The sequence below is a fragment of the Vibrio sinus genome (assembly GCF_023634645.1).
GTDB lineage: Bacteria > Pseudomonadota > Gammaproteobacteria > Enterobacterales > Vibrionaceae > Vibrio > Vibrio sinus.
The window spans coordinates 1-57,671 of sequence record NZ_JAMKMR010000012.1; the positions used below are offsets into that span (position 1 = coordinate 1).

General features: G+C 43.3%; 42 protein-coding genes (1 of these 42 running past the window's edge). 18 read left to right on the forward strand and 24 right to left on the reverse strand.

The window, feature by feature from the left end:
* Positions 1-408 precede the first annotated feature (408 nt).
* Both M9194_RS13275 and M9194_RS13280 read left to right on the forward strand, forming a co-directional pair.
* Complete coding sequence (locus M9194_RS13275) at positions 409-5,559, forward strand: non-ribosomal peptide synthetase (protein WP_250613158.1); 5,151 nt, start codon at positions 409-411, stop codon at positions 5,557-5,559.
* Between the two features lie 29 nt (positions 5,560-5,588).
* Positions 5,589-12,704, forward strand: a complete 7,116-nt coding sequence (locus tag M9194_RS13280; protein ID WP_250613159.1) for a non-ribosomal peptide synthetase — start codon at positions 5,589-5,591, stop codon at positions 12,702-12,704.
* A 48-nt stretch (positions 12,705-12,752) separates the two neighbouring features.
* Here M9194_RS13280 and M9194_RS13285 read toward each other — a convergent pair whose 3' ends face one another.
* Complete coding sequence (locus M9194_RS13285; RefSeq protein WP_250613160.1) at positions 12,753-13,574, reverse strand: substrate-binding periplasmic protein; 822 nt, start codon at positions 13,572-13,574, stop codon at positions 12,753-12,755.
* A gap of 577 nt (positions 13,575-14,151) precedes the next feature.
* Between M9194_RS13285 and M9194_RS13290 the strand changes: the two genes are divergently transcribed.
* Positions 14,152-15,411, forward strand: coding sequence for a hypothetical protein (locus M9194_RS13290; RefSeq protein ID WP_250613161.1), 1,260 nt, complete (start codon positions 14,152-14,154; stop codon positions 15,409-15,411).
* A gap of 82 nt (positions 15,412-15,493) precedes the next feature.
* On the opposite strand, the gene M9194_RS13295 is transcribed toward M9194_RS13290, so the two are convergent.
* Positions 15,494-16,699 carry an MFS transporter gene (locus tag M9194_RS13295; protein WP_250613162.1) on the reverse strand — a complete coding sequence of 402 codons (1,206 nt, stop codon included), beginning with the start codon at positions 16,697-16,699 and terminating at the stop codon, positions 15,494-15,496.
* A gap of 126 nt (positions 16,700-16,825) precedes the next feature.
* Between M9194_RS13295 and M9194_RS13300 the strand changes: the two genes are divergently transcribed.
* Positions 16,826-17,386 (forward strand): helix-turn-helix domain-containing protein, encoded by a 561-nt coding sequence (locus M9194_RS13300; RefSeq protein ID WP_250613163.1) that lies wholly within the window; start codon positions 16,826-16,828, stop codon positions 17,384-17,386.
* 402 nt (positions 17,387-17,788) lie between these two features.
* The gene (locus M9194_RS13305) at positions 17,789-20,023 is read left to right on the forward strand and encodes a cytochrome c peroxidase (protein WP_250613164.1); all 2,235 of its coding nucleotides are present in this window, start codon (positions 17,789-17,791) and stop codon (positions 20,021-20,023) included.
* Between the two features lie 155 nt (positions 20,024-20,178).
* On the opposite strand, the gene M9194_RS13310 is transcribed toward M9194_RS13305, so the two are convergent.
* Together M9194_RS13310 and M9194_RS13315 are read right to left on the reverse strand one after the other, a co-directional pair.
* On the reverse strand, positions 20,179-21,369 hold the full coding sequence (locus M9194_RS13310) for a DEAD/DEAH box helicase (protein WP_250613165.1): 1,191 nt from the start codon (positions 21,367-21,369) through the stop codon (positions 20,179-20,181).
* A gap of 238 nt (positions 21,370-21,607) precedes the next feature.
* A complete protein-coding gene (locus M9194_RS13315) occupies positions 21,608-22,504 on the reverse strand; it encodes a LysR substrate-binding domain-containing protein (RefSeq protein ID WP_250613166.1) in 897 nt (298 codons plus the stop codon).
* Between the two features lie 131 nt (positions 22,505-22,635).
* Here M9194_RS13315 and M9194_RS13320 point away from each other — a divergent pair, with 131 nt between their 5' ends.
* Genes M9194_RS13320 through M9194_RS13330 form a run of 3 tightly spaced genes read left to right on the forward strand, consistent with a single transcriptional unit; the run spans position 22,636 to position 25,170 of the window.
* On the forward strand, positions 22,636-23,310 hold the full coding sequence (locus tag M9194_RS13320) for an isochorismatase family protein (protein ID WP_250613167.1): 675 nt from the start codon (positions 22,636-22,638) through the stop codon (positions 23,308-23,310).
* A 10-nt stretch (positions 23,311-23,320) separates the two neighbouring features.
* Positions 23,321-23,779 carry a VOC family protein gene (locus tag M9194_RS13325; protein WP_250613168.1) on the forward strand — a complete coding sequence of 153 codons (459 nt, stop codon included), beginning with the start codon at positions 23,321-23,323 and terminating at the stop codon, positions 23,777-23,779.
* 14 nt (positions 23,780-23,793) lie between these two features.
* Positions 23,794-25,170, forward strand: coding sequence for an MFS transporter (locus M9194_RS13330; RefSeq protein WP_250613169.1), 1,377 nt, complete (start codon positions 23,794-23,796; stop codon positions 25,168-25,170).
* A gap of 93 nt (positions 25,171-25,263) precedes the next feature.
* Here M9194_RS13330 and M9194_RS13335 read toward each other — a convergent pair whose 3' ends face one another.
* From M9194_RS13335 to M9194_RS13355, 5 genes are all read right to left on the reverse strand, one after another.
* Positions 25,264-25,548 carry a hypothetical protein gene (locus tag M9194_RS13335; protein ID WP_250613170.1) on the reverse strand — a complete coding sequence of 95 codons (285 nt, stop codon included), beginning with the start codon at positions 25,546-25,548 and terminating at the stop codon, positions 25,264-25,266.
* Positions 25,549-25,729: 181 nt separating this feature from the next.
* Positions 25,730-26,617, reverse strand: coding sequence for a LysR family transcriptional regulator (locus tag M9194_RS13340; protein ID WP_250613171.1), 888 nt, complete (start codon positions 26,615-26,617; stop codon positions 25,730-25,732).
* Positions 26,618-26,775: 158 nt separating this feature from the next.
* Positions 26,776-31,437: a hypothetical protein gene (locus M9194_RS13345; RefSeq protein ID WP_250613172.1), complete on the reverse strand. Its 4,662-nt coding sequence runs from the start codon at positions 31,435-31,437 to the stop codon at positions 26,776-26,778.
* A 472-nt stretch (positions 31,438-31,909) separates the two neighbouring features.
* Positions 31,910-32,179 (reverse strand): DUF1496 domain-containing protein, encoded by a 270-nt coding sequence (locus M9194_RS13350; RefSeq protein ID WP_250613173.1) that lies wholly within the window; start codon positions 32,177-32,179, stop codon positions 31,910-31,912.
* A 395-nt stretch (positions 32,180-32,574) separates the two neighbouring features.
* Positions 32,575-33,876 (reverse strand): MFS transporter, encoded by a 1,302-nt coding sequence (locus tag M9194_RS13355; protein WP_250613174.1) that lies wholly within the window; start codon positions 33,874-33,876, stop codon positions 32,575-32,577.
* Between the two features lie 572 nt (positions 33,877-34,448).
* On the opposite strand from M9194_RS13355, the gene M9194_RS13360 reads away from it, so the two are divergent.
* The 5 genes from M9194_RS13360 to M9194_RS13380 all read left to right on the forward strand — a co-directional run bounded on the left by M9194_RS13360 (position 34,449) and on the right by M9194_RS13380 (position 40,039).
* The gene (locus M9194_RS13360) at positions 34,449-36,005 is read left to right on the forward strand and encodes an alkaline phosphatase family protein (RefSeq protein WP_250613175.1); all 1,557 of its coding nucleotides are present in this window, start codon (positions 34,449-34,451) and stop codon (positions 36,003-36,005) included.
* A 96-nt stretch (positions 36,006-36,101) separates the two neighbouring features.
* Positions 36,102-37,514, forward strand: a complete 1,413-nt coding sequence (locus M9194_RS13365) for a 4Fe-4S binding protein (protein WP_250613176.1) — start codon at positions 36,102-36,104, stop codon at positions 37,512-37,514.
* A gap of 17 nt (positions 37,515-37,531) precedes the next feature.
* Complete coding sequence (locus M9194_RS13370; protein WP_250613177.1) at positions 37,532-38,077, forward strand: iron transporter; 546 nt, start codon at positions 37,532-37,534, stop codon at positions 38,075-38,077.
* The gene (locus M9194_RS13375; RefSeq protein ID WP_250613178.1) at positions 38,077-38,598 is read left to right on the forward strand and encodes an iron transporter; all 522 of its coding nucleotides are present in this window, start codon (positions 38,077-38,079) and stop codon (positions 38,596-38,598) included. Before M9194_RS13370 ends, M9194_RS13375 begins: the two co-directional genes overlap by 1 nt.
* Entirely contained in the window at positions 38,585-40,039 is a 1,455-nt protein-coding gene (locus M9194_RS13380) for an alkaline phosphatase family protein (RefSeq protein WP_250613179.1), read from the forward strand. The genes M9194_RS13375 and M9194_RS13380 overlap by 14 nt, the downstream gene beginning before the upstream one ends.
* A 69-nt stretch (positions 40,040-40,108) precedes the next feature.
* Here M9194_RS13380 and M9194_RS13385 read toward each other — a convergent pair whose 3' ends face one another.
* On the reverse strand, positions 40,109-41,194 hold the full coding sequence (locus M9194_RS13385) for an SGNH/GDSL hydrolase family protein (RefSeq protein WP_250613180.1): 1,086 nt from the start codon (positions 41,192-41,194) through the stop codon (positions 40,109-40,111).
* A 168-nt stretch (positions 41,195-41,362) separates the two neighbouring features.
* Here M9194_RS13385 and M9194_RS13390 point away from each other — a divergent pair, with 168 nt between their 5' ends.
* On the forward strand, positions 41,363-42,625 hold the full coding sequence (locus M9194_RS13390) for a hypothetical protein (protein ID WP_250613181.1): 1,263 nt from the start codon (positions 41,363-41,365) through the stop codon (positions 42,623-42,625).
* Positions 42,626-42,683: 58 nt separating this feature from the next.
* On the opposite strand, the gene M9194_RS13395 is transcribed toward M9194_RS13390, so the two are convergent.
* The gene (locus M9194_RS13395) at positions 42,684-43,283 is read right to left on the reverse strand and encodes an outer membrane protein (protein ID WP_250613182.1); all 600 of its coding nucleotides are present in this window, start codon (positions 43,281-43,283) and stop codon (positions 42,684-42,686) included.
* Between the two features lie 604 nt (positions 43,284-43,887).
* On the opposite strand from M9194_RS13395, the gene M9194_RS13400 reads away from it, so the two are divergent.
* Positions 43,888-44,790 (forward strand): LysR family transcriptional regulator, encoded by a 903-nt coding sequence (locus M9194_RS13400; protein ID WP_250613183.1) that lies wholly within the window; start codon positions 43,888-43,890, stop codon positions 44,788-44,790.
* Here the strand turns inward: M9194_RS13400 and M9194_RS13405 are convergent.
* A complete protein-coding gene (locus M9194_RS13405; RefSeq protein ID WP_250613184.1) occupies positions 44,778-45,650 on the reverse strand; it encodes an SDR family NAD(P)-dependent oxidoreductase in 873 nt (290 codons plus the stop codon). The two genes, M9194_RS13400 and M9194_RS13405, sit on opposite strands and share 13 nt — an antisense overlap.
* A 181-nt stretch (positions 45,651-45,831) precedes the next feature.
* Entirely contained in the window at positions 45,832-47,067 is a 1,236-nt protein-coding gene (locus M9194_RS13410) for an amino acid permease (RefSeq protein WP_250613185.1), read from the reverse strand.
* A gap of 404 nt (positions 47,068-47,471) precedes the next feature.
* Here M9194_RS13410 and tpx point away from each other — a divergent pair, with 404 nt between their 5' ends.
* Positions 47,472-47,978 (forward strand): thiol peroxidase, encoded by a 507-nt coding sequence (gene tpx / locus M9194_RS13415; protein WP_250613186.1) that lies wholly within the window; start codon positions 47,472-47,474, stop codon positions 47,976-47,978.
* Positions 47,979-48,079: 101 nt separating this feature from the next.
* Here tpx and M9194_RS13420 read toward each other — a convergent pair whose 3' ends face one another.
* Positions 48,080-49,084 (reverse strand): substrate-binding domain-containing protein, encoded by a 1,005-nt coding sequence (locus M9194_RS13420; RefSeq protein WP_250613187.1) that lies wholly within the window; start codon positions 49,082-49,084, stop codon positions 48,080-48,082.
* A gap of 245 nt (positions 49,085-49,329) precedes the next feature.
* Here M9194_RS13420 and M9194_RS13425 point away from each other — a divergent pair, with 245 nt between their 5' ends.
* Positions 49,330-50,133, forward strand: a complete 804-nt coding sequence (locus tag M9194_RS13425; RefSeq protein ID WP_250613188.1) for a fumarylacetoacetate hydrolase family protein — start codon at positions 49,330-49,332, stop codon at positions 50,131-50,133.
* A gap of 53 nt (positions 50,134-50,186) precedes the next feature.
* Here M9194_RS13425 and M9194_RS13430 read toward each other — a convergent pair whose 3' ends face one another.
* The 3 genes from M9194_RS13430 to M9194_RS13440 all read right to left on the reverse strand — a co-directional run bounded on the left by M9194_RS13430 (position 50,187) and on the right by M9194_RS13440 (position 53,170).
* Positions 50,187-50,522: a DOPA 4,5-dioxygenase family protein gene (locus tag M9194_RS13430; RefSeq protein ID WP_250613189.1), complete on the reverse strand. Its 336-nt coding sequence runs from the start codon at positions 50,520-50,522 to the stop codon at positions 50,187-50,189.
* A 102-nt stretch (positions 50,523-50,624) separates the two neighbouring features.
* Positions 50,625-51,896, reverse strand: coding sequence for an ammonium transporter (locus tag M9194_RS13435; protein ID WP_250613190.1), 1,272 nt, complete (start codon positions 51,894-51,896; stop codon positions 50,625-50,627).
* Between the two features lie 278 nt (positions 51,897-52,174).
* A complete protein-coding gene (locus tag M9194_RS13440; RefSeq protein ID WP_250613191.1) occupies positions 52,175-53,170 on the reverse strand; it encodes a bile acid:sodium symporter family protein in 996 nt (331 codons plus the stop codon).
* An 84-nt stretch (positions 53,171-53,254) separates the two neighbouring features.
* On the opposite strand from M9194_RS13440, the gene M9194_RS13445 reads away from it, so the two are divergent.
* Positions 53,255-54,076, forward strand: a complete 822-nt coding sequence (locus M9194_RS13445; protein WP_250613192.1) for an AraC family transcriptional regulator — start codon at positions 53,255-53,257, stop codon at positions 54,074-54,076.
* Between the two features lie 2 nt (positions 54,077-54,078).
* Here M9194_RS13445 and M9194_RS13450 read toward each other — a convergent pair whose 3' ends face one another.
* From M9194_RS13450 to cyoB, 7 genes are all read right to left on the reverse strand, one after another.
* Complete coding sequence (locus M9194_RS13450; RefSeq protein WP_250613193.1) at positions 54,079-54,591, reverse strand: MerR family transcriptional regulator; 513 nt, start codon at positions 54,589-54,591, stop codon at positions 54,079-54,081.
* A 67-nt stretch (positions 54,592-54,658) separates the two neighbouring features.
* Positions 54,659-55,045, reverse strand: coding sequence for a ribosome recycling factor family protein (locus M9194_RS13455; protein ID WP_250613194.1), 387 nt, complete (start codon positions 55,043-55,045; stop codon positions 54,659-54,661).
* 71 nt (positions 55,046-55,116) lie between these two features.
* Entirely contained in the window at positions 55,117-55,416 is a 300-nt protein-coding gene (locus M9194_RS13460; protein ID WP_250613195.1) for a hypothetical protein, read from the reverse strand.
* Between the two features lie 397 nt (positions 55,417-55,813).
* Positions 55,814-56,680 (reverse strand): heme o synthase, encoded by an 867-nt coding sequence (gene cyoE, locus M9194_RS13465; protein WP_250613196.1) that lies wholly within the window; start codon positions 56,678-56,680, stop codon positions 55,814-55,816.
* A 10-nt stretch (positions 56,681-56,690) separates the two neighbouring features.
* Complete coding sequence (cyoD, locus tag M9194_RS13470; RefSeq protein ID WP_250613197.1) at positions 56,691-57,005, reverse strand: cytochrome o ubiquinol oxidase subunit IV; 315 nt, start codon at positions 57,003-57,005, stop codon at positions 56,691-56,693.
* Positions 57,005-57,619, reverse strand: a complete 615-nt coding sequence (cyoC, locus tag M9194_RS13475) for a cytochrome o ubiquinol oxidase subunit III (protein ID WP_431769410.1) — start codon at positions 57,617-57,619, stop codon at positions 57,005-57,007. Before cyoC ends, cyoD begins: the two co-directional genes overlap by 1 nt.
* Positions 57,609-57,671, reverse strand: the 3' end of a protein-coding gene (gene cyoB, locus M9194_RS13480) for a cytochrome o ubiquinol oxidase subunit I (protein WP_250613198.1). It continues 1,965 nt past the right edge of the window; the window shows 63 of its 2,028 coding nt (coding positions 1,966-2,028); its start codon lies off the right edge, out of view; it ends in the stop codon at positions 57,609-57,611. The genes cyoC and cyoB overlap by 11 nt, the downstream gene beginning before the upstream one ends.

Below are 57,671 nucleotides of genomic sequence, written 5' to 3' on the forward strand. Positions count from 1 at the left end.
TCTGATAATATGCATTATCAGATACGCTTTCTCTTTTTTGCTTTGCCTTTTTCATTAAACGAGCGTTTAGCGCTTCGAGCTATTTTCTATTGATGTGATTTCGGTTTTGTAGTGCCTAATAAAACTGAGCCGAATTAAATAACATCTATCTTCTCATTATTACCCTACTTATCAATAACTAACGCTTATTGAAATGCCTCTTAATGAGATTGTTGCACAATACGCAATATACCTTTCCGTGACACATATTGTTAGATATTGAGAAAATGATTAATTTAGAAACATCACTACCGCGTAATAAGTTAATAAACATATCTAACCCTCATTAAAGTCTGGGATGCAAGGGGATTGGATTGGTATTTGCCGATCAGCTTGTTATGAATAAGCATTATTTGGAGTACAGTTCTAATGAAAAATAATTTTCCTATCTCAGTCTATCAATATCGATTCTTCTTAGAGTGGTTAAGAGATCCGGAAAGCACTCAATATAACTGCAGTTTTTCCTTTAAGTTTTCTGCAGACCTAAAAAAAGAGGAGTTGAAATCAGCTTGTGAGAAGCTTTTAAATAGACATGAAGAATTGCGCATTACGTTCTCAAGAGAAGATCAGGAAGCGTACTTAGGCAGCTTTAGTATTGATGATTGCTACCACGAGCTGGACTTTTATGGTGGTGATATTAACCAAGAGATATGTGCTCTGTCTGAGCGTACATTTGATTTATATGCAGAGCCACTAATTAAATTTTTCTTGATCGAAGATAAAAAAAGTAATGATTTTTACTTTTTGGTTTGTGCACATCATGCAGGATTTGATGCGGCAACAATGAAAGTGATAAAAGATGAAATATCTCTTTATTACAATGATGCATTATCCGCTTGCGTTACGGAATGTGATTTATCCCCTTACCAACAAGCCATTGAATCAGAGACAATACATATCAAAGACCTAGATAGCAACGAGTCTAGAAAGTATTGGAATGATCTGATTCAAGGGCAAACAAAATTAGATTTAAATATCCCCTTCAACAATAACGTGAAAGAAGAAATAAGAAAAAGAAACAATTTGCATTTTACGTTGACCCAAGAGCAGATAAATAATTTAAATCGTTTAAAAAAGCTAAGTAGATCAACCAATTTTATCTCTATCAGCGCCATTTTTGGCATGGTTGTTTCGCAACTTATCAATGAGGCTGATTTTGCCCTCAGCTATCCAATTAATATGCGACCAAAGGGATATAGCAACATATGCGGATGTTTTGTTAATACTTTGCCTCTGGTATACAAATTGGAATCACATGATGATTTGCAGACTTTGGCACATAAAACAAAAAATCAGATAAAAAGTAGCAAACGTCATTACCATTTTCCTTTATCCGAGATTGTCAAAGATCAAAGATTGGCTAGATCTGATTCAGGTGATAACTATTTCAATTTTGGTGTGTCTGAGTCGGACTTAAATTTAGCAAACATGAACCTTTCCGGTGTCACTTCTACGCCGATACAGCGAAATACTATGAGTTCGTACGACTTGCTATTGCGTTTTGATATCCAAAGCAATGGCAATAATGAGTTTGTATTAGAATACAATGCTCAACAGTTTGAGAAAGAACTGATTTCTTCAGTTTCAAACGCAATCTTAAACGTATTGGATGCAGAGTGCATAGAGCACGTACAACAACAAGATATTGTGTTTCTAGCACCGAATCAAATGGAGGCGGCAACGTGTCGTTACCCAATCAGCCACTTTGAAGGCGCGAAATACCAAAAGTTAGACACTATATTCGAAGCCAATGCTAAAAAGTTCAAAGATAATATCTCATTAACTTATGAAAACGCGGAAATGAGTTACGGCGAACTCAATGAAAAAGCGAATGATCTAGCACATAAAATCTCTCGTGCGTATAGCGTGAAAAGTGGTGTTGAGTTTAAGAAAAATACTCGCGTTGCGCTTTACTTTGAACGTGGCTTTGAAGCCATTATCTCTATGTTGGCCGTACTAAAGCTAGGTGGCACTTACGTACCATTATCAACTGAATACCCATCGAGTCGAATTGACTTTATTCTTGCTGACTCTCAATGTGAAGTACTCCTAAGCACAAATAATGAATTTAAACGCTTAGACAACTTATCGAGAGATATCTTGCCAGTATGTTTTGATGAAGCAGAACTCGATTTGGTAAGTGATGCACCGCCCGTTGATGGATCTAACGGTAGTGAGAGTGTGGCCTATGTTATTTATACCTCAGGCACGACAGGCAAGCCAAAGGGCGTGCCTCAGAGCCATCAAAATGTCATCAGACTCTTTAGTGCGAGCCAAGAGCATTTTCACTTTGATGAGAATGACACATGGCTGCTTTATCACAATTACATTTTCGACTTTAGTGTATGGGAAATCTGGGGAGCACTGCTTAACGGTGCGAAACTAGTTATCCCAACGAGCGAGTGTACAAAAGATCTATACCAAATTGCCAAGCTATGTCATCGCTCAGGTGTGTCGGTGTTAAATCAGACGCCAAGTGTTTTCTACGAGCTTTCCAATATCGCTTTGAGTGAGAAGATTGAGTTTGCAAATCTTAGATACGTTGTTTTTGGTGGTGACCGATTAAATTTTTCAAAACTAAGAGAGTGGTGGAATCACTATGGTGATAGCCAACCTCAGCTAGTCAACATGTATGGCATTACAGAAACAACAGTACATGTCACTTATAAAGCGCTGAGAATGACGGATGTGATCGGTGTCTCTAATATCGGTCAGCCACTGCCTGACGTGAAATGCTATGTACTGAATGAACATATGAAGCCTGTGGGCATCGGCATGGTTGGAGAGCTTTATGTTGGGGGAGCGGGATTGGCTAGCGAATATATAGGTCGTCCGGAATTAACCAAAGAGCGGTTCATTAACAATCCTTTTGCTACCGAGGCAGATGTCAACAACGGCTGCACAAGGTTATATAGATCTGGCGATGTCGTGCGCAGATTAAGCAACGGCGACATGGAATACATTGGTAGAAACGATCTCCAAGTGAAAGTTCGTGGGCATAGGATAGAGCTAGGCGAGATTGAAATGTCGATTCTAGAGCTTGGTGGAATAGACCAAGTTGCTGTAGTGCAAAGAGAAGTCAATAACAGCAAAAACCTGGTGGCCTATTTTGTGTGCAAAGGTGGTGTGTATGGTGACAGCAACGGCTTAGAAACTTTACGTAATGACTTGGAACGCGTGCTACCTGATTACATGGTGCCAACATTTTTTAAACAGATCGACGTTATGCCAAAAACGATAAACGGAAAACTCGATAAACAGCATTTACCCAACATCGTCATTGAAGCAGAAAGCGAGCATTTGGAGGCAGCAAAAACAGAGCTTGAGAAAAAACTAGTCAAAATCTGGAAAAAGGTATTGAAGATAGATTCATTAGGCGTAAACGACAATTTCTTTAGGGTAGGTGGTGACTCTATTGTAAGCATCCAATTGGTGTCAAAAATTAGAGAAGAAGGCATTGCTGTTCAAGTCAAAGATATTTTTGAAGCACCTACCATCTCTTCCCTAGCGAAAAGACTAGACAGTACAGGCGCACAAATCTTTGACATTGATGCCGAGCAGGGCGAGTTAGAGGGGGTTTTTGAATTATTGCCTGTTCAGAAATGGTTTTTTGACAAGAAATTCTGTTGCCCAAATTACTATAACCAAGTTTTTTCGATAGCGTTACCCAGTGAGTTTAGCCACTCTGTGCTTGAGGAAGCCATCAATGGACTAGCAGCTAGGCACGATAGCCTGAGATGTAAATTTATTCAGCAGGGAAACCAAGTCACTCAACGCTACGAGTCTGTAGAAGAGTTTGGCTATATTCAATTGCAACGTCTTAATGCAATCGATTGTGATGAACATGATTTGCAAGAGTTCGTAAGCACACAACAAACCAGTTTTGATATTGAAAATGGCCCGCTGTGGTCAGTGACACAATATTCAGTTAGTGATAGCAACAAGTGTCAACTTATCTTCTGCTTCCATCATTTGATTATGGACAGTGTCTCTTGGCGAATCTTATTTGATGATCTTAAGAGAGTATTGTTAGGCAAGACGTTACCCAATAAAACGACCAGCTACAGAGCCTGGGTTAATGAAGTTTACCAATATGAGGTCTCTGAACAAGAAGCGGAATTTTGGCATTCACAAACCATTGGTACCAATGGCCGCTATTCGCATACTGAATCGAAGCGGGTGGATGAGTTCGTTCTGACGGAGGAAAACACACAGAATCTTCTGCACAAATCTAACATTGCCTTTGATACAGAGATCAACGATTTGTTGCTGTCTGCGTTTGCTATGGCGATGGCAGCGACGTTTGGAACTCAATCTCATAGCATTACGCTTGAGGGACACGGTCGAGAGCCCTTCTCGAGTAAGGTTGATCTATCTAGCACAGTGGGTTGGTTTACTACTATGTACCCAGTGACTCTAGAGGCCAAACATTCTACTGCTGAAACAATAGTGCACACCAAAGAGTTATTGAGAAAGGTTCCTAATAAAGGCTTAGGCTTTGGTGTCATGAGTGCTTTAGGACAGATCGGAACAACCCTTCCACCAATCCGATTTAATTACCTAGGCACATTGGATAGCAATGATGATGATCAATGGAATTTACAAGCGTCGAAGTACCAAAATCGTTGTGAACACAATGATGAGGGTATTGAGGTTAATATTATTGCCTATACCTGCAATAAGGTTATGTATTTCAAAGTGGAATCATATTTAAGTGAGTTTTTGGCTAAAACGTTTTCTTTTTCACTTTTAAATAACGTGAATGAAGTTATATCTGTATGCTTGAAAAATAAAAAGGAAGATCATGTTAAAAATATTATTGAAGATGATTTTCAACCTTACGTGTACCTAAAAGAAAACCATAAATCTTCCCCTGTTATTTTAATGCCGATCTCTAATCAAGGTTATGAAATATACCTGAATACTTTGTTACCACACGTGCCAGAAGAATCCAACGTTATTGCATTCGATCTAAATAGGAATAGCGAATTCATGAGTTTCGAAGAGCATTCGAATTATATTGTGGATATCATCTTAAACAGCGGAATGATACGAGACAATCAGTGCTCAATACTGGGTTGGAGCTATGGTGCTATTCTATCGCATATGGTGGCGGCAAAGTTGGATAAAGCAGGCGTGAAAGTATTAAACAGCTATCTAATTGACCCGCTACTGCTTGATAGGCTTGGGGTGAAAGACTTTAGTAGTAAAAAGCAGAAAAGTTTATATAGCGGTTTGTCTGTCGGTAAAAGTCGAGTCCGTACTCATATATTCAAATGCGCTATTAGTGACCCGGAAGTCAAAGATAAATCCGTTAGATCAGCATGCGAGTTTGCAATCAACTCAAAATATTTAATGTTTGAAGACGAACTGGAGAATAAAAAGGTAATAAATATCCCATGTGCACACTATGAAGTATTTGGAAATAAACACGTCATGGAATTGATATCAGATATTGTTTGGCCAAGTGTCATGAGCAGTGGTGTTAAGAGCTCTTGCGCTGTGCTTGAAAGTATTTAATTAAATTATAACGATAGGTAATTCCCAACATGACTTTATTAAACCAAAAAACGAATGATTGTTTTCCCCTTCATACCGCGCAGGAAAACGTGTGGATCGATCAAGCGATATTTCCAACGAATCCAAAGTACAATATATGCGTATACCAAAAGCTAAGTTGTAATATTGACTATGAAAAGTTCTCTCAAGCGTGGCGCAGTTTAGTCAACCAGTATGATTCACTACGTATTGAATTGGTATTTTCTGACGATGAAATCCCGATGCAGAGAGTGTTACCTGCTGATTCGTTCGAGTCCGTTGTAGGTCGTATGGATTTCTCTCTCTCAGAGGACCCAGCCCAAATGGCGATGGATTGGATGCATGAACAGTCCAAAATGCCTATTGATGTTGCGCATGGAGACAGGTACTACATTTATATACTTCAATTGGGAAAAGAGAATAACCTTGTCTTTTCTAAGACCCACCATCTATTCAACGATGGGGTTGGAACCATTCTGATGCACGACTACTTGTTGAATAATTATAAGTTATTGGTTGATGGTGCTGAATTGGAAGGGGTGAAGTCTCCAGCCTATCAACTGGCTGCAAACAGATCGAATAACTATTTACAAACCAGTCGTTATGCTCGTGATAAAGAATATTGGACTGGTTTTGCCTCTCAGCATGAGGTAACACGATTACCGCTTGTCAACCCGAGAGCGACCGGCGGAAGCAAGCTGTCAATGTCTTTTTCGAAAGATGAGGTGTCGGCTCTACGTAAGTTTTGTGAAGAAGAAAAATTGGGTTTAATGGCGCTATTGTTAAGCGCAGTCAACTTGTATTTTTTTAAAACGCTAGGTACAAAAGATGTGGTCGTTGGTACCGCGGTACATGGCCGCCATGGTAAAGATGAGATGCAAAATCTGGGTATGCACTCCAATGCGATTTTACTATCAACAATCATGAGCAACGATCTTAGCTACCAAAATTTAATTAAGTCATCACTATCTTCGCTTAAAGCTGCGATGAAGCGTGCTCAATTTCCGAAAAGCCATCGAGCGAGACTTTCAGGCTCTGCCATGAATGCCAATGCTGATATTAACGTATTGTACGATGTGTATTCTGACTGTAACGGAGGTTTGTCTCAGGCTAGTTCGGAAGTACAATATATGCTTGGTGATGTGGGAGAAGAGCCACTTAGCTTACGCCTCATTGATTTCCAGAATTCGATGAAATTAGCGGCATCATTTCAATATGCTTATTTCTCAGAGCAAGAAATGCAGCTAATGCTAGCGCGAATTAAGCAAATACTGTTAGCCTCAGCCGCGAGTTTTAACAAGACGCTGGACACGATAGATGTATTACTCGAGAGTGAAAAAACCTTTCTACTTGATACTTGCAACAATACAGATAGCGAGTACCCCTGTGATAAAACACTACATCAGTTGTTCGAAGAGCAGGTAGAAAAAACACCGTTAAGTATAGCCCTGACCAACAGCGAGACTACGCTCACCTATAGAGAGTTAAATCAAAAGGCCAATCAACTAGCCGTCCATTTACGTCAGCGCTATCAGCAGAAGTTCGATAAACCATTTCAAGCTGGTACATACATCGCATTATATCTTGACCGTTCCATCGACATAGTGGTCAGTCAGCTGGCAGTTCTGAAAGCTGGTGGCGCGTATGTCCCTGTTTCACCACAGTATCCCAATGAAAGAATTCAGTTCATGCTTGAGGATACGGACGCTTCTCTAGTCCTCACTCAACAAGAGTATTCCTTAAACTTGGCACATTGTTTGAGTGAAAACTCTCAGCCTAGAGAACTGGTCATCGTTCGAGATGTATTAGAGAAAAACACAGGGGAACCTAACCTTGAACCTGTTAGCACATCTTCACAAGATCTTGCCTACGTCATTTATACGTCAGGAACGACGGGTAACCCCAAAGGGGTGATGATTCCACATCAAGGTGTGGTTTCGCTTGTACAGGGCAATGATTATGTAGACATTTCACCTCAAGACACCTTCTTGCAACTGTCTAATCCAAATTTTGATGCCGCAACTTTTGAAATCTGGGGAGCGTTGTTAAATGGTGCGAAACTGCATATTCCCCTCAGTGAAAACCACCTAGATTCTGGCTTTCTAAAAGAAACCATCGTTGAGAACGAAGTAACAATCCTTTGGTTAACACGAGCGTTATTTGACAGCCTTTATCTAGAAAAACCGGATATGTTTTCGTCATTACGTTATCTCCTTGTTGGAGGCGAAAAACTAACGGCACCTTTAATAAGAGAACTTGTATCGAGTGATTGGAGCCCAGAGTATGTGATAAATGGATATGGGCCTACAGAAAGCACAACATTCACTACCACGTTTCAATGTAATGGTGAGGCATGGAATGTGCCGATTGGAAAACCAATTAATACTAGAAAAGCGTACGTCCTTTCCAATGACTTGTCTTTGGCACCTATTGGCATCCCTGGTGAATTATACATTGGAGGTGCGGGGCTGGCCCATGGCTATTTGAACAATATCGAACTGACACAAGATCGCTTCATTGAGAACCCTTATGCGAGCGAGTCGGATATAAAAAATGGTTATACCCGTCTGTACAAATCTGGAGATATTGTTCGCTATTTACCCGATGGAAATTTGGAGTATTTAACCCGAAATGACGGGCAGGTGAAGATTCGAGGCTATCGTATTGAGCTGGGGGAAGTAGAGAGTGCGTTATTGCAGTTAAGTGATGTAAAAAACGTGGTGGTCATCGATCACGTAAAAGCGGGTCACAAATTTCTGGCAGCGTATATTGTTCTCACTGATGTAGGTGAAATCAACCAACATGAAGTGGCAGAGAGGTTGCGTGAGCAGCTTAGTCACAATCTACCTGATTACATGGTGCCAGCGTCTTATACTCTTCTAAATGAATTACCCCTCACTATTAATGGGAAGTTAGACCGACGAGCTTTGCCCGAACCAGAGTTCGTGACCAAAAACCGCTACGAAGCGCCTCGCAACTCGACAGAGATGGCACTGTGTCAAATTTGGCAGGACGTATTAGGCTTGGAGAAAGTTGGTATCAATGATAATTTCTTCCGCATTGGTGGAGACTCGATTTCTGCTATTCGCTTGAGTGCTCAAGTCCGTCGTCAATTGAATAAAGAAGTCACTCTCTCGGCGTTGTTTACATCCCCCACGATTGCTGGGTTAGCTTCAGAGCTGTCTGATGATCTTCATGTCATTCCAAGTTTGAAGAAAAAAAGCTACCCAGCATCCTTTGCACAAGAACGGCTGTGGTTCATTGAGAGTTTTGAGAATGGTTGTGACAGTTACCATATCCCGTATTTTGTGAAACTGCACGTCGATACAGAAGATACGCTACTATTGGAAGCCATTAATCTAATCGTTAGCCGTCATCCAATTCTGTCTAGCTGCTACCAGCAAACGATGCAGGGTGATGTATATATGGAGCATTCCATTAGCGCGTTGTCCTATCAATGTTTAACTGTCCCTGATAGACGATCTCTCGCCCAACAAGTTCAGTTAGATATGAGTAGCCAATTTGACTTAGCGACAGAGCTTCCCATGCGGTTACACCGATACGACTGCAATGGTGAACGTTATTTGCTGCTGATGTGGCACCATATCGTATTTGATGGCTGGTCCACCGACATTTTCTTATCTGAGTTAAGCGAAATTTATCGCTCGCTAACTCAAAACCAACGGCCTAATTTGCCAGACATCAATATTAATTTTGGTGACTACGCTCAATGGCAACGAGAGCACCTTAAAGGGGACACGCTAGAGGCAATGTTAGGCTACTGGAAGCAACAGCTCTCTGGCTACGAGTCACTTAACTTACTTTGTGATTACCCACGACCATCCAGTGTCGATTATCGTGGGGCAAATTTATCTTTTACTCTTGATGACTCAGTATCGGAAAATGTGCGTTGTTTTGCCAAGCAGGAAGGAGTGACAACCTATTCTGTGCTACTGAGTGGATTTTATGTCCTGTTGAGCACCTTGTCTGGCCAACAAGACATCACGATTGGTACACCTTCTGACAACAGACAGCATGCTCAGACCCAAGATTTAATTGGCTTTTTTGTCAATAGTCTAGCATTGCGCACTCATGTGACACCTAGCCAATCTTTTGCTGAGTTGGTTCGTCAAGTTCACCAGATGGTATCTGAAGCAAAAGCGCATCAAGAGCTGCCATTTGAGAAATTGGTGAGTGAGTTGGGTGTAGAAAGGGATATGTCTCGCCATCCCATCTTCCAAGTGATGTTCAGTTTGCAGCGATTTGGGCAAGAACTGCAAGGCGATGATCTTCCATTTTCATTAGACAAATTGGAAGAAGCGGAATACACCTCTGCAAAATTTGACTTGAGCTTATTCATGGATGACAGCAGCAACAATATCCAAGGAGAATGGAACTATTCGACTTGCTTGTGGAAAACGGAAACCATCCTGCGTTATAGCGCAATGTTCGAAAAACTAATGTGCACTTTGACACGTCAGCCAACACAGCATATTCACGAAATTGAAACTGTTGCAGAGGATGAACGCAATATACTTCTCAATGATTGGAGTAACACCAGAACAGAGTTGAGACAAGACAAAACAGTATGTGAGATATTTGAACAGCAAGTCAGGAAAACGCCCGATCACACAGCACTGATCTTTGCCGATAAGACGTTGACCTATAACGAGCTGAACGATAGGGTGAACCAGTTGGCACATTATATCCGTGAGCGCCACCTTCACCTGCACAATACAGAATTAAAGGCAGACACTTTCATTGCGCTATACTTTGACAGCTCTATCGAGATGGTGGTGAGCATGTTAGCGGTGTTGAAAGCGGGTGGCGCTTATGTTCCGGTTTCTCCAGATTATCCTCAAGACAGAATACACCATATGTTCAAAGACACCAGTGCCTCAATGGTGTTAACTGAAGTGCGTTTGTCTCCTAAGTTAGACGAATGCTTAGGCAAACTCTGTCAGCCTGTTGATAAAGTGGTCACAGACGGCACGCCATCGATTGGACTCCAGCGTGTAAGTAATCCTGTGCCTATGAATTGCACACAAGATCTGGCTTATGTGATTTATACCTCCGGCACAACGGGTATGCCAAAAGGGGTGATGATTCCTCATCAAGGAATCACCTCATTAATGGTAAATAATAGCTATATAGAGTTATCGCAGAAAGACGTGCTATTGCAGCTGTCTAATCCGAGCTTCGATGCGGCTACTTTTGAAATCTGGGGGGCATTACTCAACGGTGCATCGCTGTGTATTCCAGAAAATAAACAACAAGTTAGTGCAGAGTCTCTTCACGATACATTGAGTACTTACAATGTGTCTGTTCTTTGGCTAACTCGTGCTTTGTTCGATAGCTTATATGTGGAACAACCAGACCTGTTTTCTCAGCTGCACTATTTGATTGTTGGCGGAGAAAAACTGACCTCAACCTTGATGAAAGAGCTGGTCACGAGTCCGTGGAGTCCTAAGCATGTGTTGAACGGATATGGCCCAACGGAAAGTACTACGTTTACAACCACTTTTAAGTGTGATGGTCGTGACGCAGAGGTGCCGATTGGCAAACCAATTGATACTCGAACAGCGTATGTCCTGACTGACAAGTTATCGCTTGCTCCCATTGGAGTTCCAGGTGAGTTATACGTGGGCGGCTCTGGTCTCGCGCGAGGCTATCTAAATCAACCGACACTTACTCAAGAACGTTTTATCGCCAATCCTTTTGCGACGAATCAGGGAGAAATGAGTGCTCAACTCTATCGAACGGGTGATATTGTTCGCTGGTTACCTGATGGCAATTTGGAATATTTGGGGCGTAACGACATGCAGGTGAAAATTCGTGGTTATCGAATTGAACTTGGTGAAGTTGAAACGGCGTTGTTACAAAATGAACATGTAAAACAAGTTGCGGTGATTGACCTTGAACGTGAGGGGTATCGTTATTTAGCGGCATACGTGGTGCTTGAGCAAAGTGCGATGAAACATCAGACTGATCTACCAGTGGTCGATATTGAGTCGCTACGTAGCCAACTCAGTAAGACGTTGCCAGATTATATGATCCCGACCACCTTTACTCTGTTGGAAGCGTTGCCATTAACCAATAACGGCAAGCTTAATCGACGCCAGTTACCAGAACCAGAGTTTATTAGTCAGGAACGCTATGTCGCGCCAAAAACCGAGTTGGAGCAAAAAATCTGTCAGATTTGGCAGAGCACGCTTGGTATTGAGCAGGTTGGTGTCGAAGATGACTTTTTCCACATTGGAGGAAACTCTATACTAGCGATTAGGTTAGTTAAACGCATGAACAACATAGATGGGTTTAACATCGATCTGACCACGGTATTTTCATGCAAAACTATCGCGAATATTTGTTCTAGCATCAAGGATAAGAGTGAATACAAATATTTGACGCCATTGACGTTAGGCTCAAAGTCCGAGCAGACCATTTACATGATACACAGTGCGAGCTCTGACAGCGAAGTCTACCAAGGACTGTCTGAAGAATTAGGCAGTACTTTCAACTGTGTTGGCATCAACAATTACAACTTCGTTGAAGAGCAAGTATCCAGTTCTTTGGCTGAAGTTAGCCAAGCATACTTTAAGGAAATTTTACAATACCATAAACAAAATCAACCAGTTAAACTTCTTGGTTGGTCACTTGGAGGTTATATCGCTCTTAATCTGGCCTGCTTATTGGAAGAAAGAGGGTTCACTGATATTGAAGTGTATTTATTGGATACTTATATAGGAAACTGTGCTTCAGGAGTTCTATCCGATTACGATTCCTATGAAACCATCAAAAATAGATTGGTTAACAAAGGTTGTGATGCTGATTATATCGCGAAGGCGTTAGCCGCATACAGTTGTGGAAGAGAGATGACACATCAGCAATTGGTCGGTGATTTAAAGTATACCCAAATTACCTTGTTTAAGGCTGGAATGGGCTTGTCTCCAGATCACGCTATGTCGTCATTCGATCTAAATAGAACCAATGCATATATGGCTAATATTCATGATAATAATCTTTCCACTATTGTTGAGCAGGATGTCGAAGTCGTAAGGTTTGATGATATATATCACAGCAATATATTGGAACGTTCGAGTGATATCGCCCGAGTTGTGATGCATTAACTTAATCTCAGCTAAGGGCTACCCGAAGATGGATTCAATAGATAGAAATTAGCATCCCTTTTGATAGGAAGATTTTGGCAGCGTGAGTGTGAATTCGCTGCCGTTTTTGTATGAGTTTAATAGTTTCTCACCGTAGGTTTGCCTAGTAAGCGCCAATTGATGCCACACCTGCTCTGCGCAGAGTTTGCTTTTTTGAAAGAATGGCTTTGAAAAGGCCAAGTGTAGAAATTCATACATAAATGGTGTCGATAATGTCGTAACTTGCTCGTCCAAACCAAGATTTTGTACCAGTTGTTCCCCAGTTGTCTGATTAATAACATAGCCATCAAGTCGTCCAAGGGCCACCATACGCATGCCTCGCTCAAGGTTTAGGTGGTGTACGCCTTTAGGGTAGACATTCATCTCCATGAGATGCTGCCTAGCGATATAACCAAGCGGCGCACCCACTCCATACTTTACGCCATGAAATTGCTGTCCATCCCATTTAAGGTTTGATTTACGGTTGACAAAGATAGGGTAAGTGACCTTCAGTAAATATTGCTCGGCATGAGCAGAATCTGGAAAGGAGGCCCACTTTTCTCGCTCTGGAGTTCGAATAGCGGCAAAAATGGCGTCTACTTCTCCATGTTTAAGGTTGTGAATACAGCGTTTCCAAGGCTTTCGATAAAACACCGCTTTCGCGCCGGAAGCTTCGACAGCCAGCTTGACCAACTCCACAATATACCCTGGTTTAGCTGGAATGGTTTTTGTGCCCAGAATAAACGGCTTCAGCTCGACATTTTCATAGCAAACCTTGATGGGCTTTTTCTCAGCCGCCGCATAAAGGGGGATAGCGAAGGAGAGTAAAGCAATGGCGATAACGCATTTCATAGCTGTCCAACATGCTCTATGTAAAAAGGCTACTTTTAAAGTAGTCGTTGAGCCGGGCTCTTTCCAAGAAAATTTGTTAAATAGGCGTTACCGATTTTTTGACAATCAAAACGAAAGAGTTTAATTGTTTGACACTAGCATTGTGTAATAACTATTAAGTTCCATTTTCTCTACAGTCATTCCTATTTACCGTTTTGTATTCTGTTTAACGTTTGCTTTATTTTGTTTTGAACAAGATTAATACCTTAATTACCATGTCGAATAACGTACATATGAATAATTATCGCTATTGAATGAAAGAAAAGATATAAGGTTTTTATAAGGTCTATGTATGGGAATTAAATTATAATAATATTTTTGTAAATAGCGTGTTTTTCATATGACGATTTTATTAAATTATTCCTGCAAATTATTATTTTATTCCAGAGTCTACTAATAATATTCAAGTATATTTACACCCAAGTTACGGTAAATTACGCGTCGATTAAATTGCATTAATAAGCAATTGAAGAACATCAATAATTATAATTTAACATTTTGATTAATATGAATTTATTCTATTAGAGGTAAGTAGGCTATGTCAGTTTTTACTATTTTCTTTCATGGAACTGGATCCAGTTCCACCGATCTTCACAATACCGCTTCTTATTATGAAGGTGAATTGATTTCCAGACTTGCCAGTATGGCTGATGGGCGGTTGTTTTTTGACTACTTGGAAGTGGATGGCGTTGGCAGCGGCAACCAAGATGAATGGCTAAAGCCAGTCAATAACCGATATCGAAACCAAAAACTGGGTATGGCATTTGGCGCAGGTATTCAAAGCAATATGGAATACGCTAAGGGCATCTTGATTGCCGAGCAGAATTTTTCGAAATTTGGTAAAGGGCACTATGAAGTCAGAGCGAAAAAACTCCTGCATAGTACAAGTGATAAAGAGGAAATTCGGGAACTCGCCGCCGATCTCTTTCGCGCAGATAAAAGTCGTCTTGCACACTTACAAAGGTTTCGCTGGGAGAATCCAGTCACCACAGTCAATCTGATTGGTTGGAGCCGAGGTGGTGTAAGCTGTTTTGAATTTGCAAATTATCTTTTTAGTGACCCAAAAACACGAAATTTAAACGTTAACATTTTTGCATGTGATCCTGTTCCTGGAGGCACAAACCAATTTAAAAACTTCAAGAATTTGAATGCAAACGTTCGCCAAATTGTCTGTTTATTTGCGGAAAATGAACAATCAACGGGCTTTAGAGCCAGAATGCCAACATTGCATCGAGACACAAAGTCGTACGTGAGTTTTGTTCCCGGGCGTCATGCGACATTGGTTGGAAATGCCCACGCGGATGGAGGTAAGAAAGGAAGCTTAGCCGCTAAGGGGCCTTATTTACTTACGCGAGATTTTGCGCAGAAAGCATTGACGGGTTGGGGAACTCGCTTAAGAAATATTAACCCTCTCGATCAATCAGAGATGACGGTCATTTATAATACGATACTGGGCAACAAACAGGTTTACGACAAGATGGGCGCAACCAGTTATATACCAAGCTATCACTCGTTAAAAAATGCCTACTGGTCAGGGAAAAGTAGAACGAATATTACCCAGCGAGTGAAATACGACTCCAGCCGATTCAGCTCCAAAAGTTCGGGTAAGATCGATGGCCTAGATAATAGAAATGAATATAAGCCATTTATTTCTAAACACCATAGAGATACGGTGTTGGGGCAGAAATATGTATTAACGGGAAATCCGCAGTTTATTGATGTGAGCCCATTTGTAGAAGAAGAGCCAGATGGAGGCTTGCACCGCGGCAGTATTATAGAGTCTCATTTTCATGTTTGATTGAGAAACCCCATTTTTAGAGACAAGTTGTAGGAAGAGGCTATCCTCTTCCTACAAGTTCACTGTTTCAGTTGGTTGTAGTCTATTTTGCTCTCAATTTTTGCGACAAGACAATAGTCGCAGCCAGTGCTACCACCGATGTGGCTAATGCTGGAGCGGTAACCAAGTGAAATTGAGCCGCAATCCCTGAACCAAGCGAGCCAACAAAAAATAGAATGCCGCTAAAGAGTCCATTAGCGCTAGCTGACATGTTGGGAAACAACGACAGGGCAAACGCAAAATTCACCGTCGCCAGTAATCCACCCACTAAATAAATCGCAATCAGTGGAACGGCCAGCACATAGATAGAAAACGGTAACCAAATTGTGCCCAATAGCAGCGCTATACTTGCCAGCGCCAAAATAGTCACACCAATATTCATTTTACTTGATAAGCTGTGATGGATAAAAAAGCGGTTGCTTAAACTGCCTACTGACCATGCGACACCTAATGCTAACGCAAAGTACCCAAATTCGATTGGTGTGTAATGCAACTGGGTTTTGAGTAGAAATGGAGTGACTGAAGTCACGATCATCACCAGAGCATAAGTCAAGCCATTGGTTAACCCTGCGGAGATAAAATGCCGGTCCGTTAAGATGGTTCGGTATTTTCCAATGATGGCTTTTAATTTGAATTCGTTAAAATAACGAGACGTCTCAGGTACGTTGAGCAAAATAAACGCTAGCACAATAGCAGTATAAATAGCCAAGAAATAAAAGTTCGATTCCCAGCCAAAATAGTGCGTTAAATAGCCACCGAGAAATGGCGCAATAATAGGGCCAATAGTCCATACAAATGCCATATAAGTAGTGACTTTTTGAAACTCTTTTCCTTCAAATAAATCTGAGAGTACCGCTCTCATTGGTACTACCATCGCTGCGACGGCTGCTCCTTGAAGAATACGCAATCCAATCAGAATATGAATGGTAGGTGCAAGAGGAATAGCAATGGATGCCAGTAAATAAGCGATGGCTGAAACCACAAAAGGTCTCTTGCGGCCAAAACTATCAGAGATAGCACCGGCAAATAACTGCATGACGCCAGCACCTAACATATATGCGGTGATGGTGAGCTGAACCGTACCTTGATTGGTCTGAAAGAAGCTTTGAATATCTGGCATACTAGGCACAAATATATCCGTACTTAATCCAGTTAAGGGCACAATAAGTATTGCGAGGAACGCAATAAGATAACGATGACTCGCCGCAGGTGCTGATGATAGTACTTGGGCTTGAGATAGGTTCTTCATGATGATATCCTATTCAATAAATGAAACAAACGTGTCGTATATTAAACATGACATTGATATTGATCAAGCTTTTCGTTTAATATATTGAAAATTTCGTTCACAAATAGAAACGACAGGGGTCATTTAATGACAGAGGCTAACTATTTTTCTTCTCAGTTGAAGGTTCATCGAGCTCGTTTGAGTTTAAGCATGCAAGTCTTAGCTGATCTGGCTTCAATCAGTAAATCTATGGTATGCAAAATAGAGCGTGGTGAAACTCAGCCCACTATTGATGTGGCGGCGCGCATAGCTTCAGCGCTAGGTATGCCACTCACCGATCTCATTCAACCGCCAGAAAAAGCGATGGCAATAGTGATACCTAGTGAGCAGCAGCCAAAGGAAAGTCATGGCAACATAAACTGCCGTACGCTATCACCGACTAGGCACGGTCATGCGATTCGATGGAATCTCGTTACGATAGCGCCGAGCACTTCATTTCAAAATCCCCCAGATAATATCCTCAATAAAAACTATTACCTCTACTTGAGAAGTGGAGAGCTTTCGATACAAGTTGATCAAGAACGATTTGATTTAAAAGCAGAAGACAGTTTTTACTTTAGGCCAAGGACCTCTTTTCTCATCGAAAATCTAAGCCAAACTGAGCATGCCGATTATGCACTTATTCAACAGCTGGTGGATAATAGTTAGTCTATTCGATTTTGAATTCTACCTCTGAGGTTGCTTGGGTACAGAATAGCCAGCCATAGTTCTATGATTGGCTATTTTGGCTGCTCGTCAATTCCTTGGTAGTGGTAGCAAAGCCACAATACTAATCGCATCGTACCCTAGTTCAACTCAAACCTTATCCAAGATTAAATTGTTTTACTTTTCAATTTATTACCAACATTCAAGCATATAAAATATCAAATCATTCACTAAAAAAATGATATTGCTGGCAACGTATCACGCAATCAGATATTGCCTCTATTAAAACGATACCGTTTCTATAACATAAGCGCTCAATTTCATACGTGCCCAGATTTTCATGTATTAGGTAGTGACAGTTTTGTCTGGCGCAGTAATACACAGTGAAAAACGACGGGAGGCAAAATGAAGTTAATATTGAGTTTCATCATGATATCTTTGACTACAAACGCGATGGCTATTCCTATACCAGGGCCAGATAATATTGATGCCGAGCTGCGCAAGCTTATTGAGCAACATGAGTTAACTGGCAATCCTACGCAAGGATTCGACATTCCCAGTGTGGATTCAGAAGAGGTCAAGCTGGGCAAATTGCTGTTTTTTTCTAAAGCACTCAGTGGCGATAAAAGTGTTGCCTGTGCTAGCTGCCATCACCCGTATTTAGGTGGTGGAGATGGCCTTTCTTTAGCGGTTGGTACAAGAGCGGTAGATGAAGATGTACTGGGGCCTGGCCGCCGTACCTTGGATGGAAGTTTTTACATCCCTCGTAACACACCAACGGTATTTAACGCAGGCTTATATAAGCGAAGTTTGTTTCGGGATGCTCGGGTCGAGTTTGTGGACTGGTTGAACCCTAAACAGGGGATCAGTACCCCTGATGTACCTTATGGTGAGGCTGATCCTAATGCTGGAGACACGCTACTCTCCGCTCAAGCCCGTTTTCCACCAGTAGAGGAAGCGGAAATGCGCGGCTTTGACTTTATGCTTGGTGAGTCCAATGAAGCCGTGAGAGCGCACCTAGCAGCAAGAATTGGAGACTATGGCAGCGCTAGCGGAGAGCTGTTTCAAAACCAATGGTTAGAAAAGTTTGCTTCTGTCTATGGACAAGATAAAAGTCGTCGTGAACTAGTGACGTTCGACAACATCACGCGAGCGATCTCGGCCTATCAACAATCAATGAATTTTACTAATAACGTGTGGAATAAATATGTTCGAGGCGATCTGTCCGCACTGACTCAATCACAAAAACGTGGTGCATACCTGTATTTATATATGCCGCCACCTCCCTCTGATGGTGGTACTGAGCCCGATTTCTTGCCGACACAATGTATTGGTTGCCACAATACGGATACCTTTAGTCAAACAAAAGATTCAAACTATCATCGATTGGCATTTCCGCAAATTGGTCCCGGCACAGGTGAGTTGGGTGCAGAAAGCAACGATTTAGGTCGTGCCAGTCGTAATGGCAGTGAAGAGGATATTTATAGCTTTCGCTCAGGCACGTTACTTAATATCGAAGTGACTGGCCCATTTGGCCATGCGGGAAACTATGACACGTTACTCCAGGTCATTGAGCACTACGATGATTACCACAAGATATTGGATCAATATATAGACTACCAAGCGTGGTGCGAGCAACCACAGTTTCAGTCCATCGCGAATTGTCAGTCTCTTTTCCCTGATGTCAGGTATAACACAGACTTGGCTGCGCAAATCATTGATGAAGAAATTGCAGATGGCGCGCCAGTACTACAGAAACTCAATCTTTCTGAGCAGTCTAAGCTGGATTTAGTGAATTTTATGACAGCGCTGACAGATCCATGTGTGAAGGACGCTTCCTGCTTACAAGATTGGCTTCCTCAGCCAGAAGACGGAGATCCTGATAGGCTACAGCTTCATGCGATGAACTATCAGGGGGTGCCACTATACTTGCGAGCAAATTGTAGGGATAACGACGCCCTGACATCTGGGGCTAAACTCAATCCAGACCAAGGAGAGTGTATATCTGGTCAAATACAGCAATTGTATTTTGATGTCTCTGACGATAATACGACTGTCTACCTAAGTAGCCAAGGTGGAACGGGGGAACTCACACTCTATTATCACCCGACACGGTGGGCAACGAAGCAAAATGCTATCGCTCACTCAAATGGCCAAAATACAGAGCAAGTACTTAAGCTGACGTTAAATAAAGGTCGTCACTATGTTAGTGCGATTAGCCAAGCTGGCTTTCAACAGGTCTCGGTTGCTTTTAGTGAACAAAGCGCACTGAAAGAAAAAGGTGAGCGGCCAAAAGTCATCTCTGACCAGTGTGGGATTGATCCTGCTTATCACTTGATGGAGCTAACAGACATGTCGCCAATATGTATCGCTGAGGGTGATAGCTACTTTTTTACCGACGTCCATCAACCAAACACTACCCTAGATATTAGAGTTCAGCATGGTCTGGGTGACACAGACTTATATGTTAGCTCTTATTGGCCCAGCCGAACGCAATACATGTTCTCATCGAAACAAGCAGGAAATAATGAATACATAAGAATCCATGCCCCAAATCCAGGGCGGTACTTCATTCTTACCTCAGGAGATGGATTTAATCGAGGAGCGACCATACAAGTAGATATGGCTGTGTCCAAGTAATCTCTTTTAAGATGTCACTGAATTGAAATGTGGCTGCACGAGCTTAGCTGGTGCAGCCCCTTTTAATGGTTTTCTAGATACCCACTTAAGACAGTTCTGGTGTGTGTCCTTTCAACAATTCACTGGTGTGTGTCCTTTCAATGTTTCTATCAACGTTATTTCTGATTACGTTTATGCCTAGGCACGTAGTTCAAGATTGAAGTAGGCACTTCTTTTTTCGGTGCAAACCCTTCAATCTCTCTACGCTCGATTAAGTGGCCCAAGCGGCTTTCAATCATACAAAGATTTTTAAAGTTATCCTTTGATACAAAAGAGATCGCTTCCCCTTTAGCACCCGCACGGCCAGTACGACCAATGCGGTGAACATATTCATCAGCAGGGAATGGAAGATCGTAATTTAGCACTCGAGTCAGGTTTTCAATATCAATACCACGCGCTGCAACACCTGTGGCTACAAGGAATTGGATTTTGCCATCTTTAAAGTCAGTCAGAAGCTGAGCTCGAATTTCTTGGCTTCGGCCACTGTGGAAGGATTCAGCAGGAATACCTCGTTTCTCTAGTTGAGATGCGAGTTTAGCCGCCCCTTTTTTCGTTTCAATAAAGATCAGAGCTTGGTCCCAATTATTTTCTTGTATCAAGTGGCTGAGTAGGGCCGATTTCTTGTCTTTATCTACCGTGATCAGCCATTGCTCAATACTGTCTTTTGAAGCGCTGTGCTTGGCAATTGAAATCTCAGCTGGTTGGTCAATGGCCGATTTTGCCAACTCACGGACAGGGTTTGATAGTGTTGCAGAGAACAGTAGGTTTTGAATATCTTGCGGCAAGCGAGCAATGATTTTATTAATATCATTGATAAAGCCCATGTCGAGCATTCTATCCGCTTCATCAAGGACAAAGGTTTCAACTTCTTCAAAGTGAATGGCATGCTGTCCGTAAAGATCCAACAATCGACCTGGTGTTGCAACGAGAATATCAATACCATCAATAAGCCGTTGCTTCTGCGGCTTCTCACTCACACCACCATATACTGCAGCTGATGTTAAGTTAAGGTACTTACCATACTCAGTAATATTGTTATTAACTTGAATCGCCAGTTCACGAGTTGGCGTCAGGATAAGAGCACGGATGCGCTTTTTACGCTGCGTTTCGCCTTTACTGAGCATTTGTAGAATAGGTAACACAAAACTAGCAGTTTTACCTGTACCCGTTTGAGCTGCTGCAATCAGGTTTCGCCTTGACAGTACAAGCGGGATCGCCTTCTCCTGAATCTCGGTCGGCTTATCATAGCCAAGTTCATTGATGGCTTGTAGAAGGGGATCGCTTAATCCTAAATTAGAGAATGGCATCGATGGTCTCGGTAAAGGGTTAGGAGTAATACACGCTGTCGCCTTTGTTGTAGGCTATTTCGTCGCAAAGTGGCGCATTCTAACACGTACACATTGCTTGCCAAGATTGTTTTTGTTTACTTAGTAAAGCGCTAGCTGCTGTTTCCGTTGTCATAGAGAAAGTTTTCAACCACTCCTGGAACCAGTTCTGGTGTGTCCTTTTAATTCTACCTTCAACAAATCCTAAAAGCTGGTCACACTATAGTTGTTTAAGTTTCTCAGCAAAAAAATTAAGAAATGCTCTAAGCTTTAGGGTCATACTATGGTGGCTGGGATAGATTGCTTGAAAACTGTAATTTGGAGATCTCCAGTCATTGAGTATTCGACGTAATTTGCCTGAGCAAATATCATCATCAGTCAGCATATATTGCGGGATACGGGCAATGCCTCCTCCATCTATTGCCAGTTGTCGAATGGCTGTCAAGTCGTTAACTATAGCGTGCAGGTTGGTCACAACAGTTTCTTGGTTGCCATCATCGTCTAACATTTCCCAACGCTCACTGTGAATCGCATCACCCATAACTAAAAATCGGTGATTTTTCAGTTCAGAAAAGTTTTGTGGGGTACCCATTACCCGTAAGTAATCAGAGGAGGCAACAAGTACTGAATGACTTTCCCCCAGTTTCTTGCAAACTAGGGTTGAATCTTCAAGCTTGCCCAGTCGAATGGCTACATCATAACCTTCGCCAATCAAATCAACTCGTCTATTTTCGAGCTTAAGATCTAACCTGATATTGGGGTATTGGGCCATAAATTCACCCAAAAATGGTATCAATAAATTCTGTCCAATAGAGACAGACACGCTCACTTTAAGCATACCACGTGGGCTCTCCGTCATACTGGAGATAAATGCATGTGCGTTTCCAAGCTCTGCGATGACGCGCTTGCAATGCAAGAAATACATACTACCTATTTCAGTCAGGCTTATCGCTCTCGTAGTCCGTTCTATAAGTCGAACGCCTAACGACTCTTCTAGGGCCTTCATACGTCGGCTGACTCTTGATTTTGGCATATTCAGCGCCCTTGCAGCGGATGATATACCGTTTAACTCAGCGACTTTCGCAAAGATGACTATGTCATTTAAATCTTCGATCATCGTTCCTCTAATAGAACAAAGAGTTGTAATTTTGCCATGTAGTATACCTCTACTTTACAAGATAGAGTGATTTCCGTAAGTCACCTAAAGCGAAAAAGTTCGTTTTAAACAATGATTGCTAGGAACAAATTATGATTAAAACTATTAATGGCGTAGCGCAATATCCTGATAATTACCAAGGAACACCAACTAGAAATCCCAATGAGGATCCGTTTATTGCGCCTAAAAATGCGGCTTTGATACTCATTGATTATCAGCCCCATATTCTAATGGGCGTGAAAAGTATTGAACATGATGAATTGGTGAATAATACAACCGCTTTAATCAAAACAGCCGTTTACTTTGAACTGCCAATTATTTTTTCGCATGTTGGAGTTGGACTCAATGGTTCACAACCATTTATAGAAGAGCTGCGTGAGTTAGCTCCCAATGCAACAATCGTTGACAGGACAAACGTTAATGCTTGGGAAGAGCCAGAGTTTGTTGCAGCCGTTGAAGCTACCGGATGTAAGAAACTCATTATGGGTGGGTTATGGACTGATGTCTGCTTAGCATACCCAGCGATTGAAGCTGCCAATGCTGGCTACGACGTACTGGTTCCAGAAGATACGATTGGCAGTATATCTCATTTGTCCCATAGCAATGGCATGAAACGTATGGAAATCGCGGGGGTTAAGCCCATCACTTGGAATGTGGTTCTCGCCGAGCTTCAAAGAGATCATGCACGAACTGCTACCGAAAAAGGAGTGACGCGGATATTTATGGAACATCTATTCAAGATGGACCCGGATACAGAATGGAAATAGGACAATCACAATGGTTTCGATACTAAAAATTGATCATATCGGCATCCGAGTAAGAGACAAAAAACAAGCGATAGATTTCTACGAGAAGCTTGGCTTCTTATTGATTGTGGATACAGGCTTTGAACTAGGTCACCCAATAATGATGAAGCACGAATCCGGTGTTGTATTGAATTTACTTGGTCCAAGTACGGAAGCGGTTAGCAATAATATCTTGATGGATATCAAACAAAAACACTCGGGCTATACCCATATTGCGTTTAAAGTTGAGTCATTGTCAGTTCTCGAAAAATTTCTTGAACTCAATGACATCGAAATTAGCGGCCGTTTTAAATTTAAAGACATGGACTCCCTGTTTATCCGAGATCCCGACCGTAATGTGATTGAATTTGATGAGTATCCTGGAGATGACCCGGCGTCACGTTTGCTATCGGCAGGTGATGACATCTCTACCTATGGCAACCACCCGTAGCGGGAGAGCAAATCGTGAAAGTACTGATTGTTGTCTGCACCGCGCTTTTCTTTGGTGTGCTCAATTCCTCTGCGGTGGCCGTGATACTCCCTCAGATGAGTCATGCGTTTTCTGTAAATACAGGCGAGTTGAGCTGGGTGATGAGTGGTTACCTCTTAACGTATGGGATCGCCATCCCATTCTATGGACGTATAGCCGATAAGTTTGGCGCGCGTTCTTTGTTTTTGCTTGGTATTGTACTTTTTTCAATAGGTTCAATAGCTTGCCTCATAGCTCCGACGTTTGGGTTTATGCTTGCAGCTAGGATTATTCAAGCACTAGGTGGCGCAGCGTTTCCAGGACTAGGCATGGTGATTGCTAGCCGAGCTTTTGCAGAAGAAAAGCGGGGGATCATATTAGGAGCAGTCAGTGCAACGGTTGGTATTGGCTCAGCAGTGGGGCCTTTAGTGGCAGGAGTCATTACTGAACTTGTCAGTTGGCGCGCGATGTTTGGTATGAGCGGATTGCTGGGCTTAGTGTACCCATTTGCTTGGATGGTCTTACCGAAAAAATATCAGAGAACTGACGGGTCAATTGACGTACTAGGTGGTGTGTTTCTGGCAATGATAGTCACTGGGTTACTATATGCGGTTTCCCAAAGTAGTCAGAGTAGCTGGACAAATGTTAGTGTACTCAGTGCGTTGGTGATGAGTCTTGCCGGTTTGCTAGGATTAGTTATTCGGCAGAGAACTGCAGAAGAACCTTTTATACAATCTGAACTGCTAAACAATATTCGCTATGTACGTCTAACGCTGCTCGCTTTTCTTACGGCGGCAGTGAATATTGCTGCTTTAATAGGCTTACCGATGATGATGTCACGATTTAATGGTCTAGATACTTTTCAGATTGGACTTGTGACTTTGCCTGGTTCGATAGCAACAGCTGTTTTTGGTGTTATGTCTGGACGTATGGCTGATCTCGTGGGACCACGTGTACCAATGCGAATAGGTGTATTCCTCATGGTTATTACCATTGTGGCGCTAACCTTTTTATCTGGAAGTTCAGTTATGAATATGGCCATTCTTTCGGGTTTGTTGGGAGCGGGATTTGCGATGTTAAATACCCCGATTTCGGTCGTTGTTTCCGTTATGGTTCGTCCAGCAGCACTCGCCTCAGCCCTAAGCATGAATACCATGATGTTTTTTATCGGTGGGTCGTTAGGAGCTGCATTTTTCTCTTCTATCGTGAGCAATAACATCAATTCGGCGAATGGCTGGAATCCATTTTATACAGGGTCAGCGACCAACTACAGTGATGGGTTCTGCGCTTTAGCTATAGCTATCACTTTAGCCGTTGCGTTAGTTTTACCGTTGCCGAACAAAAGCGTGGTTGAAGCTGAAAGGGCATCATAATTTGCAAAAATAGTGTTACTAATCAGGAATTTAATGGTAGCGGTGAAGATCAAGAACACTGAGTGATTATGGTGTGTGTCCTTTTAACTTTTCCTATGTATTTGGCAAATTAACCACAATGCTTTTAGCTAAACAGTAGTTACCCTTCTCTATTTGCGAAATGGCTTTTTTAAGGTAGTCCACTTGGTGTTTTGTGCCTGGTACTGTTCCTTGTTGAATCATTTTCAAAGCGCTGTATGCCGTCATGGCTTCGAGTTTACATTGCTCTTGAACTTTGGCTATACACTGTGTTTGCGGCTCGACTTTCGAATTAGCAGCCGAGAGTACAGGCAGAAAAGCGGCAATGAATGGAATTAAACACCGAGTTAAATAGTACATCCTCATTCCTCCAATAGCACTTAATGACGAAGTGTGAGCTTGGGTATATGAGAAAGAATAGAGTGAAATCGGAGTTGGGTTACCACTGTTTTGTGCACAACACTGTGGCAAAAATGCACAGCTTGGATTGAGTAACTCTATCAATGGTTTAGAAGAAAATAGATGAACGATTGAGCTTAGTCTATTTCTTGTTACTCGTTAGCTGATTTCGAATTAGTGGGGTGATGAATTCGAAAAAGGCGTTAATTCTTGCGCTTCGCCTCATGTCGGGGTGCGCGAGTAACCACAGATCGCAGTTAAACTCGCTCATGGTTTCATGTACTTGCAGCAATCTACCACCGTAATCGCCTAAAAAGCAAGGCAATGCCGCGATGCCGTTCCCCGCGATGGCTAACTCATAAACACTCATCAATGAACTGGCTGTGGTGCGATTTGCGTCGGGGTGTTTGAGTTTTTGAGTCATTTTATTCATCTCGGAACGATTAAGGTCATCGACTAAGGAAATCCAGTGATATTTATCGCTCGTAAGCTGCGCCATTTTGTCGATATATTCTTGGCTTGCATAAGTGGCGTAGGAAAGTGTCGCAAGACTGCGCCCAATCCAATGCTCTGGAGGAGTCAGGGTTGGCCTCAGCGCAATATCGGCGTCTTTTTGCACCAAATCTAGGCGTCGAGAGCCAGTTAGCAAGCGTAGTTCTACTTCTGGATACTGCTCTTGAAACTGTGCGAACGCTTCAGAAAGGACATACAAAAGTGTATCTGTAGTCGTCACTACCAAAGTGCCTTCGAGTTTGGTGTCTTGTCCTGCTATGTTATTTTGAATGCCATCAATCTGATTTCGCAAGGCAATAGCTCGATGATAAAAACGCTCGCCCTCGGGTGTCATTATGTATCCCGTATTAGAACGCTCAAATAGCGTGACATCCAGTTTCGACTCGACACCTTCAATACGGCGTAGGACTGTTGAATAGTGCACGCCTAATTTTTTTGCAGCGCCCGACAGGGTACCCGTCTCGCATACCGCAAGTACGAATGGAATATCATTCCACTCTATCCCTTGTTCGTTCATGTCAAGCTCCTAGATGCTTTTCGTTATTGTGACTGAAAATCAACGAACAGCACAATTATTATTGTCTGCACTTCATCCAGATAAGATTTCTATCAATTCTGGGGTTCAAAATAGGTATCACCATCGGCCATATGATGGTGAACCTAATATGATTTTTATTATAGAGAGCTAATCTTAAGGTCTAGCCCAATTGCCATCAGTACTATCACAGCAACGGCACCGACATCTGCAGCTTCATTATCATCGGCGGCGGCAAACCCCAAAGTCGTCAATATCGTTGGTTTGAGTTTAAATAATATGGTTGATATTCCGGCAAGGATCTCATTAGGTGACAGTCCCCCTGGAGCAGACAGGTCGTTGGGCTCCGCGCCTTCTTCTGCCATTTTGCCTATGGCTTCCACCACCCCTAACAAGCCCATCAACAAGTGTCCATAGCCACAAAGCTTTGAGGAAAGAGTGCTCTTATCTATCGTAAATACGAGTTTCAAAGCGGTAAAAGAAAAATCTAACACATTAAACGGCGTAAGGAAGTTCAAAAAATACCCCGACAACGCGGATTGGTTTTTTCCACTGAATGTGACCGCTAATGACGGCCATATTGATAGCGCTACTCGAATAAATAACAACGCGCTGCCCGCACAGCTAAACGGATAAGTTGGGGTATCGTCATTGTCGTTTGATTTAATTGACGTAATTACATCCCAACACGCGATTTCTAAGGTTCGAGAGATAAAATCCCATATTTGTGTCGCGGTAATATAGGTTTTGTTTTGACTCACGGTTTCCGTGCCACCAAGCAAATCAGATTGGCCCAATGCATTGCTCACATCGGAATAATACGACGTCGAGAGTGCGCCACTGGTGCTAAATCCGTTGAGAAAATAGGTCGTCAACCAAATACATGGGATATAGATATAGCTCTGGAAATCGCCATTATCGAGTGTGATGCTGCTGGATATGCCCAATAACGCTTCACTTTCAGGCGCATATTCCCCATCGCTCATTACTGCTTTTAAGAAATGGATAAACCATACAATTGGACCACAGTTGTTAATCTCAATCTGTAATGTATTGTCTCCACTTAGCTGGTTCAGGGCGTAAAATTTTTTTTGAATACCTGTATAGATGTTGCCGAAATCTTGAGAGAAAGAGCTGCTATCTCCACTGAATGGAAACGATGTCGCCATCGATTCAATCGAGGCTAAGGCTTCGATGGCACTACTCACCGGGTTAGGGGTTGCTTGAGAAAAAGTAAATTGGCCGTCAAGTTTATTCACTGTGTCAGTCATGCCTTTTAACATTAAATTGTACACTGATGTTTGGCTTGAGTTTGAGGAATTTAACGGACTGTTGGTTGGAAGAGTAATACTAATCGGGCTAATACTGACCCCATCGGCAACTGGCGATTGTGAGGCATCGTGGATGTGTCGGTGTAATAAGTCGGTCGTATGGGTGGCTGAGCTACTGGTGTGATGTTTGCCCATTTGTCCTGAAGACTGAGCCGAGTTGATACTTTGATGCGCTTGAGTACTGTTACATAGCGCGCGGGCATGAGTGCTGTTAGTTGGCCCACTATCTAACGCGTTTTTTATGGTACTAGACACCTCAGTTGGAAGAGATTGTTGACCTAATGTGTTCCACATTGTGCTATCTGACATGGTATCGGTAAAATCATCCGCTAACTTGCTTATTGTCGACCATAAAATCAGGGCATCAATGACCGCATCGAGCAAAAGGCCAATTACCAAGCCTACTGGCCCAAGCAGTGCGACCAGCACGCCCACGATGAGCAAATCAAGGATTTCAATCCAGTGCGTTTTAAAATAGTGGACGACTTTCTCTGCTTCCTTCTTAAGCCACCCTACTGCGGCGTGGATGATGTGTGAAAAGAAGCCCTCTAGTTCAGCGCTACTGCCACTGGCTGAGGGGGCATAACTGAAATCAATGGATTTGTCGCCCACGCCTTTAATCACTTTGCCTGCGCTGTCAAAAATCTCAGACACATGTTGTGCACTGTGCAATATTGTGCCCATTTCGACACTAAACCCGCCCCATGAGTCGCTCACGTTTGTGCCACTCCCGGCAACGGTTGAGATAAAGTTTAAGCCGACCGCGTTGCCTTGCACATTGTTTGATATTTGTATTCCAGCGCTGATATTCGAGTCAGTACTCGCGTTGAGTGACGATGTCGATAAAAGACAGTCGTTGTAGGGGTTCACCCCCACCGCCAATGCACTGGGTAATGATGTGGCACTGGGGTTGGTCACCACACCACTGAGCGCTTTTTGCCCATACGTATTCATGGCTTGGGCTAACTGAGACTTCGTAATATGGCCAGTAGAACGGCTCTGGGCGACTTTGTTTTGCAAGGTGTCTAGGTCACTTTCGCTGGTTGTTTGGTAGCGATGCGCCGCAGCGATTAACGGCTGAAACGCTTGCCAGTCAATGGCTTGGGTGACTTGGCTCATGGCTCCATCGTTACTCACCGTTGAGTCATCCATGGTCACGACCCGAGCAAAAAAGTAGCTGCTGGGTGTACAATCGAGCAACGCCAATTTGATTTTTTGCAACGTTTTGCTTGGCGGTCTCATGATAACGCTGTGGAATCGACTGATGGCATGCAGTGTGCCTTCATACGGGTCAAGCAGCTTCATCGATTTGTGCGTATTGAGTTGATAGTATTGATTGTCTTCCAGTTGGGCAGGCAAATGGTACTGATTGAGCGGCTCTAAGGTAAATTGGCCAGCAGATTTCGTATCCTTACCCAAGGATACACTGGTTGTCACCGCTCGCTCGCTGCAGATTTTTGACTTATGCCAAGCTTTAGTGGTGAAATCCATGACATTTAGGCTCACTTCCATGCCGGTGCTCATGCTAGAGGTTTTTCTCACCCCAAAATACGCCACTTGGTCGTTGCCTCGCACTGGTGTTGTCAGGGTATTAAATTGACCAATGAAATAGCAGCCATAGAGTATTTTGTTAAAGGCATCTCCTCCTGCGTCCTCCTGCCACCAATGAGCACTCTGCTGAGGTCCACCCACATAAGGCTCATAATAGAAAGCAAAACCATCACGGCTAACGGCGATGATGTGGGTATTACCAAATTTATTTCGATAGGGGTATATTGAAGTTATATATGGTACCCAGCCATCATAACCATAATCACCCCATCCGGCGGTGCCTGTTCCAACAAAATTGGCGTTGATTAATCCTGTCCCCACTTCTGGTGTGCTAATTGGGTGACCAGTGTAGCCATTTTGGTTGCTGTTGCCATCCACATTGGTGTAATCACAGAGGTTCAATTCCCATGGACCAAGGGTGTAGCATTCCGGAGGTAGTATTATCTGATGAACACGATTAGTGCGGCTGGATTGGTCTGTGTCACCTGAATCATACAGCGTGCGAATATGAATAATATCGCCAACCAATACATTGCCACTTACCGTGTTACCTACTTTAAAGCTCGATTCAGACCACGACTCTCCTTTGGCGTAGTCTGGGATCACTAAGGTATTGAGTCCCTGGACCACTGGAGTGCCGTAGATAGAGTCAACTTTGTTTATACCGTTCAATCCGGTCATAGTATAGAGAGAAACATTGTCGCTGGTGTTGTCCTGTGCCAACCAATAATAATAGGGAAGGCTTACGCCATGACTCTTGTCAACAAATAGTAATCTAGGTATAAATTGTGCGTGAATGCCTTGGTCATAATCCCCATGAAAAATCCGGCAGTCAATCCGTCCACCAGGCGTTATTTGTAACACTACCCCCGAGGCATTACTCACTTTGTCACCGCCTTGTGGTGTGCTCATGTAGCTAAACACCGCATAGGATTGGCCATCATTGGTGATGGTCCAGTTCGTGCTGACTTGGTACTTCACGTTATCTTGGAGGATTTCGCCTTGATTATGTAGGGCGGCAAGGAAGGTATCTCTATGCTCCCAGTTATCTAAAATAAGGTCATGAAGGGGTATCTTTACCCATTGATTCGCCTCTTGCTGGTTGATAGCTTCCAGCTGTGCTTTGCTTAAATACGCACCGTAATCATAGTCACCGAAATTGTAGAGAATGGAGTAAGACGAGTCACTGCACTCAACCACAAAGGCCAAGCGTTTTGATTTTTTCCCATTTTGTACCAGATTGTGGTACGCACAAGACAGGTTACGAATGGATTTAAACTGAACGTCATCGGCTTCGGAAAATTCGCTAATATCAAGATTGGTTTCTCGATAACCATTGTGGGCAACGGCCCCCGTTGTGCTGACAAAATCTCTCTCAAAAATCGTTAATGTATCGAATGTGCTGTTTTGTTGGCTGCTGGTAAAATGAGCAAATCCAGCTTCGCCATAACTATAATTTTGGTCGGAAAACACCGCGTCCGTATCGGCGACCATTTCGGTTTTAATAAAGGGCGTAAACGATTCAAAACCAGCATGCATACCTTCTTCAACCGATTGAGGCGCGACTTCATTGAATACATTTGGTACCGGAAAGGACTCGGTTGTTGCCTTTAAATACACCACCGCCGATTCACTGGCTTGCTCCTCAAGCGTAATGCCATTGTCTTCCGGCGCGCCCACATCATAGTCACTATCACCAGTATAATTGGCCCACGCTGTTGGCACCATGCCACTCGAGACCAGTCCCGTCAGCGCGGCAATTTTTCCCGATTTGGTTAAAAACGCTCGTCGAGATAGCACCTTATCGAAGGCTTTCAGTTCTTTTTCGATCACAGTAGGTTGTTTGAGAATGGACTTTAATTGAGATCGTAATTTTTCTCTTAACGTCTGATTATTCGGCTCGGGTTGTTTTTGAGACATCTTATATACCTAACACTAGATATGCAGATACCTGCCTTATCTGCATGTACATTAACTTCTGAAAGGCAAACCTAAAGATATTGGGTAGAGGCAGAGTGCCAAAATCAAGTTTGTCTTTCGCTTGCAAAAACAACCTTGTTTTTTGGTGTATCCATTACTTGGACTCGGGCTCAATGAGGCCCAATCAATATGACTTTTGACGTTATTAAGAGAAAAAGGGCTGTGAAACGATTCGGTCTCCGCTTTACCCTTAGTGGGCACTGTCCACACGATATACTGGCTTAAATACTCATAATAAATTGATAATCATCAAGAAAATTAAACATATTGTTGATGTAAGAATAAATAATGCAGAGGTGAAGGTATATCCCACTTTTGCGCACATTGCTTTGCATAGATGCACAATTGTTGCGTGATAAGTGTGAAGAGAAGTATTCTTTGCTCCGTAGTGACACAGAAGGGATGAAAGTGATTACTTTTGTTTTATCCAGCGAGTCGCAGCATGGGTAGCGGCACCATAAATGTAAGAGGAGTGACCACTAAAGTAGGGTTTGTCTATGTAAGAACATTTAGTGTTGATTCCAAGTACTTTAATTGTTTGCCCAATATGGTATTTCTTGTTTTTATAATAACAAGAAGAAGCATCATTATGCGCTGTTGCATTATTATTTTCAGTACTTGGTAATATTAAAATAGAAATGAGTAATAATATAGCAACTATAATAAGTAAACGTACTTTCATAACTTTAAATTCCTTTTAATATAATGGCTTGCTATATATTTTTATTGATTGTGTGAATGCTATTGTATGACCTTTTCTTTAATAAATTTGGGTATATTATCACCGTGGTTATGTTTGCCATCGTTATAAATTCAATTGGGTAAAACCATTTAAACTTATATCATTACTACTATAACTTATTAAGCCAATCTTACTTTGTGTATTCTTGCAATGATGTTGTGCTGTGATATGGCAATTACCAAAATACAGCCTCAACCAGAAGAAATCATCGTAAGTGGGCGACAAAATTACTGAAAGCCCTATTTTAACGTTAGTCTAAGTGGTATGGGCGAGAATGGAACCGTGTATGGCCCCATTCTCTAACTGCTAGCATAAGAGTTAGAAGGATGGTCCAACTAAACAGCTTTCTCTATGTTGATGAGCTTCTTATTTGCATTCGTATTCTTTTTGGATTTAGACAATGTTTCCGGCAATGTTGACCAGATGATGGCACCCAGGATAACGGCGGCAATAGACCAAATAAATACCACTGACATATCACCATGCGATGAAGCGGCAATCGCAGGGATGGCGAAGGATGTGGCGAGTCGGCCACCATTAAATGAGATGCCAGCAGCGATAGGGCGGTATTTTTCTGGAAACAATTCGGTGTAGAAAACGCCCCAGTAAGATGTGCTGCCGAAGCCAAAGCCGATCATAAACGAGAAAGGGTAGAGAAGCGCTTGATGATTCGCACCAATTTTTAAGTACAAGAGCATCGAAACGGCAGCAATGATAAACCCAATTAGCCCCACTTTTCTTCCTATCCAGCTGGCCATAATTCCCCAAAAATAGTAGCCGATGAAAAGGCCCAGACCACTGCTCATAAAGACTTCTCCCGCTACGTTTTGCGAAAGATGTAGCGTGTCGGTCATATAATGTAAGCTATTGTTATTAAATAAAGAGTAGCCTAGAAAATTGCAGGCGGAGAGGAGGAGAACGCTAACGCCTATACGAGTGTGGTTGCGATACATGGACACGTAAGACATGTCGCTTTTACCCGAGCTTTTACGTTGTTTCTTGCGAAGTTGGTTCATGTGTTGGAAATCATCGGGAACAAATAATGCGACCGCAATCATGCCGATTAACGGCCCGACCGCACAAATGGTGAGTAATAGTTTCCAGCCACTGCTGCCCATAATGCTGTACATATAGCCTGAGACCTGAATACCTATGGCGAATGAGCTAAACAGGATAGAGGCGAGTATGGCACGGCTTTTAGAAGGAAATAAGTCGACTACCAAAGCAATAGACGTCCCAAAACATCCGCCTAGTGCTAAGCCTGCGATAAAACGCGAGCCTAGCCATACTTGCAAGCTACCAGGAGAGATAAGTGGTAGCAGAGTGAAGGTGCCCATCATTAATGCAATTAGCATTAGTGTGCGCTTTTTACTTGTTTTCGCGGCGATAACACCAAAGATCAACGTGCCTGGAATGGTTCCTAGTTCTAAAGCACTAAAAATCATACTCACTTGAGTAAAGGAGAAACCATAGGTGTTGATAAGCGAGTGGCGAATGTTACCGTCTATCATCCAGTTAAGATCATAGAAAAAGTACACCATCATAATTGAAATAAAAGCCAACATTCTTCGGCTAAAAGACCACCCAATACCGATCACGGGCTCAGAAGGTGCGTTTGTCGTTGCACTTTGTGGCATCTTGCTCTCCTTAGTCATCGTCTGATGGATCAACGGACTCTAATCATTGCTCAATTTTTGTTTTTATGAATACGTATCCAAAATGAAAGGGTGTAATATTGTTGTCAAGATAATGTGTTCAGTGGTGTGTTTTAGGTTAATGTGGATCACACATCTTTTCTAATTTGTTAAATGTTTTATAAATTGCAACTATTCGCGCGAAAATTAAGCGGAATATTAGATTTTGCAATTCTAAATAGAGGGTGGGTTGTTAGTTGCTTTGGCAAGCTTACTGGCTCACCACAAACACATTCTTAAAATCAATGCTTAGGTAGTGAATATTTCTAAATATTTCAAACTGTAACATTTATAGGTAGTGTGAATAGGATGAGTTTTGCTGGGCCCAAGTTTGTAATACATTGAACTACCAAGAGAATAATTATACAGGCTGTTGTTTTGTATGTGTTTTTTTGAACCGACAGCTGTCATGAAAAAGTCATAAATCTTCCATATTTGGATTTTATCCTTTCGAGCAATCGTTGGCGGCTCAAATAGTTGCCAGTTAACTGGAAGCAAAAAATCTAGGACCAATTATGACTAGGAAATTTAAGCCGACGCTCGTAGCGGCATCTCTTGCTATTTCAATCGCTTCATTAGCAAGTGGTTGCTCTTATCTACAAGCGGATTCAAATAGTGATCATGCAAGCGCGGCGAAAACGGAAACTACAACGGTTCACTCAACGCCACAGTCCAAAGACAAAACAACAACGCCGATTGAGCATGTGGTTGTTATCTTTGACGAAAATATCTCGTTTGATCATTATTTTGGCACTTATCCTCATGCAACCAACCCTAAAGGCGAGCCAGCGTTCCATGCCAAACCGGGTACGCCACCTGTCAACGGTTTAACTAAGCAGCTGCTTGAGCACAATCCAAACCGTTACAACCCATTTTTGCTTTCTCGTAGCAAGGAGCCGTGCGACCAAGATCACGAGTATGAAGCAGAGCAAGAAGCGTATAACGGCGGCTTAGTGAATCAGTTTGTCAGCGCTACGGGGAATAAGACATCCAAGGAATGCCAGCGAGAAGTCATGGGCTACTATGATGGCAATACAGTGACGGCGCTATGGAACTACGCGCAAAACTTTTCACTCAATGACAACTCCTACGGTACGATTTTTGGCCCATCAACGCCAGGTGCACTTAACCTTGTGGCAGGAACGACAGGTAAAGCTCTTCCTGCCAACGCGCCTGATGTGGTTAATGGCAACCTCGTGGGCGATGTGAATCCTCGTTTTGACGATTGCTCCTATTCTAGCCCGGTTAAAGCCACAGAGGGTGAAGCCAACGCTGCGAAAGATGGCGGCATGATTTATATTCAAGGTAAGAATATTGGTAACTTGCTGAATGAAAAAGGCGTAACATGGGGTTGGTTTGAAGGTGGGTTTGATCCAACTAGCCGCACCAAGTCGGGCGTTGCACTTTGTGATGCTGTCAGTACCAATGTGTTCGGTGGCCAAAAGAAAGATTACATACCACACCATGAACCGTTCCAATACTTCAAGTCCACATCAAATCCACATCACCTGCCACCAAGCAGCATTGCGATGGTGGGTAAAACGGATCAGGCAAACCATCAATATAGCTTAAAAACCTTCTGGAAAGCGGCTGATAGTGGTCATTTGCCTGCGGTTAGCTTCTTGAAAGCAAAAGGGGTAGAGGATGCCCATGCGGGTTACTCTAATCCACTAGATGAGCAGAAGTTCTTGGTTCGCACGATTAACCGCTTACAAAAACTGCCGAGCTGGAAACACACCGCAGTGATCATCGCCTACGATGACTCAGACGGCTATTACGACCATGTGATGCCGCCGAAAAACCACTACGCTAATGAACAAGGCCGTGCTGGTTATGGCCCTCGCTTGCCGCTGTTGGTGATTTCTCCTTACGCGAAACAAAACTATGTCGATCACACCCTGACCGATCAGGCGTCCATCATTCACTTCATCGAGCGCAACTGGCAACTAGGCCATATCAAGCACTCAATGGATGTTCATTCGGGTACGTTGGATCATATGTTTAACTTCCACAAAAAGCAGCTTGATGCAAAATTGTTCCTGAACCCTAAAACGGGTGAAGTAGTGTCTTAATCTTGATTGCCGTAGCCAATGGCTACGGCATTACATTTACCTAAGTGACTCTCACCGAGGCCATTTAGGTAAGCGTGCTTTGGGTGTGTTAAGTCTATGAACTATTCAGTGGTTAAAGCAAAGTGGCAACTCAAGTTAGAGCTGCGATTCTTTCAATTAAGAAAACTCTTTCCGGCCATCCAGATATTGATGTTGCTATCGCTAGTGGCATTATTGGTTTTGCCCCTTTTTGGTCCTTATCCGCGTTTTCAATGGCAAACCCCATGGAACAACGGCCAGTTGTTTAGTGAATGGGTGCTGTGGGGGTTTTGGTATCCGGGTACATTACTTTCTGTGTTGTTTGTTGGCCGGCTGTGGTGCGGCGCTCTGTGTCCGTTGGGCGCGTTAAGCGAGTGGGTGAGCCGCATTGGTGGCCGATTGAACCCGCCTAACTGGATTAAACACCCCATAGCACCGGCTTTCAGTTTTTTAATCGTGACCGTTTGGGCGCAAACACTCGATGTGAGAGATGATCTGCGCAGCGCTTTGTTGCTCTTTGCCATCATATTCGCCCTTGCGGTTGCTTGTGGGCTAGCCTTTGGATCTGGGCGTGGTGTGGCTCGGCGTGTATGGTGTCGCCACTTATGCCCGATTGGATCTGTGCTAGGTGTATTTTCTCGAATTGGGGTCATGAGTATCGATCCGGCTAACAAAGAAAAGGTTGAAGAAGGCTATCGCGACCACGGATTATGCCCAACCAGTATCGAACTTCGTAGCAAGCAAAGCTCACGCCACTGTATCAAGTGTGCCCGTTGCATTAAGCCCAATGCACGTGGTGGGTTAAGTTTGACCTTGCGTGCTCCAGCATCAGAGATTGAATACATAGACCGTCATTCTCCTTGCAGCTCAGAGCTGGCGTTTATTTGGTTTGCCCCAGGATTAGCTATTGCGGGCTTTATTTGGAGTTCGAGCCCTTTGTATGCTCAATTTCGCCAAGCGTTAGGGGAGTGGGCAATGAACCATCAGTGGATGGGGATGTTCAGTCAAGGCCCCGCTTGGCTGATGAATCAAAATGCAGCCATTGATCAGCACTACTTGTGGCTCGATTTTGTGTCTATCAGCCTTTTTATGCTGGGGTTCGCCGCGTTAATGGCGCTGATTTTATTCGCGCTTTCTCTTGCAGGCGCTGCGTTACTTAAAAACGATGTTCGCACTTCATGGATTCACCGACTGACCACCTTTGGTTATCAGTTTTCGCCTTTGGCGATGCTATGCATATTGCTTGGTTTGGGCAGCACGCTAATCAGCTCTTTGCATCAATGGATAGGCCATCAGGTTATGGTCGACATTGAGCTTAGCTTTGTTGTCGTGGCATTGACGTTTAATTTATTGATTGCGTTTCGCTGGGTGGCAAAAAATCACAAAAGTTGCTGGAGACGTATTTTGAGCTCAGGTGTGATTACCTTGGGCTGCTTTTTCATTTCTACGGTAACGCTGTGGAGTATTTTCCCGTCTTACCAGTTGTTTTAAAAAAATAGGAGTAATAGGTGAAGTATCGGCTGTTTTATTGGGTGTCATGCAGTGCTCTTTTGTGGAGTTCATTTGCATCAGCGCAAACTTTGACCTTGGGAGCAAAAGATGTTGCAGGGATGCATTTATCCAACGGTGTGGTGGCTAAGACTAGCAAGCAGAGTGCGAATTCCAGTGCTCAAATTCAACACAAGCCCCTTAAAAGGACATACACCTTATTTAGTCGGATGAATGCCAATGCGATGAATCCGAATGGCTTTATCACCAATGACTTTATCCCTTACTGTGTGTTGACTTATAAGTTATCCAAACAAGGCTCGCCGTGGCATAAAACGCTTCGCTCCCCGATGCGTTTGACCATCAAAGGCCCTGAATATGGTGTATCAGCTCTGCTTGATGGGCCGGGTGTCTATCAGTGGGAAATTGATTATATGTCGCCTTATTACGGCGGCTTTTACCGACATACTGATAAAGCAACAGGCGTCGCTCCTTGGTGGAAACCATTTCACTTAACTTACACCTTCACTCTTGCCAAAAATGGTGTTGTTGGGGAGAAAGCATAATGAAGCGTTTAATGTTGCTGTTTGCTCTGTGTTTAACCAGCTATTCGTCATTTGCACTCAACGTTGTATTTGGCCCAGATATCGGTATTAACGGCATGAAAGTGGGGGCGAGTTTTATCCAAGGCGTGACGATGTCGCCAAAGGTCAAAGGGATGACAAAACACCCTGATATTCACCTAGAAACGGATGTACATGCCCTACCAGGCAACCCACAAGGGTTTCCCCCGACGGCTTGGATTGCGGGCTTAAAAATCCACTACATAGTAACGAAACAAGGCAGTCACTGGAAACAACAAGGTTATTACTTGGCGATGGTTGCCCAAGGCGGGCCACATTATGGCGTGAACTTAAAACTGGATGGGCCTGGGAAGTATTTCGTCACTAACTACTATCAGCCACCCACGGCGAATGGCTACTTTGAGCATGACAAAGCAGGGCCCGGCGTATACCCATGGTGGAAGCCGTTTACTAGACACTACACCTTTGAATTTTTTGGAGCGGGCAAACATGGCGGTTATTAAAAAGTTGGCAGCGGCAATCGGCTTGTTTGCTGTAGCGGGAACGGCAGTGGCTAAAACGGTTACCACGCCGCAGCCGCGTACGCCAATTAAACATTTAGTGGTGTTAATTCTTCAAGACCAGAGCTTTGACCGCTATTTCGGTATTTACCCCAAGGCCCTGAACTTAGCAGGGGAAAATGCATTTCACGCGGCAAAAGACACACCGCAAGTGGATGGCTTTACCAAACAAATACTTCAACATAACCCTAATTTGAGTAACCCGTATCGAATGGCACCACAAGAGCCAACCTGTGATTCAGGCCATGGCGTGTATGCGGAAAAACGTTCTTACAATCATGGTCGCAACAATATGTTTATCTGGAAAGACTATGACATTTCTAGCGGTATTAACGACGATGGTTGCTTTCCCAACTCTGTGATGGGGTATTACGATGGCAACTCGGTGACTGCCCTGTGGAATTATGCTCAGCATTATGCAATGGCCGATCACTTGTTTGCATCCAATTACACCACGGAAGCTGGCGGTATGGTGGATCTCATTGCGGGCACGAATAAGGGCGTTTTACCTAAGTTAAGCCCGGGCGTTAGCTTTCGTGACTCGTTAATTCAAGACAACCCACCGCGTTATGATGATGCCAGTAAAGGGCGATTTAAAGTCAGCTACACACGAAAAAATATTGGTGATTTGTTGAATCATCGTCATGTCACTTGGGGCTATTTTTCAGGCGGATTTCAGCCATCTGGTTGGACGAAACCCGGTAAAGCAGAGCTAAGCGGAAAATCGCTCAATTCACAAGGCTCGTTAATTACCAATTACCAGCCAATTAGCGAGCCTTTTCAGTATTTTGCTGCAACCGCTAATCCACATCATTTACCACCATCTTCGATAGCGATGCTAGGGCACTCTGATAAAGCACACCATCAATATGATTTACGCTATTTTTGGAAAGCACTAGAGCGTGATCAGTTGCCTTCTGTCAGTTTCTTATCGCCGAAAACGGGCCAAAGTGGTCGTGTTGGTGTGTCTTCACCAAAAGACGAACAAGCCTTCATTGTGAAAACCATCAATCACTTAATGACATCACCAGCATGGAAATCGACGGCGGTAATGATTGTTTGGAGCTACAACGACGGTTGGTATGATCATGTGACGCCACCGAACAAGCCTAAAGCGATGAACGGAATAGGTTATGGGCCAAGGCTACCTTTCTTGTTGGTATCTCCTTGGGCAAAGCACAACTATGTATCGCATCGCCAGTTGGACCAAGGATCAGTTTTGAAGTTTATTGAATACAACTGGGGGTTAGGAGTATTAGGCCAGCACACGGCTGATAAGTTTGCTCATTCGCTAAGAGGGATGTTTGACTTTGCGGTTAAGCCAGATGTGACGCCGTTAATTCTTAGCCCCAATACGGGCTTGGTTAGGAAAGCGGCGAGCTAAAACACGCCACTTCCACCCATCAAATAATCTGGTGCTTGGCTAGAATTGCAAGCACCAGATCAAGCCCTTTTAGCTGTTCAGTACTTCACAATATGGTTGTTTGGACTGCTTTCCTTTGGTTACACAGTTCGCAGCCGTTACGCCAATGACGTATTGCCCTAGACCGGTTGGATGAATATCGTCTTCAAACAGATAGTGGTCGTTGTCTTCAGCGGGTATACAGGTTAACGCCGACGAGCCGTTGTCACAGGCTGGAGCGGTCACATTATCAAACTTAATCTCTCTGCCATCGATTTCAACCGTGTGATCTGGATTACTGATAACCGTGTTAACCAAGCTGTTAGCGTCGACATAATAGGCTTTTATCACGTCGGTTTGCAGCAAACTGTATAACGTCGTGTTATAAGCCGACGATGCTTGGTTTAGCAGAGCTGTCAACGCAGCCGATTGCTGGCCTAGCGGAGTTTTTCCCAGATCGGGTAAGTTAATAACCAAAAACTCAGGATTGATACCAGTGCGATTGATAAAGTGATTTTTTAGGTTATTGATAATTTCTGCTTCTTGAGTTGCGGCTGTGACGGCTGATTTGACCACATCTTCTGGCGTGGCTTTCTTGGCAAGCATTTTATCTAAAGTAATGAAGATATTGTTGGCTCCCGACCAAAATGCATACAAGTTTTTACCAGTGTCTAATTGGCCGCTCAGTGAATTTAAGTAAGTGCTCACTTGTTTTTGTACTGAAGGTGGGTTGTAACAAGTTAGCTTTTCGTTCGAGTTGCACGAGCGCGTAATTCCTTGGCCTTCGGTTGTCGCGCCGCCAGAAGCAAAGTTGCTGCCACCTAAATTAATTTTGACGTAGGAATTGTATTTTTGATTGATAAAAGAGGTGTTATTGTAGGTCACCTTGGTTTTTAAAGCAGTGGCCACGTATTCTGGCCACATTCTAGAACCCGGAGTGGTGTAAGTAGACATCTTGTTATTGGCTAGGTTAGTCGGATTTTGGTTTTGTACACCCTGATCAGATAAGCTATCGCCAAACACAATCAGGTGTTGATAAAGGCTAGGATAGTGTTGTTCAGATTGCGTTTGTGCGTAACTGGCCATGCTCGTACCGAGTGACAATATTCCACACAATGCTAATATTCGCTTTTTCATTATTAACTCTCTTTGAATGCCGTTAAGTAAGGACGACATTAAGCTAGCCATTCATCGCTACAGAGATGTGACCAATTTATTATTGTTTTTGTATATCTATGATATTCATGGAGAAGGTATAGATTGGGCTGAGGGGACTATCGCACTGAAAAGGTCATTTAAACAATTATGCGTAGACAGTTATCGGGTTGGCTCATTTTCTTAAGCCTTATTTGGTATGTAGTGGCATCGTTTGCCTCATTGCCACTATTTCCGTCGGTCATTTTGTGTTGGGTCACGGTATTGATGGTGTGGCCGGGCCTAAATCGCACTAGCAAAATTCAGTCATTGTCGTTATTTCTCATCGGCATTGTGTTATTGCTGGTGAGTTTGTTTGTCAGTGGGCACATTGACTGGTGGCTTGCTATGCACGTCAACTTGCCGTTGGTTATGATGTTTGCTGGTATCACCTTTTTGACCGCCAATAAGGCCAAAACCACCGAAGATAAACGCATTCCGAAAGGGCAAAAAGGGGCATTGTCGACCTTGGCAACGTGCCACTTTATCGGCGGCATTATTAACTTGTCTATCTTGTTTATTGTTGGCGATCGTCTATCTGAGAAAGCGAGAAAGCTAACGCCGACTCAAGCAGCTTTTATGTCGCGAGGGTTTTGTGGCGCAGCGCTTTGGTCACCGTTTTTCATGGGAGGAGCGGTGGCGCTGAACTATTCACCAGGCGCAAAAATTAGCCACTATATTGGTGCGGGGCTAATAATGGTGATCCCGATGGCACTGCTGACCATGTTTGACACCTATCGTTTTAAAACGCCGCCATTTGAAGGTTACCCGCTCAGTTTGGATAGTTTGACTTTGCCTGCTTTTCTCGCCGTTGCAGTGATGATTGGTCATTACTTTGATCCCAACATGTCGACGATTTTACTCATCACCATTGTTGCGCCAATTGGTGCGATTTTATTTGTGCCAATGGGTGAAAAAGTTGAGAAAAGCATCGAAGTGGTTGGCGAAAAAATACCAAGGATGTCTGGTCAGTTTGCATTATTTATGGCAGCAGGTGTGTTCTCAATCGGTATTGCTTCAATCTTGCATCATTTCTCTAATATTAATCAGCTGTTACCAGCCCAGTTTACCAGTGTGGACTTTATTCTTGTTGGGGTAGTCATGACCTTAGTGTCGATATTTGGTGTACATCCGATTATCACTATTTCTTTGATTAGTCCTTTTTTGCAATATATGCAGGTAAACCCGAACGAGATGGTATTTTTGTTTGTCACTGCTTGGGCTATTGCGACGGCGATTAGTCCGCTATCTAGCGTCGGAATGATGCTCACCGAGCACTATAATGTGCCTAGGTTGAAATACATGAAAGTGCAAAGACTGTATTCAATTTTGATGTGGATAGTAGCGGCATTAGTTGCGAAGGTGTATTTTTAGTGGTTTTAGCTGCTTTCGCCTTTTTAAAAGCGAAAGCAGTGGAACGCCCTAACTTCGATTATTCGAAAGTGTAGTGAACGCCAACTAGGAAGTTGTTTACTACAGGCGCGTAGTTATTGCTGGTGTTAGAGTTGTCGCCAAAGTAGTGTGTATACGTACCCTGTAGACTAAGTTGCTCGTCTATGCTGTATCGAACTCCAGCTCCTAACAAAGGCTTATACTCATTAGAGTCTTCGCCAGATAATACGCCTTGAGAGTCTGTCACTTTAGACATCATATAGGCGACTCCACCTTTACCAAACACAGCCCATTTTTCGTCAATGTGGTAAGTACCCACGCCTGCCAAATCTATCGACGAAGACTGGAATTTAAGTTCATCTGAACCAACATTGTTACTGATAGTTCCAAAGTACGAGTAACCTAACTCTGCTCCAGCATCCCATTTATCATTTAATTCTTGCTGATAACCGACAGCAACTCCACCAGAGAGGTGTGACTTTGTCATGGAGTCTTGTGAAATAATTTGACCAGCAACTTTGGTTGAAGCCACACCCACACCACCATCAACATAGATATTGCCAGCGAAAGCAGAAGCCGTACCTGCCACAGATAAAATGGTTGCAAGTGCAACGCACTTCGAAATATTTGTCTTTTTCATATTATTTTCCCATTATATTTAGTTGTGTAATCGTTTACATTTGTGAGGTAAAAGTGACCATCCAAGTTGGCAGGCCGGGAATATTAATCACTGATTATTTCAATTTGATTTCAGTTTTATTACAACCAAATGCTGTTCTGCTGTGTTTGTTAAAATCATCAAAAGTGTAAGATTCGATCAACTAAATTAACCATATGATTAATAATGACTTTGCGATGTTGATGGGTAAGTGGGCAGATCCTGATAACGAGATGAAAAAAGTTTGAAAATTTTTCGAACTTTTTAATGATAAGAGTTTAGTTTTCTAACTGATCTAATTCTTTGATTTATATAAAATATAATACGTGAATACTATTCATGCTAAAGATTCGAAAATAGGTTTGATCTTAGAGATATAGTTTTATATGAATCCAAATTAATATAAATGCGATTTACTGTTAGAGTGTCGTCAATAACTGCGGCACAGATTTGAGAATTAGTCCAACCTTGACTAGATTCAGGCGAGAAAGAATAAAATGATGATAACCAGATAAGGATATAAATTCGTGCTCAAGTGACCAGTCTTAGTAACCGAATAAAAGGCTACCTGAGTATGTTGTAAGGTATGAATATTGAGCACTTGAAATTATTTGTTCGCTTGGCCTCGACCCATAATATTAGTATGGCTGGACAAGATCTTGGGCTTTCCCCAGCTGTGGCAAGTTCACATATTAATAAGCTTGAACAAAGCCTAGGGGTGAGACTTGTCCACCGAACCACAAGAAAGGTCAGCTTAACCGAAGAAGGCGCGGCATTTCTTCCGCATGCTGAAAGCGTACTTCATTCCATTGAAGTTGCGAGAGCTTCGGTTGGAAGCGGCAGTGTTTCACCGGAAGGGGTATTAAGGGTGACAGCGCCAGCGTCATTTGGGCGGATGCATTTAATCCCTGCACTAAAAGAGTTTATGACTCAAAACCCTAATTTAAGCGTTGATTTTCGTTTGTCGGATTGCATTGTTGACCTAGTGGAAGGTGGCTTTGATGTTGCTGTTCGTAATGCGGAACTGAAAGATTCAACCTTGGTTGCGAAAAAGCTTGCCAGCGATCACCGGATAGTTTGTGCATCGCCTGAATATATAAAACAATTTGGTCAACCGGATAAACCTGCTGATCTCTATAATCACAGATGCATTGTTTTGCATGGCGTGGAAACTTGGCCTTTTGAAACGCCCCGTGGAACTGTGAATATTAAACCAAAAGGGTATTTCAAATCGGATAATGGTGAAGCTGTGCGGGATGCGTGCGTAAAAGGCATTGGAGTCACGATTGCTTCTACTTGGATTGCGTACCAGCATCTAAACTCAGGCGAGCTAGTTGAGGTGTTGAGAGATTACCCACTAAAATCAAAAACCAACATTTGGGCAGTGTATCCAAGCACGAATCTATTGGCGCCAAAAGTCAGAGCCTTTATCGATTACTTCAATGAGTTATATGGGCATCCACCCTATTGGGACCTTCATTTAAAATAAAGATCAGCATCTATGGTGCTCTGCGAATTATTGGCCAAAAAGTTCGGTGTATTGATTAATGAAATAGCCAGAATATCTTCGATGGTTTTCACCACTAACGCGCTTTTTTCTCCATCCAAAGCATCGGGGTGTGGATTGTCGAAACGGCCCGTGTCATTGTCAAAATACTTGCCTGCTGCGTCAATAAATTCATCCGATAGCGCGGCCCGACAGAGAATGATTGCGCCGATCCGCAAATCTTTACCCGCCACACCATAGGCGGTTTGAACCATTTTACTGCCTAAAAACGAGGCAGGGTTGACCGATACAATCATTGGAGCACGCTCACCCAATGACTTGGCCATCTCGCGGGTCCACATAGTAAGAGCCAGTTTGCTTTGCGCGTAGGCATCGCCGTCTGAGAGTCGCTGCTCTCCTAATAGTGCCTCTATGTTGACGCTCGCTTGCGCGGCAGAGGAAACATTTATGACTCTGCCATCTTTGACAAATAAAGGTAGCAGCTCCTTCGTGAGCAAGTATGGAGCTATGGTATTTACAGCAAAGCGAATATCTAACCCATCATCAGTCATATAATGATTGGTGGTAAAAACTCCCGCGTTATTGATCAGGACGTCTAATTTCCCGTGCTTTTCGCAAATGTCTAAGATAAGTTGCTTAACCTGAGTCAAACAAGACAGATCGGCCAAATAGGTTTCGAATTTTTGTGCGCCGTAGATGTCACTGAGCTGTGCTTTTATCTTTTCCATCTTGCTCTCGCTACGGCCGTGCAGCAGAACATATATCTCTTTGTCCAACAGCATTTTTGCTGTTTCAAGGCCAATGCCGTCGGTAGCCCCCGTGATCAGTACGACTTTGCTCATGTTCGAATTCCTGCCTCTCTTGTCTCTTACTTCAAAGATTAGTGCCTAGAGTGATTGGGCACTACGTGTTTGAAGGTGGAAACAGTTTCAATCGGGCGAAGATAATCTTCAATAGAGGAATAGCTAGCCTCAGTGTGAGGCTAACCTGATAGATGGAGAGACGATTTGGAAAGTTTACTCTCTATAGCATTGGTAACATATTCAAGCTCGCCATAAAGCCAAGCACAACCAGCACAACGCCGAAAGCGGCCAATAGGGAGAGTAAACCTTTGCCACCGAAGACACGATAGTGTATTTCTTCATTAGTGTTGGCTTGTCTGCGCCTCACTGACCACACCATGGCGACAGGGATAATAAGCAGTAGTAGCGCTTGCAATCCTGCCGCGTATTCCAGAGCACTTTGAAAAAGTGCGGGCAAAAATAGCGACACTAAAAGCGGTGGAAGATAAGTGATGGCTACACTGATCTTGCGACCGCGTTTACTGGTGCTAACTTTGCATAAATCGCGCATATAATCGTGCAGCGCTAACGTTAAAGATAGGAAAGTGGTCATGACAGCCACATTGGTAAACACGCCCATCACCGTACTGCTCAAATGGATAGTAGACTGGCTTCCAAGCATGACAAACAAATCACCGATGTCGTTGGCTGAATGGTGCTGTAAGAAGTTTGAAAAGCTGGTGGAGCCGAATCGAGGCAATATTCCCAATATCACTACCAACCAAAGTAGATAAATTACCAAAGGTAGAAAACTGCCGATAACAATGGCTTTGCGAATTTCCTTAATGTCTTTATCTAGATAGCTAAACATACTAGGCACCATTATTTGCAGGCCAAAAGAGAAAAACAAAATCGGAATGGCAACCCACAAATACGGTGCAGTATGCGTAATATCAAACAGATTGACGGCTCTGACATCCGGCATCAATATGGCGGCGAGAATGATAAAGCAAATCCCTTTGATAGAGAGAAGGACTCGGTTGCTCATGTCAACGGCGCGATGTCCTTTATAAACAATGCCACCTAGGATCAGGATAAATGCAACCGCAGAAATCCAACTTGGTAAGTGAATGCCAGCTTGACCTAAAATCGCCGTCAAAATTGAGGCGCCACCACTGGTGTAGGCCGCCGCAACGGAATAAAGCAAAATCACATAGGCCAGCATGCCAATGATTTGTCCTGCTCTGCCTAATGTCAGAGCATACATAGAATCGAAGTTGAGTTCTTTTTCAGGATGAGCCGCTAAAACCTCAACAATGAGGAGTGAGGCAGTCATTGAGACGAGCCAACAAAGCGTGATGACAACACTTGTTGCGACAAAGCCTAAGCCAGCCGTTGATAGGGGGAGCGCTAGTATACCAGCACCGACACAGTTACCTGTAAAGATGAGGCTGCTGCCGAGCGTTTTGGATTTCATGGACTTTTCTCTAGAAGTTTATTTTCATCACGGGTTTAGTGGATAACACCTTGGTTACGTTTTCACCGCGCAAGAGTATACGTAACGGGGGTTAAAATTCAAATGACTAAATTCTCTATATTCGCAGGTTAGGCCGATACCGTATCAAGTGGCATATAAGAGTCTAATATTTATATTGATTGTCATACACGTATTGAGTAAAAATAAACCCGAGACAACATAATATTGTTGTACAAAATGGTCGAATTCAATGGATGAATGTTTTTCTGGTTGGATTTAATGGGAATGTAATAAGTTGAACTTAATGTTGCTTTATATTTTCGTTATCGAAGATAGGAAAAATCTCCACACTGATAAGGATGGGGAGAAGACTTCACACCAAACCCATGATGAGAGTAGAGAAAATGAGTCAAGTCACTTTTAAAGGCGAATCAGTCAACGTTTCAGGCAACTTTGTTCAAGCTGGTTCTCAAGCTCCAGAGTTTACGCTTACTTCTTCAACGCTAGCAGACATCAAATCGTCTGAGCTTCGTGGCAAGAAAGTGGTGCTTAACATCTTCCCAAGTATCGATACTCCAGTTTGTGCAGCAAGTGTTCGCAAATTCAACCAAGAAGCGTCTAACTTAGAAAATACTACAGTACTGTGCATTTCTGCTGATCTACCATTCGCGGCTGGTCGTTTCTGCGAAGCGGAAGGGCTAGAAAATGTTCAAACAGCTTCTTTCTTCCGTGCTCCATCATTCACTGAAGACTACGGTGTGAACCTAAACCAAGGTGCACTACAAGGTTTGGCAGCTCGCGCGGTTGTGGTTGTCAACGAAGAAGGTTTGGTCACCTACGGTGAGCTTGTTGGAGAAATTACCAGCGAACCTAACTATGAAGCTGCATTAGAAGCGGTGAAGAACGCTTAATTCCCAAACCCAATTTATTCAAACATTGAATAATGGATATATACCCAATCAACCTTAGGAAATATTGTAAGGTTGATTGGGTAATTTTATACGTATTGGTTTTAGTTTGAATTTTTCACCACTGAATCTCGCCTCACCACTGTCGGTGAAAAGCGCAGTGGCTCAGGCTCTGGCTGACAATCTTTAGCCAGTTCTAAAGCAATATTCATCGCTTTTTCTGCCATCATTTCTATCGGGTATCTAACCGTGGTAAGCTTTGGGTGCACATAACGTGCGATTAAGCCGTCGTCAAAGCCGACTATAGAAAGTTGATCCGGCACGGTTAAGCCGTTTTCGTTGGCCGCCGCTAAAGCCCCGGCTGCCATGTTGTCGTTGTAGGCAACAATGGCGGTCATTTCCAGAGACTTTGTTAGCAGGTTAGACATTGCCAACTCTCCACCTTCGCTATCTGGTGAACCATATTCAACATAACTTTTGGGTAAATCAATGCCATGCTCTTTGAGGGCGGCGAGGTAACCGCGAGTACGCTCGGTGGCGTCTTCAATATCATGGTTCGAGCTTACGCAGCCGATTTTAGTGTGCCCATGACGAATCAGATATTCAGTGGCAAGAAAAGAACCTTTGAAGTTATCCAGCGAGACGCAGCGGCCCGCTAATGGTTCAATATGTCGGTTAATGATGACCAAACTTTTCACTTCGTTGGCATAGCTCATCAGCTCTTCGTCTGATAACCCCTTGGCATGAATAATCAGCGCATCGCAACGGTTATTGATGAGTAATTCAATCGATTCTTTTTCTTGATTTGCATCGTGGTAGCCATTGCCGATAAGCGTATGCTTGCCGTGTTGCCGAGCGATTTTATCCACCGATTTGACCAGTGCACCAAAGAAAGGGTCCGAGACATCGCTGACTAAAACGCCTACGGTATTTGAATTTTGGCTGACAAGCGCCTTGGCAGCGGCATTCGGGCGATAACCAAGCTTACTCATTGCTTGGTTGACGGCGTCAAAGGCCGATTGACTGGCTTTAGGTGATTTATTGATGACCCTAGAGACGGTGGCAATGGATACTCCGGCTTCTCTAGCGACATCTTTGATCGTTGACATAGGATACCTCATCGCTCTTAAGGAGCGTTATATTGATTATCGCACCATTGTAATCGTTTTCACTTAATTAAGAGAGAAGATTATTGAAAAATGGTCAAAAGATCTCTAATTGATAGGAATATAAGATTAAAGTTGAAATCGTTTACACCTACATGAGTAATGTGAAAAGGTCGATAAGCCCCACTTTTCGCTGACTAAAATAGCTCTAAACTATCAATATGGATGAAAAATATAATGGATTATAAATGAAATACTGCTGGTTAGTTGTGTTGCTTGCTTCGCTATCCTTTAGCTCTCAAGCGGCTAAAAAGTACGTGAGATATCAGTTTCAAGGAGAAGAATCCTACGGGCAAGTGACGGGAAATCAAATTCAGCCACTGATCGGTGATATATTCAGCAGTGCAAAGCCAATTGGCAATCCGATCTCTTTGTCTGAAGTGGGACTATTGCTACCGGTGAAATCCAACAAGGTCTTTGCTGTTGGTATGAATTTCGCGAGCCATTTGCCTTCTAATTCCAGTGCGCCCCCACCCATATTTTCCAAGTTAGTTTCTTCCTTAGTGTTATCAGGCGATACGGTCAAATTGCCGTCTGATGCGAAAAATGTTCACTTCGAAGGTGAGTTAGTTTTGGTGATTGGGAAATCATTACATAAGGCAACCCAAGCCCAAGCTGAAGAGGCGATTTTCGGTGTTCTGGTCGGTAACGATATCACTGAGCGAAATTGGCAGCGCTCTGACCTGCAATGGTTACGGGCGAAATCTAGTAATGGTTTTGGGCCAATTAGCCCAGAGATTGTTACAGGTTTAGATATCAATGATTTGGTCATCACCACGCGATTAAATGGCGAAGTGGTGCAAAAAGAAAGCACCAAGAACATGATTCATAAGCCAACCAAGGTGGTCAGTTATCTCAGCCAATATTTCACATTAATGCCCGGCGATTTGATTTTTATGGGTACCCCCGGACGTACCCAACCGATTAAAAAGGGAGATGAGGTGCAAGTATCAATAGAAAATGTCGGCAATGTGATTAATCTATTTGAGTAAACGATACCTAATAATTATGTCTGCGATTAGGTATCGATGTGTTAGGGGGCACTCTAGAACTTAGATAAATCGATATCGACAGGGCTACCCAACCAGTTTACATGCTGGGTGTGATCGGCGTAATCATCGCCAGTGTCAGCATGAATAAGAATGCTCAAGTCTTGTCTATGAACATTAAGCCATTGGGTAAATGTATCGAATTGATCGGTGTTAAATGCGATCATAAAACTCCACATGGTGTGAGGGCCAACGAGTTTGGTGTGAAATCGGCCTACTGGCATATTAAGCTCGTCACTAATTTTATCTCTTAACTCACTGGCGATATGTTGTGAACTCTCGTCAAAATAAACGTGGGCATGATAGTGTTGGTGAGTGTTTACTAAATCCATAATCTCGTATCATTTTTTATCAGATTTGTGCTTTAGCTTATCACGAATTAGAGATAACCCAAGTGTTGAGGAAGACACTTGGGTGTTGGATTAGTTATCAACTTAAAGTACACGCTCATCGTGACAGGCTAAATCTAGGCCTTCTTGTTCGGACTCAGAGTCAACCCGCAGCCCAATACACTTATCAATGATTTTGAGTAAAATAAAACTGCCGATCCCACTGTAAACGATGGTTGCGCCAGCGCCTAATAACTGAATGGGTAGTTGCATCCAATTTCCTTCTAACGCCCCAGCAGTACCACCAATGGCTTTACTGGCCAGAAGTCCAGTCATGATGGCACCGATAATACCGCCAATGCCATGCACGCCCCAGCAATCTAACGAGTCATCGTAATTAAATTTATGCTTGAGCCAAGTTGCTCCCCAATAGCAGCCAGCGCCTGCCACAACCCCTAGAATTAACGCGCCCATCGGCGTAACAAAGCCCGCCGCTGGTGTGATGCCGACCAACCCAGAGACAGCACCGGAAACAATACCTAATAAGCTGGGTTTACCATGCTGATACCACTCGACCGCCATCCAGCTCAGCCCGGCAGCGGCGGTGGCGATTTGTGTAACCACCATCGCCATTGCAGCGCTGCTTCCTGCGCTTAGCGCGGAGCCTGCATTAAAGCCAAACCAGCCTATCCAAAGCATCGCGCCGCCAATGGCGGTCAACACCAAATTGTGTGGCGCCATATTGTCGCGGCCATAACCTTTTCGTGGGCCAAGTACAATCGCGGCCATTAACCCTGCTATACCCGCGTTGATATGAATGACGTCTCCACCCGCAAAATCCAGTACGCCTTTCCCTGCTAGCCAGCCATCTGGCCCCCACACCCAGTGTGCAATTGGGCTGTAGATTAAGACGCTCCATAGTCCAATAAACCAAAGCATGGCAGAAAACTTCATCCGCTCAGCGAATGAGCCAGTAATGAGCGCGGGGGCGATGATGGCAAACGTCATCTGGAACACCATGAACAGCGATTCTGGAATGGTGCCAGTTAAGGTGTCAGCGGAGAGAGATTTTAGAAAGTCATTATCTAAGTTTCCAACAAATCCATTGCCTTTGGAGAACGCCAAACTGTAGCCAATGACGGCCCAAATGATGGTGACCAAACAAGTAATCGTGAAGCACTGCATCACAACTGATAAGACGTTTTTCTTGCGAACCATACCACCATAAAAGAGCGCTAAGCCGGGGATGGTCATGAATAGCACTAATGCGGTTGCGGTTAGCATCCATGCGGTATCGCCAGAATTTAATGTACCTGCATAGCTGGGTAGGGCGAAAAAACTAATAAAGGTGGGCAACAAAAATCTATACAAGCGCAAGGGGTAATTCTCCATTGGTAAATCGATCCGAATCAAAATCTATTACGAATCGCATCCTTGCTTGATTGTGTTTTCCATTACTCGTAACGTTTTGGAAAACAGCAATCACTGTGCCACCGGATAAAGTAACCCCAAAAAATACTGTAACTGCATGAAATTTTGGACTTATTCAAAATGCTTGCAGAGAGAAATGCAATGAGGCATGTCTATGTATGCCCCATTTTGGTGCGGTGAGCCCATTAACTGAAGTGTTATGGTTCAATGGCTCGATTGACGTGTTACTTCGGCAGAGGTGCTGAGTTGAATCTTGCAGCGTATCTATTTGCCAGTACTGCACAGTAGAAGATTTGAATGGGGTGATAAAGCATGATGGGTAACAAAATCATCCCTAAATGTGGGTTAGTGCCAAAGATGACTTTTGCCATTGGTACACCAGCGGCCAGCGATTTCTTGGTGCCACAAAACAGCGCAGAAATTTCATCTTCAGTGTTAAAGTTGAGCTTCCTTGAAAGCCAAGGAATTAACGTTGCAATAGCTAATAAAACTATCGTGCATACGATCATTGCGAGGACTAATGTGAAAACGGAGAAGTTTGACCAAATATGCTGCACAACGGAGTTGCTAAAGGCGTTAAACACAATCAGCAAAATCACCACTTTATCGACTTTATTGACCACACTTTTGTGGCGTTCCATAAAATGAATCAGTATTGGTCTAACCAACTGACCAACTATCATGGGCAGCAATAACATTTTGGCGATAGCAATGATGGTGGCAAGTATTTGAACGTTTGCACTGCTCGCTCCCATAAATATTTGCACAAAGAATGGTGTAATGATGACACCGAGCACACTAGAGAGTGAGGCGTTAAAAATCGCACCCGGAATATTGCCTTTGGCTACACTGGTCATGGCAACCGATGAGGATATCGTGCTGGGCAGTGCAAATAGGTAGCTAAAACCAAAGGCGAGAGCTGCCGGAAATATCGCCTGTAAACCGTGACCGAAAATCAGCCACAGCAGTGGATAGGCAACGAACGTCATGCACTGCACAAGAATGTGGAGCCGCCAGTTTTTTAGGCCCTGCTTGATGGCGGAGGGAGACAAACCAATGCCGTGTAAAAAGAAAATCAGTGCGATGCCAAGCGTGGTGACGATATCAAGATGAAGGACCCCGTCGCTTTTGCCCACGTTGGGAAACAGTGCGGCGAGCAGGATTGCCAGTACCATTCCTACTAAAAACCATTCTTTTTTTATCACGCTTATTACTTTCATTCCGTTTTACTCGACAACAATTGCAACTCATTGCCATTAGTCTAAGATCGATAATATTTCTTACTACCGATATTAAGACAAATTATGTCGAATAGAAGACAGAAGCGGCTTATTCCCAATTTGGATACGCTTCCTAGGCCAATCTACGCTCGACCAGAAAGCTGGGGGCCAGAAGGGCGATTAACCGATTGGCATAGCCATCAATGGGGTCAATTTAGCTATGCGGTGTCGGGTGTGTTGAATGTGTCAACCAAACTGGCAAGTTATGTTTCACCACCTCAGTATGGGATCTGGATACCCGAAAATACCGAGCATAAAGTCGAATCTAATGTGGCAGCGGAGATGCGCAGCTTGTACATCAACACCAACGCACTGCAAGGGGAACGATGGGCTCGGCCATTTACTTGTGAAGTTTCGATATTATGCCGGGAGCTTATTGTGCGGTTTTGCCAAAATCCGGCCTTGTATGATGTTGGCTCCAAAGAAGAGCGATTGGCCAGAGTCATGCTGGATGAGTTGTATCAACAACGCAAAGTAGCGACAGATTTGCCTATGCCAGTGGATCATCGTTTGGTCATCGTAAGCGAACTATTTATTGCTGATCCCAGCTGCTGTTTGGATATTGTCGAGTTGGGGAACAAAGTGGGGTTATCTGGTCGTAGCATCAGTCGGCTTTTTAAACAAGAGACTGGCCTAACATTTCAGCAGTGGAGACAGAGGCTAAGATTGTCTTCTGCGCTAACTTGGCTAGAAAGTGGCCGCAGCGTAACCGATGTGGCCATGAGCTGCGGCTATGACTCGCTTTCAGCATTTGTCGCGGCGTTCAAATCCCAGTTTGGGCGAACGCCGGGGCAAATGTTTTCGTCGTCTAAAGCGGAAGTATGTTCAGCTCAAAAAAGCGAATAGGATCACATCGCCCGAATCTTCTCAATCTCCTCTTTATCGATTCCCAATGACTCCAAGAAAGCTTGGTGTTCGAGTGGTTCCATCTCTTCGAACTTTTGATGCCATTTGATCATATCCGCTTGTGTGAATCCGGCGGCTTGCATAATTTCTACCCAACGTTGTTTCGTTACCATGGAGGACTCCAATTTATCTGTGCCTTGCAACATCGCGACAATTGCTTTTTGTTGATGTCGCAGTTTGTTTATCTCGCTTTCCAACTTGTTAAAGTGCTGCGTTAAAAGCTGGACTTGTGAGAGCTGGTTGTCTCCATTTAATAAAGCTGTGATATCTGAGACTGTCATCCCATAAGAGCGGTAGGAAACGATGGTTTCTAGCACCCTTACTTCATAGTTACCATACCAACGATAACCGTTACTGGAACGATGGTTAGGTGTTAATAGCCCCTCACGTTCGTAATACAAAATCGTGGTTCTAGATAAGCCAAATTTTTTTGCTAGCTGAGATATCGTCAACATTTATCACTACCTTTATTTGAAGACAGGGCGATTATCAAGCCGACACCTATAGACGGGTCAAGATTAATTATAGAGAATCGAGTCTAAATCTGGCTGAACGAGCTTCCGCTAGGGAACATTGAGTTTGCTCCATCAACTCTGCAAGTGTTATGGCCGGATTCTGGCTGATTAATCGCTCTAGCTTGCTTTGAATGTGATCATTTTGAAAGGTTGCGATAGCATCATGGTTTTCTATTTTATTGAGAAGGTGCGCAAAGGCCTGTTCGTCGTCTTTCCTAAGAGCGTCAGCGAACATAAGCAAGTTGTCAGCATGTCCTGTTAACGACCAATTGCGTGAGCGGCGAATTCTTTTCAACTCACATTGGTGCTGCTGAGCCATGAGTTTCGCTTGCTTGACTTGAGGGCCGCCAAGTCTATGTATGAGCGAAGGAAGGGGAATAGTGATTAAACACATACGTTTACTAGCGGACAAAATAAAAGAGCGATTATACGCTCTTTTAAAACATTGTTGCCGTCAATAGCGGACTAAGCTTCTGCTGCTTCTTCTTCAACCGCTTCTTCTTCAGCGGCTTCAGCGACAGGCTCTTCTACTGGTGGGTTAAATTTCGCGTCCAGAGCAGGGGTAATATCTTGGTCGACAAAGGTTTCAATCGACTTCATGAGAACTTCTTTTATCGCTGCCATGTCTACGTCACCGCCTTCGACGTTACCAGCTTGGACAATTGTACCTAGCTCTTCACTGATGCTTAACATTTGGTCTTTCACAGTCTCTCTAAGCTTAGGTAGAATCAACCCTAATTGTATTTGAAATGCAATATCTGACATAAAACTTCCTACTTGTTTATTGATGTTCGCGTTATAAGGATGTCAACAAATGAGGGCCTCGTTTGTTGCTGTTAGCCAGTCTATCTTGACCCTAAAAATGGGTAAAGCAGGGGACTGAGCATATTTGATATTAAGCGTAAGTTTACCATTCGTCCAATATTGCGCTTGATACGATGGACATTGTGGACTAGAGACTTTAATGCTTAAAATACAACTAGATATACTAGACCGCTTTGTTACTTCGACAAGCAGGCGTTAGGCTAAATGTGATGCTGAGCAGAGAATGTACCACAATCACAGTAAGTTACATTATTTAGGCGATTGGACAATTAAGTAGGAAAAAATTGTGTGGGAAAATGAAAAAGTCAGTGTAGCTTATCGGCTACACTGACAGGAATTAGATAGCGAGGCTGATAAGCTCTAGGCCGAGAATACCGCTGATACCCATAACGACAAACAGTGAAATCTTAAACACGTTTTTTGCCCACGGGATATAGTTGTCTTCAGTGACAGGCTTGAACGTTGCACGTAGCCAATATAAACAGACAAGTGCTGCAACAGCTAAGTATTCGTAACCACCACTGCCAAAAGCAAACAAGGCGATGGCAACGAGACTGAATGCTGCAACATAAGCCTTCATATGCTGGTGCGCTTTCTGAATGCCTTTTTCTACAGGAAGTACAGGAATACCTGCGTCTTTGTAGTCTTGCATGCGGAACATAGCAATGGCATAAGAGTGAGGCATTTGCCACAAGCAAAATAATGCAAACAGCAATACGGCATCTAGGCTGATGTAGTTAGTGACGGCTAGGTAGCCAACCAGTGGTGGGACTGCCCCCGACACACTGCCTACTAACGTGCCATACACGGATGTGCGTTTGTACCACATGGTGTAAAAGAACACATAAAATATATAACCAAGCAACACAATCACCGCAGACAGCGGGTTGGCTTTTTGGTAGATAACAGCAGTACCAATTACCAGCAGCACTAACGCATAGATAAAGGCGTGGTCAATATTGACCTCGCCTTGTACTAGTGCACGCTTACGAGTTCTTTCCATCTTATAATCGATATCTCTATCGAAAATATTGTTGACCACACAGCCAGACGCAATCACACATGCCACTCCTAGCATGGTGTAGAACAAGAGCAGCGCATTGGCAGGTTCAGATTTGGCTGCAAGGAAGAACCCTGCAGCGACTGAAATCAAGTTGCCAATAATGATGCCAGGCTTAGTGATGGAGAGATAGCTTTTCAGCATGGTAGACCTTCTACATCATCATGTTTTCGTTGAGGTTCCACATGATCCAGATAGAACCACCTATCAAGATCAATACCACAACAGCGGTAAACACCAGCGAGATGATACTCCAGCGTCCATCGTGCGACTTCGACTCCAAGTGTAGGAAGTAGTAGAAGTGAACGATGACCTGAATGATCGCACAGCCAAACAAAATGACGTAAGTGATGTCATTTGGTAGTGAGTGTGTCGCTACAAAGTAAAAGGGAATAATGGTTAATATCAGCGATGCGATAAAGCCTTTAACGTACCCCTGAACACTTAAATCAGTGTGTTCGTTGCTCATTACATTACTCCCATTAAGTACACTATGGAGAAGACACATACCCAAACGATATCAAGGAAGTGCCAGAATAAACTCAGACAAGCAAAACGAGTTTCCATCATGTCATTTAGGCCTTTGGTGTTTAGCTGCCAATAACAGGTAGCCATCCAGATTAGACCAAATGTAACGTGAAGACCGTGCGTACCCACTAGGGTGAAGAACGCAGATAGAAACGCACTACGTTCCGGACCGTTGCCCGCTAGGATCATGTGATGGAATTCGTTGATTTCCATACCGATGAAGCCTGCACCTAGGATGAACGTGACGATCATCCAAAATTTCAGTGCACCAATGTTCTTACGACGCATGGCAATCATACCGAAACCAAAAGTGATACTACTGAAAAGTAGTAGCATGGTTTCGACGAACACATAAGGGATCTCGAATAGGTCTTTGCCGTCAGGGCCACCTGCGGTGGCGCCTACGAGTACTGCGAAGGTTGCAAACAGTGTTGCAAACAAGACACAGTCACTCATCAAGTAAATCCAGAAACCAAACAGTTTGTTCTTTTTGATTTCATCAGCGTGATGATCATGATGGTGGTCATGAGCGTGAGTCATCGCCTCAGTTTGCATAACTCGCCTCCATATCGTCTTTATCTTTCTTAGCTAACGCTTGCCCTTTGGC

Coding starts and splice junctions, on each gene's coding strand:
- M9194_RS13450 (WP_250613193.1), bottom strand. CDS start 54,591: ATGTTGACGATATCTCAGCTAGCAAAAAAATTTGGCTTATCTAGAACC.
- M9194_RS13420 (WP_250613187.1), bottom strand. CDS start 49,084: ATGTCAACGATCAAAGATGTCGCTAGAGAAGCCGGAGTATCCATTGCC.
- M9194_RS13380 (WP_250613179.1), top strand. CDS start 38,585: ATGGCGGTTATTAAAAAGTTGGCAGCGGCAATCGGCTTGTTTGCTGTA.
- M9194_RS13320 (WP_250613167.1), top strand. CDS start 22,636: ATGATTAAAACTATTAATGGCGTAGCGCAATATCCTGATAATTACCAA.
- M9194_RS13365 (WP_250613176.1), top strand. CDS start 36,102: ATGAACTATTCAGTGGTTAAAGCAAAGTGGCAACTCAAGTTAGAGCTG.
- M9194_RS13315 (WP_250613166.1), bottom strand. CDS start 22,504: ATGATCGAAGATTTAAATGACATAGTCATCTTTGCGAAAGTCGCTGAG.
- M9194_RS13290 (WP_250613161.1), top strand. CDS start 14,152: ATGTCAGTTTTTACTATTTTCTTTCATGGAACTGGATCCAGTTCCACC.
- M9194_RS13355 (WP_250613174.1), bottom strand. CDS start 33,876: ATGCCACAAAGTGCAACGACAAACGCACCTTCTGAGCCCGTGATCGGT.
- M9194_RS13460 (WP_250613195.1), bottom strand. CDS start 55,416: ATGTCAGATATTGCATTTCAAATACAATTAGGGTTGATTCTACCTAAG.
- M9194_RS13385 (WP_250613180.1), bottom strand. CDS start 41,194: ATGAAAAAGCGAATATTAGCATTGTGTGGAATATTGTCACTCGGTACG.
- M9194_RS13300 (WP_250613163.1), top strand. CDS start 16,826: ATGACAGAGGCTAACTATTTTTCTTCTCAGTTGAAGGTTCATCGAGCT.
- tpx (WP_250613186.1), top strand. CDS start 47,472: ATGAGTCAAGTCACTTTTAAAGGCGAATCAGTCAACGTTTCAGGCAAC.
- M9194_RS13285 (WP_250613160.1), bottom strand. CDS start 13,574: ATGAAATGCGTTATCGCCATTGCTTTACTCTCCTTCGCTATCCCCCTT.
- M9194_RS13335 (WP_250613170.1), bottom strand. CDS start 25,548: ATGTACTATTTAACTCGGTGTTTAATTCCATTCATTGCCGCTTTTCTG.
- M9194_RS13280 (WP_250613159.1), top strand. CDS start 5,589: ATGACTTTATTAAACCAAAAAACGAATGATTGTTTTCCCCTTCATACC.
- M9194_RS13305 (WP_250613164.1), top strand. CDS start 17,789: ATGAAGTTAATATTGAGTTTCATCATGATATCTTTGACTACAAACGCG.
- cyoC (WP_431769410.1), bottom strand. CDS start 57,619: ATGCAAACTGAGGCGATGACTCACGCTCATGACCACCATCATGATCAT.
- M9194_RS13275 (WP_250613158.1), top strand. CDS start 409: ATGAAAAATAATTTTCCTATCTCAGTCTATCAATATCGATTCTTCTTA.
- M9194_RS13310 (WP_250613165.1), bottom strand. CDS start 21,369: ATGCCATTCTCTAATTTAGGATTAAGCGATCCCCTTCTACAAGCCATC.
- cyoD (WP_250613197.1), bottom strand. CDS start 57,005: ATGAGCAACGAACACACTGATTTAAGTGTTCAGGGGTACGTTAAAGGC.
- M9194_RS13440 (WP_250613191.1), bottom strand. CDS start 53,170: ATGAAAGTAATAAGCGTGATAAAAAAAGAATGGTTTTTAGTAGGAATG.
- M9194_RS13360 (WP_250613175.1), top strand. CDS start 34,449: ATGACTAGGAAATTTAAGCCGACGCTCGTAGCGGCATCTCTTGCTATT.
- M9194_RS13325 (WP_250613168.1), top strand. CDS start 23,321: ATGGTTTCGATACTAAAAATTGATCATATCGGCATCCGAGTAAGAGAC.
- M9194_RS13445 (WP_250613192.1), top strand. CDS start 53,255: ATGTCGAATAGAAGACAGAAGCGGCTTATTCCCAATTTGGATACGCTT.
- M9194_RS13425 (WP_250613188.1), top strand. CDS start 49,330: ATGAAATACTGCTGGTTAGTTGTGTTGCTTGCTTCGCTATCCTTTAGC.
- M9194_RS13400 (WP_250613183.1), top strand. CDS start 43,888: ATGAATATTGAGCACTTGAAATTATTTGTTCGCTTGGCCTCGACCCAT.
- M9194_RS13455 (WP_250613194.1), bottom strand. CDS start 55,045: ATGTGTTTAATCACTATTCCCCTTCCTTCGCTCATACATAGACTTGGC.
- M9194_RS13390 (WP_250613181.1), top strand. CDS start 41,363: ATGCGTAGACAGTTATCGGGTTGGCTCATTTTCTTAAGCCTTATTTGG.
- M9194_RS13345 (WP_250613172.1), bottom strand. CDS start 31,437: ATGTCTCAAAAACAACCCGAGCCGAATAATCAGACGTTAAGAGAAAAA.
- M9194_RS13395 (WP_250613182.1), bottom strand. CDS start 43,283: ATGAAAAAGACAAATATTTCGAAGTGCGTTGCACTTGCAACCATTTTA.
- M9194_RS13430 (WP_250613189.1), bottom strand. CDS start 50,522: ATGGATTTAGTAAACACTCACCAACACTATCATGCCCACGTTTATTTT.
- cyoE (WP_250613196.1), bottom strand. CDS start 56,680: ATGCTGAAAAGCTATCTCTCCATCACTAAGCCTGGCATCATTATTGGC.
- M9194_RS13410 (WP_250613185.1), bottom strand. CDS start 47,067: ATGAAATCCAAAACGCTCGGCAGCAGCCTCATCTTTACAGGTAACTGT.
- M9194_RS13405 (WP_250613184.1), bottom strand. CDS start 45,650: ATGAGCAAAGTCGTACTGATCACGGGGGCTACCGACGGCATTGGCCTT.
- M9194_RS13340 (WP_250613171.1), bottom strand. CDS start 26,617: ATGAACGAACAAGGGATAGAGTGGAATGATATTCCATTCGTACTTGCG.
- M9194_RS13350 (WP_250613173.1), bottom strand. CDS start 32,179: ATGAAAGTACGTTTACTTATTATAGTTGCTATATTATTACTCATTTCT.
- M9194_RS13295 (WP_250613162.1), bottom strand. CDS start 16,699: ATGAAGAACCTATCTCAAGCCCAAGTACTATCATCAGCACCTGCGGCG.
- M9194_RS13375 (WP_250613178.1), top strand. CDS start 38,077: ATGAAGCGTTTAATGTTGCTGTTTGCTCTGTGTTTAACCAGCTATTCG.